This window comes from Corynebacterium sp. NML120713 (assembly GCF_001875735.1).
In the GTDB taxonomy this organism is placed as follows: domain Bacteria; phylum Actinomycetota; class Actinomycetes; order Mycobacteriales; family Mycobacteriaceae; genus Corynebacterium; species Corynebacterium pseudogenitalium.
On the sequence record NZ_MLCR01000022.1, the window covers coordinates 1 to 54,987 of the forward strand.

A 54,987-nucleotide genomic window follows, 5' to 3' on the forward strand; every position below is an offset into this window, starting at 1 on the left:
TCCGAACCCGGTTAGCTAAGCCCGCCCGCGCTGATGGTACTGCACCTGGGAGGGTGTGGGAGAGTAGGTTACCGCCGGCCTATAACTTCATTTTCTTGTGTGTGGTGGGTGTCACTGTTCCCGTTGTGGGGGTGGTGGTACCCACCACATTTTTTGTGCACCCACAACAAACAAACGGGGATGTATCTAGAGAGACTCGCGTCGAGAACCCCGCCGCGTTGAGCCCAGAATTCAGGAGAGGCGGTAGACTTCGTAATCGTTCGGTACACCCGCACCATGGACGTGGTGGAGTCCGAGCCTCAATGCTAAACCGATCGATGCCTCATTAGTGGGGTCGATGATAGCGATGACTGGAAGCTGCGGGAAACGTTCCTGTGCATTGGCAATCGCCGCAGATGCAGCCTCCTTTGCGTATCCCTGGCCCTGAGATTCAGGGGCGAATCGGTAATAGAGGTTGAGTACCTGTTCACCGGCTTCCTCACTGTGGCGTACTCCAGTAAACCCGATGGTTGTTCCGTCAATCGTGGACACTACGTAGTAGCCAAGACCCTGTTCATCCCAGTTTTCTTGCCATGTGCGCGCCAACTCCTCTGCCTCTTTGCGGTTTTTCATCGCGAGGTCGGGACGGTGTTGATAGGTGCGGGCGTCGGCGTGGATCCTAAAAATGGCGTCTATATCTTGGTCCGTGGGAGGAGTGAGGATAAGGCGAGGGGTGCGAAGGGGAAAAGCATCGTTCATCTTGGAATCTCCGTTCAAAGTGTTAGGCCTCTCAGGCTACCTGGCCTCAATGGCTGAGGCATGGCGCAAGCAATACGCCCCAGGGCTTGAGCATTCCCTGGGGCGTACGCAGAGGCGAGGATGTCGGCCTAAAGAGCTATGAGCTCATTTCTAGACTTCTTGACTAGATCCTCGTCGCGGATAGCTTGCTTGAGGGCGCGCCACTGATCGTCGGGGATGTAGTCCGTGGCTTGTTTGATAACTTCCTCTGAAGGGGTGCCCCACGCGATTGGCATCGGAGTAATCGTTGCCCAGTGTGCCTTGTCGCGGGATGTGCGCTGGCCTCCCACAGCGACGCACGGAACTGCAGCGCCAACCTTAGGAGTGACGCCGGGGATCCGTTGCACCACAGTTGAGGTGAGCGCCCACTCGGCAGGGGACTGCTGGTCAACGGCTGTGTTTACTAACGCGGTGAGGGTAACTGTGGTGCCCTTGTCATCGGTGATGACGGCGGGAGAGAGGGGGTTGGCGTCGTAAATTGCTTGGGTACGTGGAACCGCGCGAGGAATAGCAAGACCGACGATCAGCATGATGGTGCCGAAAAAGATAAGGGAGAGGGATCCGAGTAGGCGCCAGGGGGAGGTCGGGTCGACGAGGAACCAGACTATGACGCCCGCGATGAGGCAGACGACGAACAGAGCGATGCTTGAGGTAACGAGGTTCTTGGTATTTCGAATGAGTTCGTTGTGTTCTTTGGCGTATTCTTCGTCGACGTTGAAGCGGAATGGTTGTTCAGTCATAGGCCACAGTCTATAGGCCGCGTTTGAGGTCTGAGGCATCCATGATGCGATAAGCGTAGCCCTGTTCGGCGAGGAAGCGTTGGCGGTGCATGGCGTACTCGGCGTCCAGGGTGTCTCGTGTGACCACGGTGTAGAACAAGACCTCGCTGCTGTCTGGCTTGGGTCGAAGGAGTCGGCCGAGGCGCTGGGCCTCTTCCTGGCGGGAACCGAAGGTGCCCGACACCTGGATGCCCACCGCTGCTTGGGGTAGGTCAATGGAGAAGTTCGCCACCTTCGATACGACGAGGATGCGGAGCTCGCCCTGGCGGAAGCGCTCGAAGGCTTCTTCGCGGGCTTTGGTGCTGGTGCGGCCGTCGATGAGTGGAGCGTCGATCTGCTGCGCGATGTGGCGCAGGTGGTCGACGTAAGCTCCGATGATGAGCGTCGGTTCGACCTCGTGGCGGGCGAGAATGTCCTTGACCGTCGGGAGTTTGGCTGATGCGGTGGCGGCCAGGCGGTAGCGCTCGCGTGCGGAGGCCGTCGCGTAGCTGCGGCGCTCTTCTTCCGTGAGCGTGGTGCGGACCTCGATGCATTCGGCGGTGGCGATGAAGCCTGCCATTTCGAGTTCTTTCCAGGGGGCGTCGTAACGCTTGGGGCCGATGAGGGAGAAGACGTCGTCCTCGCGGCCGTCCTCGCGGATGAGCGTTGCGGTCAGGCCGAGACGGCGGCGCGACTGGAGGTCGGCCGCCATGCGGAAAACGGGGGCGGGGAGGAGGTGGACTTCGTCGTAGATGATGAGGCCCCAGTCGGTGGTGTCGAAAAGCTCGAGGGCGCGGTATTCGCCCTTTGTCTTCCGGGTGACTACTTGATAGGTCGCGATGGTGACCGGGCGGATCTCCTTCTTTTCGCCGGAGTACTCACCGATTTCTTCCGGGGTGAGCGTGGTGCGGCGCAGCAGCTCATCGCGCCACTGCCGCCCGGCGATAGTGTTGGTTACAAGGATCAGCGTGGTCGTCTCTGCCTGCGCCATCGCGGCGGCGCCAACGATGGTTTTGCCCGCACCGCACGGCAGGACCACCACGCCTGAGCCGCCCTCCCAGAATGCTTGAGCGGCGTACTGCTGGTAGTCGCGAAGCTCCCAACCGTCAAAGTCGAGCGCGATTGGGTGGAATTCGCCGTCGACGTATCCGGCGTGGTCCGCCACCGGCCAGCCAGTCTTGATCAGTTCCTGTTTAATGCGACCGCGTGCGGACGGGTGTACGCCGACCGTGTGCTCATCGAAGCGCTGCCCAAGCAGCGGAATGATGTTCTTGTTGCGCGTGATCTCGTCCAGGATGGCGGGTTCTTCCGCGGTGAGGATGAGCCCGCGCTGGGGTTCGTTGAGCATGGTGACGCGGCCGTAGCGCGCCATGGTTTCGGCGATGTCGATGAGGAGCGACTGGGGGACGGGAAAGCGGGAGTAACGCTCGAGGACGTCGACCGCGGTCTCGGCGTCGAAGCCGGTGGCGCGGGCATTCCAGAGCGCCAGCGGGGTGATTCGGTAGGTGTGGACGTGTTCGGGGGCGCGCTCGAGTTCAGCGAATGGGGAAAGCGCTGCGCGAGCTTTCGCCGCGTCCGGGTGCGCGATTTCAAGCAGTACGGTTTTATCGGACTGCACGATCAGTGGGCCGTCCCCAAACGTCATTGTTGGACCTTTCTTTCTACACCAGCGTCACAGTGGTGACGCGCCGCAGTGGTATGCGGATCACGCGCTGCGTGGCCGTGTCCTGCGCATCAATGACGCCGACACTCACCGTCAACGGGATGACCGTTAGGGTGTGCTGCGCGCCCTGCGAGTCCGCGTACTCAACCTTGACGCGGCGACGGGCGCGGGCTGCTGCACGAAGCATATCAGTCGTTGACGTTTCGCTGACCCCGGAAGGTTGGCTTGTATCCGAGTTGAGGGCCGCAACAATCTTATCGACGTCCTCTTCGCTCAGAGAGGCGGTTCTGGGAAGCGAGGACGGTGTTGCTCGCACCAGTGTTGGTTCCTCCGCAAGCGTGATGGAGGCGCCGTGGTCGTCTTCGGCGGTGGGCTGCAGGCCCGCGGCTTGCAACTCGTGGAGCAAGCGTGGCAGCGGAAGCGGGCTGACGGCGACGGTTGGCGCCAAGATCCGCAGATCGGCGTGCTCAGCCGCCACGGCGAGGAGGGCAGGGTCGGCGCAGCGGATGTAGCTCAGCGCGCTGCCGGCGCGGATTGCGCCGTGGGTGCGGGAGAGATCATCGATAAGGAAGGTGATGGCCTGCGGAACCTCGCCCATGATGTGCTGTTTCAACCATGTGTGCAGTGAGTCGGCGTCGTGCCCACGGTCGAGGGCGCGCTTCAGGGAGGCGTCGCTGATGCGCCACATGCTGGCAAGGCCCGGCGATTCAAGGTCGGCGATATCTTCGACGACGGCGGCGGTCGCCGCATCGAGCGGCCCCGGGGCGAGCAGTGTCATGTCGCCCTGCGCGATGAGTTGCGAGACCTCCGCGGGGACGAGCTGCTTCGTAGCCTCGACGACGTCGCCGTCGTTGAGAAGTGCAAGCAGCGGTGTCGACGGCGAGCTCCCCACGCCGCCAATCGCGCCGACGAATGCGGCTTCGGCGATGGTGGCGTCGATAAGTTGGGGCGAGAAATTCGCTGCCATGAGCGGTACGTGGAACAGTAATCGGGCCTCTTGGTCGGGGCCTGCGTACTCGACGATGCGCCTCCGGGCATGCCTGACGTCGGGGTTGTGGGTGGGCTCGGAAAGGAGGCGGTGCTCCGGCGTCTTGTCGGTGCGCCAGGGCGAGGCGAGCCAGCCGGCGAGGAGGATAGCCCACTGGTCGGCGAGCGTGGCGTCCAACCAGGAAAGAGCGTCGTGGGTGGCCGCGAGTACGTCGGCCTCGTCGGTGCTTCCGCGGCCGAGAAGGCCGGCGGATTCGCCCGTGGTAATGAGGAGCGCAGGATCGAAACCGAGGGCCTGCGTTAACCCCGCATGTGCGCGGACTCCCAGGGAGCCGTCCTTGTTCAGTGCGACCGGGGACTCAAGTAACAGGAGCAGTAGCTGGCGGAGCTTGCGCACCGCGTCGAGGCCCGCGCCAGTCGCGTTGCGGTCGATCGTCGGCTGATCTGGATCGTTGACGGCAGGGGCGTGCTCGGGGAACTCGCGCGGTGGCAGGCCACGGAGGACGTCGCGGACGGGGCGAGGTAGGCGGACCGTTGTGGCGTCGACGCGGATGAGCAGCCCTTTCGCAATGAGTGTTGCAACTGGCGTCGTGGGATCCGCGTCCGCCGCGGCGGCCCTCGTCGTGCCGATGGAACCTGACGCCGCTAGCGTATCCAGCACTGAGCGCTCGCGGGCGCTGAGTCCTTCCAGCAGCCCGTCGAGGTTCGGTGGGGCCTGGTCCCCGAGGCGCCACCCCGACGGCAGCGCGGAAAGTGCCCCTGGTGCGACCTGTACAGCAGTATCCGGGCCATAGATGAGCGCCATCGCACGGAGACGCTCGACGGCCCCGGGAACACGCGCTGCGGGGACATTGTTGGTGTCGACGGGAGAGAGTTCGGCGCCGACGTCCCCGAGCGCTTCCAGAAGCCGCAACTCGGCAGCGTTGAGACGGCGTAACGCTCGTGCTGCAGACCCAGCCAGCGACAGCCGCGTCCCCAGCGAACCCCAGGATGGCGGGGTGGGGTAAAAGGCGTCTGGCCTGAGATAAATGAGCTCCCGGAGTTGTTCGGGGCGCATCGTGCGGAGCGCTTCCTGGAACGTAGTCATAGCGTTGGCTAGTGTACGTGCGATTTTTGCCAAGGCGTGAAAGAATAGTACGCATGGCTAAAGACGTAGAGAAGATCGGTCGCGCGAACCCGGCGTGGCCCACCAACACCCCTGGTAATGGTTCGCCTGTCACCGAGCTGTCCTCGCAGCTTACCGGTGCATCTAGCCCGTTTGGGGACGAGCTCGTGCTCCCACTCCCAGCGGAAGAAATCGGGTACGTCCACCCAACGACGCGAATCAACCGCTAAGCGTTCAACCTTTCGGCCAGCCCTGAAAGAGTGGGCTGGCCAGTCCCTATGCCCCTTTCATAAAGCAAAACAAACGTGCCCGCCACAAGCTTTCTGTGGCGGGCACGTTCTATTGAGTGCTTAGCGGTTCAGCAGTGCTGCGCCGATAGCGGCGAGATCGCCCGAGCGAACAGCGTTGATCAGTGCAGCGTTCTGGCTGTAGAACGCATCGTAGTTCGCGCGGTTCGCAGCGTAGGACTGCTGGATGTGCGCCGGAATCGCGAAACCATAGTTGCTCAGGGAGCTGCCGAGCTGACGGTACAGGGCGTCAACTGGGTTCTCTGCCTGGCGCTGGGCTGCGTCCGGGGATGCAACGGCAGCGCGTGCAGGAGCAGGTGCCGGTGCGGCAGCCTGTGCGTCGCGATTTGTCGCAGCGGAGTTCAGTCCAAGGCGAGCGGAGCATGCTGGCCATGCGCCCCAACCCTGCTGTGCCAGGGTGCGCTCTGCAACGATGATCTGCTGCTCACGGGTTGCCAGGTTCGCGGTTGGAGCGAACTGGCCGCCACCGAATGCCTGCCAGGTGGACGCGGAGAACTGCAGGCCGCCGTGGTAGCCGTTGCCGGTGTTGATTGCCCAGTTGCCGCCGGACTCGCACTGTGCGAGACGGTCCCAGTCGGAGTCAGGCGCTGCCGTGGCTTCTGGGGCCATCAGTCCAGCGAACGCCGCGGTTGCAGCTGCGCCGGCGAGTGCCTTCTTGGTCAGGGAAGTGGTCTGCTTGGAATGGCGTCCCATGAAAATACGATGTCCTCTCTTGTTGTCGCTTGCGAAGTAAGCTGTCGGGTTCGGGCTGAGGTGCCCGGTTGCAGTAGCAACTTCACCCCAAGGAATCTCCGGGAGGGAGTTTCCGAAGGTTGGGTCCTCCGCTTCTGTTGTTTGTGTAATTGTGCGAGGCGAACAGAACTCAGCGTGCCTCGTTTTCTTGCTGCGGGACAGCCTAACGCTTTATAACGATTTAGTCACGCTCCGGGCACTTTTTGGGGTCGGTGTCGCGGACGCGGGGAGACTGGTAGGGCCGTTTGGCCTGTTCATGAGCAAAATTGGCGCGAGTGTGATTTGTGGCACTTTCTTTCGTGTTGGGGCTCGAACGGGCGATACGACTATGATGGATAGCCACTGCTGAGTCTGCATAGAGAACAGAGAAGGAACGAAGACTAATGCCAATTGGAAAGGTGAAGTGGTTCGACGCCGACAAGGGCTTCGGCTTCGCATCCAACCCTGGAGACGACGACGTATTTATTTCTAAGTCGGTGCTCCCGGATGGTGTGGATGAGCTTGTGCCTGGACAGCGCATCGAGTTCGACTTTGCCGCAGGCCGAAAGGGCCCGCAGGCGCTGCGCGTCGCCATCTTGGAGACGCCGAAGCGTCGCCCCGTGCACCGTAGGAAGCCAGAAGAACTCGGAAGCATGCTTGCCGATGTGATGACGCTCATCGAGTCCGACGTGCAACCGGCGTTGACGGCTGGGCGCTACCCTGAACGCAAAGAGGCTCGACAGGTTGCGGGCATCCTGCGCGCAGTGGCGAAGGAGCTTGACGCCTAAGCGTTATTCAAACGCGACCGACCATGTGGCGACCACCGGGATTTCTTCCCCGTGGTCGTCATTTTTTACGGCCAGCGTCGAGACTTCAGCAACGAGGAGTTTTGCCCCGCCTTCTTTGACGGCAGGAGCGGTCTCTTCGGTGGTCTCGCCAGCCTGGTGGAGGCGCTCTTCGTTGGCGGAGGGGTCGTCGTAAATGAGGAGGAGGCGCCAGCTGCCCGCAGCGATATCTGGGTCGATGCGGAATGTGAGTTCGTCGGAGCCATCACGTGTGAGTGCCGGTGGCTCACCGCCGTCACATTGCTCATCGAGGGGGCAGAGCGTGTAAGGGGCGATCTCGTGCTCGCCGTCGGATGCAGTGACGTGAATCCGAAGGTCTTCTACGGGAAGACCTGGCTGCGAGCGCTGCCAGTTCATGAACGCGTACACCCCAGCGAGCAGGATAGCGACGGCGAGAACTGTCGCACCGAGTTGGAGTGCAAGGCGAGAGGAAGCACGGCGGGAAGCAGTCATGAGCGAAATTCTACTGGGACGGGACCAGCCGGACGCGGTAGAGGTCAGGCCAACGCTTGCCGGTGAGGTAAAACTCGTCGGTGCCAGGGATATGCGCGATCCCGTTGAGCACATTGTTTATGTCTTCGTCGGCGTTGTTGGGAAGAGACGACGCATCGATCCTGGCCGTGACGTGGCCGGAGGTGGCGTCGATACGCACGATGTCGGTGGTTGTGAAGATGTTTGCGTAGACGTCGTCGCCGACGCACTCCAACTCGTTGAGACCCTCGACGGGTTTGCCTTGGTCGGTGACTTCGAACCGCGCAAGCTCGGCGAGCGTGTCCGGGTCCATGCGGCGCAGCTCGGCGGAACCGTCGGAGAAAATAAGTGCATCATCGGTGGCGCACAGCCCCCACCCTTCGCCGTCGTAGTGGGCGGTATCGACAGTTGCTAGGGACGCTGCATCGCGGCGAAACGCGGTGCCCTCCTGCCACGTCAGCTGCCAAACCGAATCTCCGACGCGGGTCATGCCTTCGCCGAAGAACACGTCCGGCAAGGCAACCTCGCCCAACACGTCGCCTTCTGTCGTGAGCCGATACATGCCGGACGCTCCATATTGGCCGGTACTGACGAGGAGCGTGCCGTCCTCATCGACTTCGAGGCCCTGGGTGAACAGGGCAGGGTCGTAGTCGTAGCGTTGTACGATTTCGGGTTTCAGCTGCTCCACCTCGGTGGCAGCTTCATCGCAACCACTCACGGTGAGCAGCACCAAAGGACACATCAGGATGGACCAAAACCGTCGGGAGTGAACACGCATACGTCCATCATGCAGCATTTCCCCAGAAATGGGCCATAATGGAGAGCGTGTCTCAGAACAAGAACTCTTCACCACTGCTGAGCGACAAAGCAATTGAGGTCGCGCGAGAGGCCATCCTCGAGATCGCGGAAGGCGAGGTCGGCGCGCACATCGGTGTCGCTGGGCTCTCGAGCAACGTGGCCACGCACCGCTTCGAAGCGAGCGTGCCTGGCTACAACGGGTGGGAATGGAACGCGGTCGTCGCGTGTGCCACGGGCTCAACATGGGTGACCGTCAACGAGGTCGCGCTCATGCCGGCTCGCGACGCGCTGCAGGCGCCGGACTGGGTGCCGTACTCCGAGCGTCTTCGCCCCGGCGACCTCGGCCCCGGCGACATCATGGAGCCAGCGCCTGACGACGAGCGCCTGACCACAGACTCCTTTGCAAAGGATGCAGTGACGTTCCCAGGCAGGGAAACTGACCACTACCTCACGCAAGAAGGCCTCAATGCGGCGAAGACGCGGTGGCGGAAGGGCAAGTTTGGCCCTAATTCTGCGTTCGCCGAGCAGGCAACGCTGCACTGCCGGACCTGCGCGTTCTACATTCCAATGGAGCACCCAGTGGGGGAGAACTTCGGAGTGTGCACCAACGAATACTCAGCTGATGGCCGCATCGTCGCTGCATCCTACGGCTGCGGTGCCCACGCAGATACCAAGGCGCCGCGCCACGACGGGAAGTAACCCGCTAGAGCAGTGATGCCCGCAGCCGCCGGGTTTCATTGATCTCGCGGTGCGTCGGCAGTAAACCGCGCGAAATCATTCGGGGGCCAGGCTTGGGTGTGCCATACTCCTGCCATTGCTCGACAAGCCGGGCACCCTGCACAGCATCGACGGCCCACGTCTCCTGGTGCATCAGATCGAAGCGTGAGAAGCCGTCGTGCGCCTCATGCGTTTCGACGCCCGCCTCCTCCAACACACGCACAACCCCCTCCAGCGCGTATGACCCCGCGGTAGCAGGGTGCCCGGAGAAGACCGCCTGCGTGGCGCTTGGAAATGTGATCAGTGGTTGGAGGAGTGCGGAGATGATGCGGCCGCTGGCGTCGGCAAGCAATCCGTCGTTGGTGCCCAGCGTTGCCGATGCGTGCAACTGCCACCCGAGGTCCGGCCCGTGCCTGTTCGGCTGCGCGCGCTGATCCCGGATTGGCTCCGCGAACATGGTGATCTCCGTGGAGGGCGCAGGCGCCGGGCGAAGCGTCAAGGACACATGGTCTCCCCTGACGTGGACGACTGCTTTGCGAGGGCCCATAACCTGGCTGACCGTAACGCGGAGGCGTTCAAACTCCGAGTGCGAGATGCCGCAGCCGCGAAGCTTCGAAGTGAGCAGATCCGCATCTGCAACCATGCCTTGCGAAATGACAAAGCTGAATACATCCACTTTGGGCTCCAAGTCGAAATTATTAGGAAGTGTGTGCACTAAGGTAAAAGTCTATTGCAGGCTTTTGGCAGATAGATTTCAGCCGATGCATGCAACAACTTTGCTCTCTTTCATAACTTCCTCAACGAACTAAAGGGGATCTTCGCAGTGAGTATTCCAAGCGAATCTTCAACGAAGCAGCCCGCTAGCGGGCTTGATAAATTCTTCCATATCAGTGAGCGAGGCTCGAGCGTCGGCCGCGAAATCCGCGCCGGTATCGTGACCTTCTTTGCGATGGCGTACATCGTGCTCCTGAATCCTCTGATCCTGGGCACGAGCCCCGACCGCGAAGGTGTCGTGCTTGGTATCCCGCAGGTAGCTGCGGTGACGGCCCTTGCCGCCGGTGTGATGTGTATCTTGTTCGGCGTTATTGCTAAATACCCGTTTGGTATCGCTGCGGGCCTTGGCCTGAACACACTCGTTGCAGTGACACTCGTTGGGCAACAGGGCCTGACCTGGCCAGAGGCCATGGGCCTCATCGTGATTGACGGTATTATCATCTGCATTCTTGCGATTTCCGGGTTCCGTACCGCCGTCTTTGAGGCCATCCCGAACTCGATGAAGGTGGCAATGAGTGTCGGCATCGGCATGTTCATCGCGATGATCGGCCTGGTGGACGCCGGGTTCGTGCGCCGCATTCCTGACGAGGCACACACCACTGTCCCGGTGCAGCTGGGCTTCGGTGGTTCGATCGCCTCGTGGCCGACGGCTGTGTTTGTCATCGGCCTGCTCATCTGTGGCTTCATGGTGATCCGGAACATTCCGGGTGGGCTGTTCATCGGCATCGTCGCGACGACGATCATCTCGATGATTGTGGAGTCCTTCGTCGGTGCAGGCTCGTCCGCTGAGAATGACCACGGCTGGTCGCTCGCGGTCCCTGCGCTTCCGGATTCCTTGGGTGGCATCCCGGATCTGTCCCTCGTGGGCAAAATCGACATGGTTGGTGCCTTCGTTGAGGTCGGTGTCGTCGCCGCCAGCCTCCTGGTCTTCACCCTCGTGTTGGCGAACTTCTTCGACGCAATGGGCACCATGACGGCGCTCGGCCGCCAGGCCGGCCTGACCGACGAGAACGACAACCTGCCAGGCATGAAGAAAGCCCTCGTTGTTGAAGGCTTCGGCGCAGTAGTCGGTGGCGCGTTCTCTGGTTCCTCGAACACGGTGTTCGTGGACTCGTCCGCCGGCATTGCTGACGGCGCCCGCACCGGCCTCGCAAACGTGGTCACCGGCATCCTGTTCCTGCTGGCGATGTTCCTCACCCCGCTGTACGAAATCGTCCCAATCGAGGCCGCCGCACCGGTCCTCGTCGTGGTTGGCGCGCTGATGATGATGCAGGTCAGCAACATCGACTGGACCCGTTTCGACGTTGCCTTCCCGGCCTTCTTAACCATCATCATGATGCCGCTGACCTACTCGATTGCCAACGGCATCGGCGTCGGCTTCATCGCGTTTACCGTGATGGCGCTCTTCGCTGGCAAGCGCAAGGACATTCACTGGATCATGTGGCTGATTTCTGCGCTGTTCCTGATCTATTTCGCACAAGGACCGTTGATGTCGCTAATCTCGTAAAGCGTGAGCATAGTTATCGACGACCCCTCCGACCCCCGGCTTGACGATATCCGCGACCTGAAGCACTCAGACCGCGAGAAAGGCCTGGTGTTTGCGGAGGGGCCTCTTGTTGCGGGACGCCTTGTGGAGTCCCGCTTTCCTGTCCGCGCGGTGTTCGGCTTCGGTGGCCGCCTCCAATCTTTTTTGGAGCAGTACGGCGAGCGCCTCGAAGCGGAAGGAATACCGGTCTACGAGATCAGCCGCGCAGTGATGGGGGAGGTCGCCGGCTACGACATGCACCGTGGGCTGTTAGTCTCCGCGGATAAACCCGAACCGCTGAGCGTCGAAGACGTCGTGGCAGATGCCCGCACCCTGGTAATTCTTGAGGGAGTAGGGGACCACGAGAACATCGGCTCCATCTTCCGCAACGCCGCCGGCATGGGCGTTGATGGCGTGCTGTTCGGTGCCGCCACCGCCGACCCGCTCTACCGGCGCAGCGTCCGCGTATCGATGGGCCATGTGCTTCGCACCCCGTTTGCGCACTTTGGCGGCACCCCAACCACGTGGCAGCGCGAGCTCGCACAGCTGCAGGAACAGGGCTGGTGGCTGGTGTCACTGACCCCTGCGGACGATGCCGTGTACCTCTCAGAGGCATTTAACGATCACGAGAAGGTGGCATTTCTCGTCGGTGGGGAAGGCCCTGGGCTCACGCAGCACGCAATGCGCGCGACCGATGTGCGCGCGAAAATCCCCATGGCGCCCGGAACGGATTCACTCAACGTGGCCACGGCTGCGGCGATTGCGTTCTACGAGCGCCAGCGTGACCTCATCAGCCGCGGTCTGCGTGGCGGATTTTCTCCGCAATCGTAGCCTTTAGGTCGCGGGCGCGGCGACGTAGCCCGCGGCCAACGCGCTTTGCTGCTGCGACGGAGGCGTCGGCAAGCTCGGAAAACTCGTCACGCTCTGCCTCTTCGTCGTGCTGCTCGTAGTCGTCGTACGTGTTGGTCTGCTCGGCGAACTTCGCCGCCACCTCGTTGACAGTCTTGGTGCGTGGGGCAGGAGCCTCGACTTTCGGCTCCGGGCGGCCATCCACCGCGTAGCCGATGATGTGCACATCCGGACCGTCCTCGCCGACCTCGATACCCAACCACGCGCGCTCAGCCTCGCGCATCAGCGCTGGCGGCTCGAACGGTAGCGAAATGCCGCCGAGCTGGGGTGCGGTTTCCCCGGCCCAGTACGGGGCCTCGAACGGGTCCGGCAAGCCGACGTCCTCGAAGACGTGGTCGCGGGTGGCAGAGAACGCGCGGCGCAGCGTCTCACCCTGGTAGTGGGCGATCGCCGCGTAGTCCGAATCGGTGCCTTCTGCGTAGACGTAGGTGTCAGCGCTAGGCAGTGCGGTGCGCAGCGCCTTGGCGGTTTCGCTGATGCGCTCCGCGTCCCTGACAAAGAAACGGACAACCGCAACTCCCGGGTACCCCGCGATGTAATACTCGTCCACACCAGGAACCGAGGAACGATTCAGCGGGAACTGGCCAATCGGGGTAATAGGCCACGCCGGGTTAACCTGTGCGAGCAGCTTTCGGCCGAACCCACGGTCCGCCTTCGGCTCGCCCGCGAGCACCTCCTCCGGGTGTGCGACGTTGACAAACCAGCAGGTAACCACGGCGTTATGAGACATAGCGGGGCCCTACTTTCGCGGCCGCTTCGTGTTTGTTCGGACCCCCAACAGGACATCTTCCCAGTGCGGAGTTACAGCTTTTCGACGCCTCTTCTGCGGCTGCGGTGCCTCATCCGGGTGCTGCAAGAAGTCACCGGTCGCGATTGCATCCTCGTCCGAAGCAGCGGGGGCATCGGTGGCGTCTTCGCCCTCATCGACGTCTTGATCGATAGCCGTGAGTGAACGAACTGGCTGCACAAAATCCGGGTCTGTGAGGTCTGCAGCGATGGAGTTTCGCGCCTCCGTCGTCGGTGCGGAACCCATCTGGCGGTGGAAGGACCACAAGGCCTCGTTTTCGCTTAAGCCTGCCTGCCACCGGACATGCACCACCCAGTCATCGCCGGGCTCACGGGTTGCGTCCCAGGTGGCGTCGCTAAGCGAATGCCCGCGGGCAGCGAATGCGGTGGCGAGGATTTCGAACAGCGTCAGCTTCGCTGGGCCGTCCTCGCGCATCGGGTGCGACTGCTTTGCGGCCTCGGCAACCTGCGAGCGCTCCAGGAGCACCGGGTGGGCGTACGGGTCGATCCGGCTTTCAGCCACCCCCATCTCCTCAGCCAACTCGGACGGCTGGGTGCCGGAGCGGATGCGCGCCTGGATCTGGTTCGGGCGCATCGAAAGCGGGGTGGAGTACAGCGGGTCCGGTTCCGGCAGGCTGCGGGGCTTCTCCTCGGAGGCTGTCTCCGCTGCGTCCTCGGAGTGCTCGTCACCGAGTGCATTGTCAGCGTCAGCGGATGGTTCCTGCGCGTCCGGTGCAACCTCAAGCTCAGGCTTGATGGATTCCTCCTCAGCCACGGCCTGCATCTCGGAACGCGCGAGCTGGTAACGGATGCCCTCGTCATCTCGGAGGACGAAGAACGTCTCCGTGGACTCCTCATCCATGAGGTACAACTCGCGCATGTGGCTCCTTTCCGCTGACAAATACCTCCACCAGCTTAGCCCATTTGTTCTGGACTACTTCTGGCCCACGCCCTGTTCGATCAGATAGTCAATAGACTTGGTCAGATGCTTGACGTCCTCGGACTTGATTGCAGGGAACAGACCGATGCGCAACTGGTTGCGGCCAAGCTTGCGGTACGGCTCCGTATCCAGGTAACCATTCTGGCGAAGCGCCTTAGCCAGCTCAGCTGCGTCGATGCGCTCGTCGAAATCGATCGTACCGACGACCTTGGAACGGGCAGCAGGGTCCTCGACGAACGGCGTTGCAAACTCGTGGTTGTCAGCCCACTTGTACAGCAGGGAGGACGAAGCCGTCGTGCGAGCAACCATCGCATCCAACCCGCCGAGCTCGTTCATCCAACGAACCTGCTCCGCCAGCATCAACAGAGGGCTGATTGCCGGAGTGTTGTACGTCTGGTTCTTCCGTGAGTTATCGACGGCCGTCTGCAAGTTCAGGAACGCGGGGATGAAGCGGCCAGACGCCTGGATCTTTTCAATGCGCTCCAGGGCGGCTGGGCTCATCACGGCGAACCACATGCCGCCGTCAGAAGCGAAGCACTTCTGTGGCGAGAAGTAGTAGACGTCCGCCTCGTGCACATTGACGGGGAGGCCGCCGGCGCCGGAGGTGGCGTCGATAACTACGAGTGCATCGGTGTCCGGGCGGCGAACAGGGACCATCGCGCCGGTGGAAGTCTCGTTGTGTGCCCACGCAACGACGTCGGCGTCGGCGCCGTCGAGCTCGTGCGGCGAAGGTGCGGTGCCGGGTGAGGAGTCCACGATCTGCGGATCAGCCAGCCATGGAGCGGCGGCCGAGGCCTTCGCAAACTTTCCAGAAAACTCACCGAACGTCAGGTGTGCAGACTTCGTCTCGATGAGGCCGAAGGTAGCGGCGTCCCAAAAGGCGGTCGCGCCTCCGAGCGAAAACACGATTTCGTAGCCTTCCGGAAGGCTGAAGAAGTCGTGCAAACCTTGGCGGACCTCACCCACAAGATTCTTCACAGCTGGCTGGCGGTGAGAGGTACCAATGATGTCCGCGCCCTTCGCGATAGCCTCGAGCTGCTCCGGGCGAACCTTTGAAGGGCCGCAGCCAAAACGCCCATCGCTAGGAAGCAGAGCTGGGGGAAGAACCGGAAATGTTTGCATGGCAGCCTTTCCTGTAACAGGGGGTAGAGAAACTTGACGACGCCACTCGCGTCTCACTGCATCTTATTACCCAACGACGCGCCCGGGGCGCCTTTCGCCAGCTCTTTTCCGGATACTTGAAAATCGAACAAATGGGGGTGTGGTGGTCAATAGATTTATTGAGTTGTGTCGGGCGAGTCACATTTTTTGCTAGCATTGCGGGAGTAAATTGCAACCTCCTTGCATCCCGCAAGGAATAGGGTTTCCGAAACTTCTGAGAAAGGTTTGCTATGGCTTCTGAAGGTCAAGACAAAGCTGTACTTCACTACCCAGGTGGCGAATTCGAAATGGACATCAAGTCCGCCACCGAGGGCAACGACGGAGTGGTGCTAGGCAACCTCCTCGGGGAGACTGGGCTTGTCACCTTCGATCCGGGCTACGTGTCCACTGGCTCGACCGAGTCGAAGATCACCTACATCGATGGCGCCAATGGCATTCTGCGTTACCGCGGCTACGACATCGCTGAACTGGCGCAGAATGCAACGTTCAACGAGGTGTCGTATCTCCTCATCAATGGCGAGCTTCCAACGACGGATGAGTACAAGAAGTTCAACTCCGAGATTCGTCACCACACGCTTCTCGACGAAGACTTCAAGGCCGCGTTCAACGTCTTCCCGCGCAACGCACACCCAATGGCGGTGCTGGCGTCGTCCGTGAACATTCTTTCTGCTTACTACCAGGACCAGCTGGATCCGCTCGACGAGGAGCAGCTGGACAAGGCAACCGTTCGCCTGATGGCGAAGGTGCCGATGCTGGCGGCGTACGCATACCGTGCATCCCGCGGTAAGCCGTACATGTACCCAGACAACTCGCTGAACGCACGCGAGAACTTCCTCCGCATGATGTTCGGCTACCCAACCGAGCCGTACGAGGTTGACCCGATCCTGGTGAAGGCTCTGGACAAGCTGCTGATTCTGCACGCAGACCACGAGCAGAACTGCTCCACCTCCACGGTCCGCATGATTGCTTCCGCGCAGGCGAACATGTTCGTCTCCATTGCAGGCGGCATCAACGCGCTGGCAGGCCCGCTGCACGGTGGTGCAAACCAGGCTGTGCTCGAGATGCTCGAGGACATTAAGGACAACCACGGCGGCGACGCCACCGACTTCATGAACCGCGTGAAGAACAAGGAAAAGGGCGTCCGCCTAATGGGCTTCGGCCACCGCGTGTACAAGAACTACGACCCACGCGCAGCGATCGTCAAGGAGACCGCACACGAGGTGCTGGAGCACCTCGGTGGCGACGAGCTCCTGGACCTGGCGATGAAGCTCGAGGAGATCGCGCTGAAGGACGACTACTTCATCTCGCGCAAGCTCTACCCGAACGTAGACTTCTACACCGGTCTGATCTACCGCGCGATGGGCTTCCCGACGGACTTCTTCACCGTGCTCTTCGCCATCGGCCGTCTCCCGGGCTGGATCGCACAGTACCGCGAGCAGCTGGCGATGAACTCCAAGATCAACCGTCCACGCCAGATCTACACCGGCTACACGAAGCGCGACTTTGTGCCGCGTGACCAGCGATAATCTCTAGCGTTCACCGCCGGGTACGTATCTTCCTTTATACTTTGGGGATATGTACCCGGCGGTTTCGCCATGAATGAACGACGCAAGGAGTATTCACGTATGGAAAAGCCCACGATTGAGGTACCTGAAGCACCTGCCCCAACGGACCTTGTCATCGAGGATCTCGTAGTCGGCGACGGAGCCGAAGCTGTAGCAGGCGGTTATGTGCAGGTGCACTACCTGGGTGTTGACTATGCAACCGGTGAAGAGTTCGACTCTTCGTGGGACCGCGGCGAGGCCGCGGAGTTCCCGTTGGCTGGCCTCATCGCGGGTTGGCAAGAGGGCATCCCGGGGATGAAGGTTGGCGGTCGCCGCAAGCTGACGATTCCGCCGGAGAAGGCGTACGGCCCTGCTGGTGGCGGCCACCCGCTCTCCGGCCTGACGCTGGTGTTCATTATCGACCTGCTTGACGCGCGCTAAGGATTCGATATGCGCATTCCAGTGACAACACTCAACGACGGTTATGATTTTCCGCTGCTAGGTCTGGGCACTTACAAGCTGCAAGGTGAAGACTGCGTCAACATCGTGCGGCGAGCTATTGAGTTGGGCTACCGCCACATCGACACTGCCTCCTTTTACGGCAATGAGGAGCAGGTTGGTCGCGCGGTCGCCGACGCGATTGCGGCCGGTGATGTGACTCGCGAAGAGCTATTCATCACCTCGAAGCTATGGAACGATGACCAGACTCGTGCAGCGGAAGCCTACGAGGAGTCGCTGCAGCGGATGGGGCTCGAGTTTATCGATCTCTTCCTCGTGCACTGGCCGTGGCCGCAGCACGGGACCTTCGTGCAAGCGTACGAATCTTTGGTGCAGCTGCAGGGCATGGGCCGGTTGCAGTCGGTAGGCGTGGCGAACTTCTATGAAGAGGTGCTCGATGAGATCATCGCGCACACCGGCGTCGCGCCAGTGCTCAACCAGGTGGAGCTGCACGCAGGGTTTACTCAGCAGGAGCTGCGCACCTATCACCAGGAAAAGGGGATTGTCACCGAGGCGTGGGCGCCGCTCGCGCGAGGCGCGAACCTTGACGATCCGGTGTTTACTCGCCTCGCCGAGAAGCACGGCCGGACCCCGGCGCAGATTGCGCTCGCGTACGTGATGAGCCTGGGATGCTCGGTTGTGCCGAAGACGGCGAATCCAGTTCGCCTCGAGGAGAATCTCGGGGCGGTCGAGGTCGAGCTTTCGCAGGAAGATATCGCAGCGCTCGACGCGTTGAGCGGCGAGCGGATGTCGAATGACCCGCGCGAGTTCCCGGGAGACCCTAGCTAGCACAAACGCAAAGACCCCGGTGCGGCGAGCCTTTACGCTCTGTGTACCGGGGTTTTGCCATGTCCTGGTGACGCTACTTTGCGTGACGCTACTTCGGCAGCAGCGCGCGCCAATCAAAGCGTGATGAAAGCTGGGAGCTGCCCAGGTCGCCAAGGGTGAAGCCGGGGCCGCGTCGCCCAGGGGTCCACTGGCCCCAATCGGCGCTGTAGACGTTGTTGATGTCCACCGTGACGCCGTCGATCACTCCGGTCCACTTTGCTTTCTGGTGGATGTTTGCGCGCGGGTGCAGTTTGCCGCCGGAGCCCCAGTCGTGCTGCCAGAAGAACGAGCCGATGCCGTCTTCGATGCACCACTGGATCACGTTGATGTTTCCGTACACACCGGTCTGGTAGCCACCAAGCGCCAGTGCCGCGGAGAACGCCCGGAGGTAGGGGCGGATCTGGTTCAGGTACTGGGAACGCGAGGGGTTGTCGTCGATCGCGATGTAGATCGGGCGGCCGGTTGGGCCGCCGGCGGAGGCGTGGAGGCGCATCGCCTCCGGTGCGTGGCGGGCGGCAGCAGCGGCGCCGCCGAGCCAGTCGGCGGTCTCGGCACGGCCGAACTGGTAGACGGACGCCGTGGCGAGGTCGTTCGCGGCGAAGTCCTGTGTTTCGCCCAGCGTGACGGGCTTGCCCAGCATCCAGTTCGCGCCGGGGCGGCGCTCCGACACGTAGCGGACAGCGCCGAGGTGCCCGGCGGCCTTTACTGCGCGGCCGGACGGAACCCCGCCCGCGTAGTCGATCACAGTGCCGAGGACGCGGCCCTGGGCGTGGGCTTGCGCGGTGAAGCCAAGGGTTGCGCTCGCAAGTGCGAGTGCGGTGGTTTGAAGGAAGCGGCGTCGATTAAAAGTAGTCACACCCGTAACTCTAGCAACATTACTGTTGGGGTTGGGGAGCTCGGATTGTCCACGCGGCAATCGCCGTGGTGATCGGCACTGCCAGGACCAACGCGATCGCGCCGATACTCGAGCGCATGATCTCGGTGGCCACCACGTCGGAGGTGAGCACCTGGGTCAGCGGCCGGTCGGCGACCTGGAGCAGCATCGACAGGGGGAGGGCAGCGCCCATGTACGCCAGGACCAGGGTGTAGACCATCGACGCAATGTGGTCGTGGCCGACCTTCATAGCGGAGGCGAACACGGCGCGGGGCCGCGCGTCGGGCGAAGTCTCGTAGAGCTCCTGCACCGTTGAAGCCTGCGCAATGGTGACGTCGGTGAGCACGCCGAGGGCACCGATGATGAATCCGGCGAGCATGATGCCTGGCACTTGCACCTGGGGGAGGTACATGTGGATGAGGAGGTTGTTTTCGTCGGCAAGGCCGCGCAGCTGCGTCGTATCGATGGCGAGGCGCGCGGCGAGCGCCGCGAGCCCCAGCGCGGTCAGGGTGCCAGCCAGGGCTGACGCGGATTTCCAATTCCTGCCGTGCACAACAAAGATGACAGGGAAGAGCACCGCGGCCCCCGTGACCAGCGAAAGTCCGACCGGACTGTAGCCGAGCAGCAGTCCGGGAACCAGGAAGCCGAAGATGACAAGCAACGTATACAGTAGGCCGAAAATCGCGCGCACCCCACGCCATGCCCCAACCACAACGACGACCAGCAGCGTGAGCGCGAGCCACAGCCCAAGCGGTATCGAGCGATCCATGTCAAGGAAGGAGTACGAAGTCTCGGGGTTGCGGTGCACCGAGAGCACCACACGGTCACCGACCGAAAGCTCCGGGGTACCCGGCTGCTGCGCTGTCTCGATCGTGGTGGTGCCTCCGGACTTGAGCTCGACGCGCAGGAAGTCGCACTCAGGGTGGTTCGGCGTTGCGACGCCACCACAGGGAGCGACCGAGTGCTCAATGACGGTGGCCTTGACGGTTTCCGCCGTCGACGTCTGGGTCTGCTCAAACCCGGGCAGGACCTCTGGCTGCTTGCCGCCCGGCCACAGTAGGGCGAAGCCCACTACCGTGGCGATGCCCGCAATCGCGAGGAACGCTACTAGCGCGCCGCGTGCCGTGCGCAGCGGGGATGGCGATGACTGGGTTGCGTGGCGTGCCAACGAAGCTCCCTTGTGAGAACAGTACTGAGACAATCAGACTGATTGTAGAGCTACTGTACAACTAACGTGCGGTACGCAGCCTCGAAGCGGTCGCGGAGCTCCCTGAAGTACTCGGCGTGTGCATCCACGTTGCGGTGCCCTTGGCCGAATGGGGGCGTTGCCCGCTGTGCCTCAGGGGCGATGGCGTCGAGAGCGATGAGCACGGTACCGCGCAGGGTGGCGCGCTTCATCTCCAGGGGGACGACGTCGCAACCAAGCGCATCGGCGAGCACCGACAGCCACGCCGGGTGGTCGGCCGTGACGCGCCCGGAGGCGACCACGCGCTCGGGGAGTGCGCCTGCCTCCTTGAGCTGCTCGTAGACGCGAAGATACGACATCGCGATGCCTTCAAACACGCCCCGCCACAAATTGGCCGGTGTAGTTGCCGCGGTGATGCCCAAGAGCTGCGCTTGCGCGCTCGCGGCCCAGCCGGTGGAGCGCTCGCCGGTAAAGAACGGCAGCACTAGCGGGGCGCGCCCTGGCCCGGAGGAAAGCACCGCGGCGATCTCATCCGGGGCCACCGGCTGGATGGTTTCCTCGAGCCAGGTGACGGCACGCCCGACGTCGTTGAGCGCGCCGCCCAAGATGGCCTTGTCTCGTGCGATGCGGTAGCACCACAGTCCCTCTGGGATGCGAGCTGGCACCTCCGGGAGGATGACGCGCATCGCGCCGGAGGTCGCCGCGGCTACCGCGATAGTGTCGGGGCCGGTCGCGCCGGGGCCGACATTGGACGGCCAGCCGTCGGGGATGCAGTGGAACCACGCAACCCCATTGAGCGCGGGCCACGCGGTGTCATCCGGGTAGTCGGGTTCGTCGGGGAAGCGCAGCGGCTGGATCATGTCGTGCGGGATGTCGATGGCGTCGAGAATCTCGGTGTCGAGCTTCCCCGTGTGCGCATTGGTGACGCCCGACCACGCCGCGGTAGAGACGGCCAGGCCATGGATGCCCGCGAGCTTGTGGTACACGTACTCGCCGATCGCCATGACCGTGGCTGCGCGCGCAAACTCGGGCAGCTGCTCCTTTGCCCAGGCGAGGCGCGCCGGGTGGTAACTCGTGTGGAGGCGCACGCCGGTGCGCTGGTGGTACTCGGCCTCGTCGATTGTGTTGCGGAGCCGTTCGACGTAGTCGCGGGATTGTGAGTCCGCGTAGGTGTACAGCGGGGTCAGGGCGTCGCCGTGGGCGTCGACAAGGAGGAGGCTCGAGGCGAACGAGTCCATGCAGACGGCCTCAATGCGCAGGTCATGCGCTGCGGCGAACGCGACGGTGTCGTCGATAACCTTGCGGACCTCGGCGACGACCTGGTCGGCGTCGATGGTGCTCGCGCCGTCAGCGGTGGTAGTAAACGCGTGCGCAACGCGCTGCTTCGCGCCCTTGACGGGGCGGCCGGTGGCGTCGTAAAGGCCGCCGCGGCTCGCGGTAGAGCCGACGTCGATGCCGAGGACGTACGGCCCGCGGGAGTCCTGTACGGGGACCGACATGGTTGGGATCTTCGAAGCACTCATGCCTCGATGGTACGGCAGAGACTAGGCGCTCTGCTTGATCGCGGAGCCCTCAATTTCAATGGCGACCTTCTCACTCACGAGCATGCCGCCCGAGTTGAGCGGGGCCTGGAAATCGATGCCGAAGGTCTCAACCTCGAACGTGACTGGTTTCGTGGTGCCCTTGATGGTGAGGTCGCCCGTGGCGGTGCCGTTGCCGGCATTATCTACGTTGAATGCCGTGGAGGTAAACGTCATTTCCGGGTGCTTCTCCACATCGAAGAAGTCCTCGCCGCGCACGTGTGCGTCGCGGTCCTCGTTTCGGGTATCGACGCTCGCGGTTCGGACGGTGCCCTGTGCCGTGCTTGCTGCCAGATCGTCGGTGAGCGTGATGGTGGCGTCGTGGTCGGTAAACTCGCCGCGGACCTTCGTCACCATCGCGTGGCGGACGGTGAAGCCGATGGAGGAGTGTGCCGGGTCGAGCTTGTATGTACCGGTGAGCTGAGACATGATTCCTACTTTCGTTGACGTGTCATCAATAATGATTGCAGGTGCGAGTGTAGGTGATTATTGGTGACGTATCAACAATGTAGGGTTGTTGCTGCTCAGCTGTGGTCGGAAGGGACTACCCTGAGCGCCGCCAGGATCTCATTCGTCCGCAAAGGGAGCGCCGCATGCGATACACCAGGTACCTCGATTACGTCTCCCCACCGTGACGACCACGCTGGAACAATGCGGTCAGCATCCGAAACGATAGAGACGATTTCGGTACCGGAAGGGGCCACTGGCTCCTCCCGGAAATGCTCTAATTCGACGAACGCGTCGCCAGCCACTACCCGAACGAGCCGGGGCGGAAACAGACGCGCAATGCCGTGCGTGCCACGCCACGAGGCTCCGAGGCCCACGATCGTGCCGCAGCGCGCGGCGATTTCGCTCAACTGAACCGCCCTCAGCCCGATCAGCGCGCCATACGAGTGCCCCACAACATCGACCTGCTGCGCAGCCAGGCTGTCGAGGAACGCCGCAATCTCTTGGGACGAGGCGTCGATACCTGCCGTTGCCCGATGGCCGTAGCCAGGCGCAATCAACCCAATCCCATGTTTTCCAGTTCGTGTGCAAGGCGGCGGAAGACAAAAGGGGAGGAGCCAGTGCCATGGAGAGCGACCACAACCCGGCCTGTTGTCTGGGAGTTCGCTGTTGAAGGGGAAGGAAGTATCCGTGGCACGTAGGAAAGCAACGCCATAGCGACTTAAACTACTCGCCGTGGATGCAATCCGTTCGATATCCGTGGTCAGCACAGGCGCGACCTGGGCAATTTACCTCTCCTTAGCTGCTTCCGTGGTTGTCGCGTTGTGGTACGGCCGTCAGCACCGGCGCATTGCACTCGCAATCGCGGCAGCGCTGCTCGCAGCGGCGTACCTGTTGCTCACGGTGTGGCCGAAGCCGTTCCCGGATGCAATTCCATGGCACATCTACGCCAGCTGTGCAGCTGCCGTGTTCGTGGTGGCGACCATCTTCTTGGCGCCGCGGTGGCGGTGGCGCCTCGCCCCGCTCGCAGTGATTCCTTTGATGCTGGCGTACCTTGCGGTCAACCTTGTTTATGAGCAGTACCCGACCCTCGGGTCCTTCTGCCCGGTCCCGGTCACCGTGTCCATGAATTTGGATCAGTTCCGCGAAACGACGACCGCCCCGACCCTCGACGGCAGGGAAGTGGGCGCCCTAGTGACCCTGCCTGCCCCACCGCTGCGCGATGCAATTGTGTACGTTCCGCCCGCCTACTGGCATGGCGAGCACCTACCGGTCCTCGTGCTGCTCGCGGGAAGCCCCGGCAGCCCAATCCGGTGGTTTGACGAAGGCGGGGCGCAACAGACGCTCGACGACTACCAAGTTGCACACGACGGCGTAGCCCCCATTGTCGTCAGCGCGGACGGCACAGGAACAACCACGGGGAATCCCGGGTGCGTGGACGGCCCGGATCTGCAAATCCAAACCTACCTGGCCCAGCAAATTCCACAGCTGGTCAAGGACAATTTCCGTGTGAAGGAAGACCAACGCACGTGGGCAATCGGTGGGTTAAGCTACGGCGGCACGTGCGCACTCCAAGTGATTACCAACGATCCCACGGCCTACGGGACGTTCCTCGACTATTCGGGTGAGGCGGAACCGAACCTAGGCGGGCACCAACGGACCGTCGACGTGCTGTTCGGCGGCGACGAGGCCGCGTTCCAATCCGTGAACCCGGAAACGCTCCTTCAGGAGGCAATCGGGACTGTGACCTACAAGGGAATCGCTGGCAGGTTTGCCGCCGGCAAGCGTGACCAAGAGGCTATGGCAGCGCTTCCGCACCAAAACGAGCTCGCGAAGAAAGCCGGAATGAGCACCACATTTCGCTCGCTGCCAGGTGGGCACAGCTTCGAAGTGTGGCGAGTGGCGTTGCGCCAAGACATTGACTTCGTTGCTCAACGCGGAGGAATTCAATGAAACACTTGATCAGCACCTGTTTGAGGAAAGTTCCAGTCACGCTCGGCCTCTTGAGTATTGCGTGGGCCACGTATTTAGCCTGCGTATTGTCGGGTGCGGCCCCGCGGGAGGCTTTCGGATTGCGCCTTCCCGTTGATCCCGACCTTTGGCACTGGGCCACCGCAGGGCTGACCGCAGGTAACCTCGTCGGGCTCATCCTGGCCACTGTCGCAGCGCTGCTATTCGCAGTTCCAGCCGAGGTGCGACTTGGCTCTGCTCGCTTCGCGGTTGTGGCGACGGCTTCCGAATTTGTAGCGCTGCCCATAGGTTTCATCGTTGGCAGCGCCGTTGAACGGGCAGGCTTTAACCTGTGGGGCCCAGACCTTGCCAACGAGACCTTTGTGTCTCCGGTCGCGTGGATCTTCGGGCCCGCCGCATTCGCCACTGCCTTCATGGGCGTGCTGTGGCGACGCCGCCTCCGCCTCGTGATGCTTGCGATGATGACGACCCTTGTACTCTACGACGGCTCGCTCTCAGCCGTCGTCGCACTGGTAGCCGTTGTCGCAGGTACCGTCGCTGGTGTTCTTTCCGTGGGCACAGGAACATTGCGGAGGATGTCGCTGCGTGAATCGCGGGTCCTCGTGGCTGCTCTGTTCCTCAGCGTCGCAGTCGGCCCACTCATCACCGCTATCAACCCCGCGGCGCAGGGGCCGTTCGCAGGAGTGAGCAAGCTGATGTGGGAGCCGACAGTCGCAGGGCATCTAGTAGCCCAGCGGTGCGCTGACGCTACATCCGTTGCCTGCGCGGAAGCGATGGCGGTAAACAGTCAGCATGGTCTCGGACCCTTGCTGATGAACGCCTTGCCTATCGTTTTGTCAGCCATCCTTGCGCTGGGGCTCGTGCATGGCAGGAAACTGGCATGGTGGGCAGCCGTCCTCGTCAGCGTTGGATCCATTGCGGTTATCTGCTGGCAAACAATCGGTGGGGGAGCAGACGGCTCTACCGCTGTGAATACAATACTGGTCGTTCTCCCGTGGCTGGTCACCATTGCAGTCCTCATTGCCACTGGCCGCCGGTTCACGGTTCCGTCCAACTGGTATCGTGGCGCTGCGATCATAGGAGGAGCGTGGTTAGCAACCGCAGCACTGTGGACCTGCGGAGCCTGGGTTGTGCGAGACGGCTTCCTCGGAGGGGCGTCGATAAGCGCGCTGCTTGCTGAGCTGCCGAACAGGTACCTCCCACCCGTGGTAGCTGTGCTGGCTCCAACGCATGCGTTCCCCATCAGCTCCGTGGCGTGGATCTTCTACGAATGGGTGGGAATCATATTCTGGATTACCGCGCTGATTGCACTGTTTAAGGTGCTGTCCGCGCCGCCGTCCGAAGCGCACGCGCAGGACCGCGAGCGGGCGCGGGAGATCTTGGTTCATGGGTCCGGTGACCACCTCGCGTGGATGGGGCTGTGGGACGGAAACCGCTACTTTTTCTGCGGGACGGACTTCGGCGACGGAGAAGGCGTCGTCGCGTACCGCGTCTCCTACAACGTCGCTGTCACGGTCGGAAGTCCCGTGCACTGCGGCACGATGACGGAAGAAGCCGTTGCCACTGCGTTTGAAGAGTTTGCCGCACGTCAAGGCTGGAGAGTCGCGTGGTACTCAGTGCCTGGCACCTTTGCTCGCCCCGACTTCCGACGCATCCACGTCGCCGAAGAATCCATGTTGTTGACGGACAACATCGAGTTCAAAGGCAAGAAGTTCCAGAACATCCGAACCGCGCGCAACCGTGCGGCGAAAGAAGGCGTGCGCGCCGTGTGGACGAGCTGGGCCGAAAGCCCAGTGGAAATGCGTGAGCGCATCGTCGCGCTCTCAGAACAATGGGTCGCAGATAAAGCACTTCCAGAAATGGGCTTCACCTTGGGAGGGCTCGACGAGCTCCGCGACCCGGACACCAAACTCCTCCTCGCAGTGGGCGACGACGGCAGCCTGCACGCAGTGACGAGCTGGCTGCCCGTCTACGAAGGCGGCGCCCTCGTCGGCTACACCCTTGACTTCATGCGCCGCGACGCGAACGGGTTCCGGCCAGCCATCGAATTCCTTCTCGCGGAAAGCGCCCGCATCGCTGCCGAGCAAGGACTTGGATGGGTCTCCCTCTCCGGAGCGCCGCTGGCTCGAACGGATGCGCCGGAATCACTCGTAGAAATCATCCTGGATAAGGCCGGTGCGACGATCGAGCCACTCTACGGCTTCCGCTCACTCGCTGCCTCGAAGCACAAATTCCACCCGACGCACCAAGGCTGGTACCTGCTGTACGAAGACGAAATGTCACTCGCTAATATCTCGCTAGCAGTCATTCACTGTTACCTGCCGGACATGAAGAAGTCGGACATGATGACCGTGGTCAAGGAGTTCCTGGGCCGGCCAAATCTTGCGCAAAGAGGGTAGATAAGTTAGTGCATTCGCGTTCTTTGCAGAAATGCGAAACCCCCGCAGCCTATTTGCGCAGGCCGCGGGGGTGTTTTGCGCCCCAGAGAGGATTCGAACCTCCGACACCGGCTTTAGGAGAGCCGTGCTCTATCCCCTGAGCTACTGGGGCAACTCGACTAACAGTACCGCAGGACAGAAGTGATGCCAAAGTCGCGGGCGCCCGCGACGGCATCGCTATTTGCCCGGGTGCTAGGCCTCTTCGCCGGTCAGTTCGCGCAGCTTCGCGCGAACAGCGGACGCGGCAGGGTTGGTCGCGTGCGTGCCGTCAGAATAGAGGACGGTGGGGACGACGCGGTTGCCGTCGTTGACGGACTCGACCCACGCGGCGGCGTCCTCGGCGCCTTCGGCTTCGACGTCAACGACGTCGTAAGGGGTTTCGGTACGGTCGAGGCGCTCGCGAAGCTTCTTGCAGAACGGGCACCAATCGGTTGCGAAGATGGTGACGTGGGAAGAGGTTTCGGGAGTGGTCATGATTTTGGGCCTAACCTTTCGAGGCGTTGGTGCTTGAAACGGGTGCCATTGGCGGAGGTATGCCACGGTCCATCAGAAACGATAGCGAAGTCATCGGTGACGCGGGGCGCGCGGACGGCGGACGCTCCGAGCTTGTCTGCGACGTGGACATCGACGATCGTGCGTTCAATGACGTCTACTTCGTCGATGGTTGCTTCGTAAATCTGGCCACCGCCGATGATCCAGGCGGACGTCTTCAAATCTGGGATGTCGCGGGACACGAAGGCGCCGTCGGACCACTCGCCGGGCTCGCGCGAGGACAACACATGGTTTGTCCTGCCCGGCAGCGGCTTGATGGGGAGGTGGTCCCAAGTCTTGCGCCCCATGATGATCGGGTGGCCCAGCGTGATCTCCTTGAAGTGGCGCAGGTCCTCAGGCAGGTGCCAGGGCATGCCCACGCCGTCGCCGATGATGCCGTCGATGCTTTCGGCCCAGATCGCGCCCAGCATTAGACGGACACCTGCGCTTTGATCGTCGGGTGCGGGTCGTAGCCGACGACTTCGATGTCGGAGAAGTCGTAGTCAAACAGCGACTCTGCCTTCCGCAGCTTGAGCTGCGGGTAGGGGCGAGGCTCGCGGGAGAGCTGCTCGCGCACCTGGTCGAAGTGATTGTTGTAAATGTGGCAGTCGCCGCCGGTCCAGATGAGTTCGCCGACCTCGAGACCTGCCTGCTGTGCAAACATGTGCGCGAGCAGCGCGTAGGAGGCGATGTTAAACGGCACGCCCAGGAACATGTCGGCGGAGCGCTGGTACACCTGCAGGCTCAGCTTGCCGTCAGCTACATACAGCTGGAACAGCAGGTGACACGGCAGCAGCGCCATGTGCTCGAGCTCGGAGACGTTCCACGCGGACACCAGGTTGCGGCGCGAATTGGGGTCGTCCCTCAACAGCTCGAGCGCGCGCGAAATCTGGTCCACGTGCTGCCCATCGGGGGTGGGCCAGGAACGCCACTGCACGCCGTAGACCGGGCCGAGCTCGCCATTTTCGTCGGCCCACTCGTTCCAGATGCGCACGCCGTGTTCCTGCAGCCAGGTCACGTTGGAGTCGCCGCGGAGGAACCACAGCAGCTCGCCCACGACGCCCTTGAAGTACACCTTCTTGGTGGTCAGCAGGGGGAAAGACTCGGAAAGGTCGTAGCGCAGCTGGCGGCCGAAGACGCTTCGCGTGCCGGTGCCGGTGCGGTCGCCCTTATCGGTGCCGTTTTCCAGGACGTCGCGCAGGAGGTCTTCGTACGGAGTCACCAGGCTCACTTCGCGACGACCCCTTCGAAGGAGCCGTGCTCGTCGTAGTACTTCGCGCAGGCTTCCAGGATGTCGTCGGCAAGCTCCGGACGGCAGATGAGCAGGTCCGGGATGTAGGTGTCCTTGTTGTTGTACTTCAGCGGCGAGCCGTCGAGGCGCGAGCAGTGCAGGCCCGCAGCCATGGACACACCAACTGGTGCTGCCTGGTCCCACTCGTACTGGCCGCCGGCGTGTACGTAGGCGTCGAAGTCGCCGAGCAGGACGTGCATTGCCTTCGCGCCTGCGGAGCCGACCGGGCTGGTCTCGAAGCCGAGGGCGTCAGCGACGAACGGAGCGATCGCCGGCGGGCGGTTGCGCGACATAGCGATCTTCTTTGCGAACGGCCCCGAGACGTGGCGCACGTCGGAAGACTTGAAGACGACGCCAAGGTCCGGCAGACCTACCGCCGCGTGGGTCGGGACGCCGTCTTCGACGAGCGCGATGTGCACGGCCCAGTCCTGGCGGCCGGTTGCGAACTCCTTGGTGCCGTCGAGTGGGTCAACGATCCAGACGCGGTTGTTGCTGAGACGGGAGTGGTCGTCGGCTGCCTCTTCGGACAGAAATGCATCGCCCGGGCGGTGCTGCTCAAGCACGCGCGCGATCCAGTTCTGTGCCAGGTCGTCGCCGGCTTCTCCAAGTTCACGTCCGCGGAGAAGGCCAACACCGCGAATACCCTTGAGGATTTCGCCGGTGCCTTGCGCAATCAAGTTTGTCAGCCGAGAGTCTGAATACTGAGCAGTCATGGCTTCGACTTTAGCGCGAAACCAGCCAAAGGAACCATTTCTTTTCGCCTGCCTGCAGTATCTGTATTCTGGCGGGCATGGCCAAAGGAATCCTCGAACGCTTCAAACCGCAGGTGGCGACCTGGTTTGAAGAAGTATTCGAGGCGCCAACGCCGGTGCAGGAGCAGGCGTGGGCCGCGATTTCCGACGGCGGCAACGCCCTGGTGGTAGCGCCTACCGGTTCTGGTAAGACGTTAGCGGCCTTTTTGTGGTCGTTGAATTCGCTCGTGGAGCGCGACGGGCAACAGGCCCTGCCAATCGATGGGGCGAACGCCAGCAGCCACGGCGGCGTGCGCACCTTATATATCTCGCCGCTGAAGGCCCTTGGTGTGGACGTCGAAAATAACCTGCGGGCCCCGCTCGGCGGGATTGGGCGCGTGGCGCAGCGCATGGGGATAGACATGCCGGACGTGTCGGTGGCGGTGCGCTCGGGCGACACCCCGCAAGCGGAGCGGTCCCGCCAGGTGCGCAAGCCGCCGGACATCCTGATCACCACGCCTGAGTCGCTGTATTTGATGCTGACGTCGAAGGCCGCGGGCATCCTGCGGACCGTGGACACCGTAATCGTGGACGAGATTCACGCGCTCGCGGGCACGAAGCGCGGCGTGCACCTGGCACTGTCGCTGGAGCGGCTCGGCCGCCTCGCGGGGGACTTTCAGCGCATCGGGTTGTCTGCGACGGTGCGCCCGCTGGAGGCCGTGGCGGACTTCCTCGGGCCTCGTACGACGATCATCCAGCCGCCGGGGGAGAAGCGCTGGGACCTCGCGGTGCGGGTGCCAGTTGCTGATATGAGTGACCTGCCGGTGCCGGAGGAGGCGTCGACAATTGGGGATGCCATCGTCGACGACGCCCTGGACTTCGGCGGGGAGACCGCGGCGCTGATGCCACCGGCGCCGAAGTCGATTTGGCCGCACATCGCGGAATCGGTGTACCGGGAGGTCATGGCGCACCGCTCGACGATCGTGTTCGTGAACTCGCGACGCACAGCGGAGCGGCTCACCAGCCAGCTCAACGAGCTGTGGGCCAAGGAGCACGACCCCGAAGCGCTCAGCCCCGCTACTCGACGCCCCCCTGCACAGCTGGGCAAAGGGGTCGACCTCGCGGGGGAGGCGGCGCCCGTGATCGCGCGGGCGCACCACGGCAGCGTGTCCAAAGATGAGCGGGCCACGACGGAAACGATGCTGAAAGAGGGCACGCTCAAAGCGGTCGTGTCGACGTCCTCGCTGGAACTCGGCATCGATATGGGGGCGGTGGAGCTGGTGATCCAGGTGGAGTCGCCGCCGTCGGTCGCCTCCGGGCTGCAGCGCGTCGGGCGCGCCGGGCACACGGTGGGCGCGATCTCGCACGGCTCGTTCTATCCGAAGCACCGCTCCGACCTGGTGCAAACGGCCGTGACCGTGCCGCGGATGCGCGACGGGCTCATCGAGGAGCTGCGCACGCCACGCTCCCCGCTGGACGTGCTCGCCCAACAGACGGTGGCCGCGGTAGCAGTTGAGGACCTCGAGCTTGATGACTGGTACGAGACCGTCACCCGCGCCTGGCCCTACCGCAACCTCGACCGGGATGTATTCAACGCCGTCATCGACCTGGTCACCGGCGTGTACCCCTCGACTGACTTCGCGGAGCTCAAGCCGCGCGCCTGGCTCGACGGCACCGTGCTCAAGGCGTTGCAGGGCGCGCAGCGCGTCGCGGTCACCAACGCCGGCACCATCCCGGACCGTGGCATGTTCGGCGTGTTCCTCGTCGGCTCCGAGGCCGAAGGCGGGGCGCCGCGCCGCGTCGGTGAGCTCGACGAGGAAATGGTCTACGAGTCCCGCGTCGGCGACGTGTTCACGCTCGGGGCGACGAGCTGGCGCATCGAAAACATCACGCGCGACCAAGTACAGGTCTCTCCCGCGCCGGGGCATACCGGCAGGCTGCCGTTTTGGTCGGGGGAGGGCGTCGGGCGCCCGTACGAACTCGGCAAGGCGCTCGGCGCGTTCAGGAGGGAGGTGCGCGGCGGAGCGGGCGTCGATAATTCGCTTGATGCGTACGCGCGCGACAATCTGCGGGCCTACCTCGAGGAGCAAGAGGAGGCCACCGGCGTGCTGCCGGACGAGACGACGCTTGTGCTCGAGCGCTTCACCGACGAGCTCGGGGACTGGCGCGTCGTGCTGCACACGCCGTTCGGCAAGGGTGTGAACGCCGCGTGGGCGCTGGCCGCCGGGTGGCGGATCGCGCAGGAGACCGGGATGGATGCCCAGGCCGTGGCCGGCGACGACGGCATTGTGCTGCGCCTGCCGCAAGGCGACCACGAACCCTCCGGGGCCCTGTTCCAATTCGACGCCGACGAGATCACCGACATCGTCACCGAGCAGGTGGGAAACTCCGCTCTGTTCGCCTCCCGGTTCCGCGAGTGCGCCGCCCGCGCCCTGCTGCTGCCGCGCCGCAACCCCGGCAAGCGCGCGCCCCTGTGGCAGCAGCGCCAGCGCGCCGAGCAGTTGTTGGATGTGGCCCGGAATTACCCGTCGTTTCCGATCATCCTGGAAACGGTGCGCGAGTGCCTCCAGGACGTCTACGACCTGCCTGCCCTGCAAGAAGTCATCCGTGACCTGCAGACGCGCCGGGTCCGCATCGCGGAGGTGACCACGCAGCAGCCGAGCCCGTTCGCCTCCTCGCTGCTGTTCAACTACACGGGCGCGTTCATGTACGAGGGTGACACTCCGCTCGCGGAGAAGCGGGCGGCGGCACTCGCGCTGGACCCGTCGCTGCTAGCCAAACTGTTGGGCACCGTGGAGCTGCGCGAGCTGTTGGACGCGGAGGTGATCGCTGAGGTGGACGCGTCGCTGCGCCGGGTCGGCCGCGCCGAAACGCCGGAACAGTTCGCCGACACCCTGCGCCTGACCGGCCCGGTGCCTGTGGACGAGCTCGCGGTGTACACCTCGGTGCCGCTCGCGGGGGTGGAGGCGTCGCTCGGGCCGCGCGTGATGCGGGTGCGCATCGGCGGCAGGGAACACGTTGCGCAGGCGCTCGACGCGCCACTGCTGCGCGATGGCCTCGGCGTGCCGGTGCCACCTGGGGTGGCAGCGCAGGTGGCCACCATTCCCGATGCGCTCGCCCAGCTCGTGCGTCGCTGGGTGCGCACCCGCGGCCCTTTCACGCTGCGCGCGCTTGCCGACGCCTTCGGGCTCGCGCTCGGCGCTGCCTACGCGGTGCTCCAACCGCTTGTCGACGCCAACTCCGTCATCGAGGGGCGCTTCCGCCAAGGCGTTGACGACCAGGAATACGTCGCGCACGAGGTCCTGCGCGTGATCCGCTCCCGCTCCTTGGCGGTCGCGCGGGCGCAGGCCCGGCCGGTGTCTTCGTCGGCGTACGGGCGTTTCCTGCCAGCGTGGAGTAACGTCGCCGCGGCGGGAACGGTGCCTCCCTTACGCGGCGCCGACGGGGTGTACTCCGTCATCGAGCAGCTCGCGGGCGTGCGGCTGCCGGCCTCTGCGTGGGAGTCCCACATCTTGCCGTCGCGGGTGGGGGACTACTCGCCGATCATGTTGGATGAGCTGACTGCCTCCGGCGAGGTCATCATTGTGGGCGCCGGGTCGGCGGGGGCGAACGATCCGTGGATCATGCTGCTGCCGAGCGACTACGCCGCGCAGCTCATGCCGCAGGTCGACCCGCCGTTGCTGTCGCTCACGCAGCAGCACATCATGGACACGCTCGCAGCAGGTGGCGGCTACCTGTTCAGCGACCTGCTCACGCCAGCGACGACTTCTGAGGAGCTACGAGAATCCATGTGGGACCTCGTCGAGGCCGGCCACGTTTCACCGGATTCCTTCGCGCCGCTGCGCGCACGCCTTGCGGGTGGTAAGGCCGCGTACCGCGCGAAGCGGCGGCCGTCCCGTTCCCGCATCCGTTCCGGGAGGACCTCGTTTACGCAAACCGCCCCGCCAGACATGGTGGGACGCTGGGCCGCCACCCCGCAGCCCGACACCGACCCGACCCGGCGCTCGCTCGCGCTTGGGGAGGCGTGGCTAGACCGGTACGGGGTGGTGACGAAGGGCGCCGTCGTCGCCGAAAACGTCATCGGAGGCTTCGCGCTGGCGTACAAGGTGCTCTCCGGGTTCGAGGACTCCGGCAAGGCGCTGCGCGGCTACCTCATCGAGGGGCTTGGCGCGGCGCAGTTCTCCACTCCTGCGACGATTGATCGGCTGCGTGGCCAGCAGGACAGCGACGACGTCGCCGGTTGGCCCTCTGGAGCGCGTGAACCAAAGGTGTACGTGCTCGCCGCGACCGACCCGGCCAACCCCTACGGGGCCGCGCTGCCGTGGCCCGCGACCGGGCCGACCAGATCGGCAGGCGCGATGGTGGTGCTGGTGGACGGGCTGTTGGCGGCCCACGTCACCCGTGGTGGCAAGAAGCTCACTACCTTCTTCGAGACCTTCCCGGAAGGCATCGAAGATCCGCTACCACTTGTTATCGACGCACTATCGGATGCCGTCGCCGCCGGGAGGATGCGCCCGCTCAACGTCGAAACCGTCAACGGCGAGCCCGCGTTCCGGCTCCGCGATCTTGGCGTGGCGGTGACGCACAAGGGCGTAAGAATCGGAGGCAAGCAGGCCGCGCCCCCGAAGCGGCGCGGGCGCAGCATGACGGAGGCCCTAGGGGATCTGGACGGGCTCTCCTTCGACGATTAGTGTTTCGGCTGGGTTTAGGGTCGCAGTATCACGCGAGGCACCGGCCGGTGAGTAGTCCCCGGTGGCCCTGCCCGCATCGCCCGTTTGTTCCGGATCCGATTCACCGCCGAGTGCATGGCGGGGTCCGAGGTGTTGGTGTGGCGGGTGCCGTCGGCCTTGACCAACAACGCGGTGCCGGTGGTGGAGTCGTAGTCCATGTAGCCCTTGTTGAAGGAGCCGTCCCGGTGGTCGTTGTTGCACCGGTGGTGGGTGGGGCACAGGCCGGTGAGGTTGGTGATGTCGGTTCCGCCGTGGCGCAGCCAGGAAATGATGTGGTGGGCTTCGCACTCGCTCATTGCGGTGGTGCAGCCGGCCCAGGAGCACACGCCCTGGATAGCAAACATGGCGATGCGTTGCCCAACAGAGGCGAGCCGCTTGGACCTGCCCAGATGCAGCGGCACGCCGGTGAGTCCGTCGACGGTGAGCAGGAAGTCAGACGTGCCATCCAAACCGAGGCGCACGAGTTCGAAGGCGTCCAGCTCCACGCCGACGTTGGTTTGGAACAGTGTGGTGGCGTCGGCGTCGGCGAGGTCGTCGAGAGTCACTGAGACCACCACGGAGGCTGCGCCACCGTGAGTGGCCTGCTCGCCGTGCTCGTATTGGCGCATGATGGCCATGAACTGGTCGTAGCGGCGCTGGCCACGGGTGCGGGGGTCGCGGTCCTGCTGGTGTTCGGGCGGGATGTTGGAGTGTGGCGCAAGCCCCTTGTCAGTCAGCGCCTTGTAGAGCGCGTAATCGCCTGCTGTCATGTTCAGGCGCACGTAATAGGTGCCATCGGAGTTTTCCTTGCCGAGCGTGGCCTCGCGCTTCTCAAAGCCCGCGTTGGGGTTCTTCTTCGCGTGTGGCCGGTTCGCCTTATCCACGAGGCGCTTGACCGTGAGGCGAAGGTCCTGCTCGTCTCGGGTCTTCGCTTCCTCCATGGCGTGGGCGTAGATGCTCATGTGCTCGCCCTCGGCGGCCTTGAGCAGCCTGTCGGTTTCACGTCGGATGATGTCCTGTTTGGCCGCGGGAACCGCGTCGGCGTGGCGGCGAGCATGCTCTTGGTCTTTGCGACGGCGCTCCGCCTCCTCCACATCGAGCAGGCCGCCACGGTCCGGCTCCGTCACCGGAGCGAACATCGCTTTGGCGCGCGCGAGCCGGTTATATGCCTCACCCTTGGAGATGCCCAACTTCTCCATGAGGTAGGTATCCGGGTAGTTGGCGCCGACGAGTTTGCCGGCGTCGGCGATAGCGCAGACCTGCGCGAAGGCGGCATCGATGTAGGCCTTCTTGTCCATCGCGTGTTCGAGGCGTGCGATGTCTTCGGCGATGGCGGAAAGGCGGAGGGAGGAGGGGTCGTCGAAAAGCGTGCGCAGCTGATCCAGGCCGTTAATGACCTGGTCAACGAGCTTGGTCACGTCGTTCATGTCCCCTCCTTCAAGTAGCTAAGGGCGACTATACAGACGTGTCAGACATGAAAAAATGAGATTCGAACAAAGATTCTAAAGCAGTTGCTTGACCAGGTGTGCTGCCGCGGCCAGGCCGATGCGCGGGTTCGCCACGCGCACGTCTTTCACGGCGCGAACAAACTCGGCTTCGGGGTCGGTGCCGGTCTCTGCCAGCACACCCCGCGCCCACTCGGTGGCGGCATCCATGTCGGGGAAGAACCCGACGAGCGACTCCTCTGGCGTGGGGCCGTAGTTGAAAAGGTTTTGTAAGAAGCGGAACATGGATACCACTATGCCTGAAGGGGATTCCGTCTATCAGCTGTCAAATCGCCTGCAGTGGATGCAACACCGTGAGGTCACTGCCACGAGCATCCGCGTGCCGCGCTTCGCCACCGTCGATTTCACCGGCATGACCTGCGAGCGCGTCTGGCCCTACGGCAAGCACCTCTTCATGGAGTTTTCCCGCGAAGGCCACGAATCACAAGTGCTACACACGCACCTAAAAATGGAAGGCACATGGGCGATCCATCGTGCGGGCACCCGCTGGCGCAAGCCCGGCCACACCGCCCGGGTGGTGCTGCGCCTCGCGGACGCGCCGAAGCCTGATATCGAGCTCGTCGGGCATTCGTTAGGCCTCGTTGAGGTGTTCCCCGCGCGCGACTACCCGCAGCGGATGGGCTACCTGGGCCCGGACATGCTGGTACGCGACTTCGACCAGGAAGAGGTCGTGCGTAGGATCAGCGAGCACCCGCACCTCGAGATGGGGCGCGCGCTGCTCAACCAGCGTTTCGTCGCGGGCATCGGCAATGAGTACCGCGCAGAAATTCACTTCATCGCTGGTACGCATCCGGCACGCAAGGTGGGGGAGGTGGACGTCGAAAAGCATGTGGCGATCGCGCGGCGCCTCATGTGGGCAAACAAAGACTCCCCGGTGCGAGTGACCACGGGGATCAAACGCGCCGGGGAGACCAGCTACGTATTTGGAAGGAACAACAAGCCGTGTCGGCGGTGCGGCACGCTCATCGAGAAAGGATTCCTCGGGGGAGCGGGCGACTTAGAACGAGTTATTTGGTGGTGCCCTCAGTGCCAGCCGCCTTCTCCTTCATGGAGCGGCGAATGAAGTACGCCAGGAAGCCGAGCATGATCAGGATCAGCAGGACGTAGACCACGGTCGAGTACGTATCCACGTAATGGGAGACCGTCTCCCAGCTTTCGCCGAGGTACATGCCGAGCGTGATCAGGATTGCGTTCCAGATTGCGGAGCCGAGCCCGGTCCACAGGGCGAACATCGCGAGGTTCATGCGGTCCAGGCCTGCAGGAATCGAGATGAGGGAGCGCACCCCCGGAATCAGGCGGCCGAAGAAGACCGAGGATCGGCCGTGCTTATCAAACCACTCGAGGGACTTATCGACGTCCGACGCCTTCACCAACCACATCCAGTCAGCGATCGCGCGCAGGCGCTCGGCGCCCAGCCAGGCACCGAGGCCGTAAAGGAAAAACGCGCCCGCGACGGACCCCATCACCGACCAGATGAACACCGCCAGGTAGCTCAGCGAGCCCTGCGCGACCGTGAAGCCGGCCAGCGGCAGCACTACCTCGGAGGGGATCGGTGGGAAGACGTTCTCCAAGAAAATCGCTATCCCGACGCCGGGGGCGCCGAGAAGCTCCATCAGGTTGACGATCCAGTCGATGATGGCTTGCACGTTCACTCCTTAGTTGTAGGTAAAACAACTGCCTATCTTGCCCTACTAAGGAGTGATGCACCAAGCGCTAGCGACGGTTTTCGCGGTACCAGCCAATCAGTGCGTCGGTGGAGGCATCGCCGGTTGCTGGGGTTTCCTCGCCCGCGACGGCCTTGGCCAGGTCGTTTGCCTGCTGCTTGCCGAGCTCGACGCCCCACTGGTCAAACGAGTTGATGTCCCAAATCACACCCTCGGTGAACACGATGTGCTCGTAGAGAGCGATGAGCGCGCCGAGCGTGAACGGGGTCAGCTCCTCGGCCAGGATGGTCGTCGTTGGACGGTTGCCTGGCATGACCTTGTGCGGGGCCAGCGTGGCGTCGACACCCTCGGCCTCGATGGCGGCCTGGTCCTTGCCGAACGCGAGCACCTTCGTCTGTGCGAAGAAGTTGCCCATCAGCAGGTCGTGCATGGAGCCTTCGCCGGTCATGGTCGGGAAGTCTTCCTTCGGGGTGGCGAAGCCGATGAAGTCCGCCGGCACGAGCGAGGTGCCTTGGTGCAGCAGCTGGAAGAACGCGTGCTGGCCGTTCGTGCCTGGCTCGCCCCAGAAAATCTCGCCGGTGTTGTAGGTCACCGCGGTGCCGTCGTGGCGCACGGACTTGCCGTTGGACTCCATGGTCAGCTGCTGCAGGTAGGCAGGGAAGCGAGAAAGGTCCTCGGAGTACGGCAGGACGGCGTGCGTCTCGGCGTTGTAGAAGTTGCGGTACCAGACGTTGAGCAGGCCCATCAGCACCGGCACGTTCTGGGAGAACTCGGTGGTGCGGAAGTGCTCATCCATGGCGTGGAAGCCCTCGAGCATGCGCATGAAGTCCATCGGTCCGATGACGGCCATCAGGCTCAGGCCAATCGCGGAGTCCATGGAGTAGCGGCCGCCGACCCAGTTCCAGAACGGGAACATGTTCGCGGTATCGATGCCGAACTCGGCGACCTTTTCCGCGTTCGTAGACACTGCGACGAAGTGCTTCGCCACAGCGGAGGCGTCGCCGTCGAACTGCTCGATGAGCCAGCGCTTCGCCACGTGTGCGTTGGTTAGGGTCTCCTGGGTGGTGAACGTCTTCGATGCGATGACGAACAGCGTCTCTTCAGGGTTGCAACGGTCGAGGACTGCGGCGATGTCCGCCGGGTCGACGTTGGAGACGAACTCTGCGGTAATGCCCGCGGTTGCGTAGGCGCGCAGTGCCTTGGTTGCCATCGCAGGTCCCAGGTCCGAACCACCAATACCAATGTTGACGATCTTCTTAATGGTGTGTCCGGTGTGGCCCAGCCATTCGCCGGAGCGAAGCGCCGATGCGAAGTCACGCATCCGGCCCAGCACCTCATGCACGTCCGCCGCTACGTCTTGGCCGTCGACCTCAAGGTTGGCCTCTACCGGAAGGCGCAGCGCCGTGTGCAGCACCGCGCGGTCCTCGGTGTCGTTGATGTGCTCGCCCGCGAACATCGCGTCGATCTTGGTGCGAAGCTGTGCGGTTTCTGCGAGGGAGACGAGCGCATCGACGACGTCGGCGTCGATAAGCTGCTTGGAAAGGTCAACGTGCAGCCCTGCTGCGTCGAAGGTGAGCTTCTTCGCGCGGTCTGCGTCGCGGTCGAAGAGCTCGCGCAGGGTCGTATCAGCCTTGGAGGCGTGGAGCTTCTCCAAGTTAGACCAGGCTGGCGTGGCGGTGATATCGGACATAGTTCCTCCTTGAAACGGATGGTTGTCTGCCTTGATATGGTACTACGAAAGTTGGGGAGTGCGTTGTTGGGGCTAGCCCAGCTTTCCGCGTCCCAGGCGCAGCAAGATATTTGCCAGCGCCGGGCCTTCCTCCCCAAGCTCATCGCGGAATTGGTTAATGATCGCGACCTCGCGGGTGTGCACAAGCTTTGTGCCGCCTGACCCCATCCGCGTCTTGCCGATCGCCTTCGACACCTTGGTGCGACGCTTAATCGCGTCCAAAATCACACGGTCGAGGCGGTCAATCTCTTTGCGGTACTGCTGGATCTCCGCATCGGAGAGCGGATCGTCCGTCCCGGACGGCATGCGGATTTCGAAGTCACTCATGGTTGCTCATTATGCCACTGCTCCAGCGGTTGTGTCCGGGGTGTGAGTTAGGGTGTGTGACATGAATGATCTGACGCTAGGACTCAACCCCCAACAGGAAGCCGCCGTGCGCCACAGCGGCTCGCCTCTTCTGATTGTCGCGGGCGCTGGGTCCGGCAAAACCGCAGTGCTGACCAGGCGCATCGCATTCCTACTGCAGGAGCGAGGCGTCGCGCCCTGGCAGGTCCTGGCGATTACATTTACAAACAAGGCTGCCGCGGAGATGAAAGAGCGCGTCGCTGCGCTGATCGGGCCGCAGACCGAGCGGATGTGGGTGGCAACCTTTCACTCGATCTGCGTGCGGATCCTTCGCCAGCAGGCCCAACTCGTCCCCGGGCTGAACACGAACTTCAGTATCTATGATGCCGACGATTCCCGCCGGCTGCTCTCGATGATTGCTAAAGAGAACAATCTCGACCTGAAGAAGTTTTCACCCCGGGTGCTCGCGAACGCGATCTCGAACCTCAAGAACGAGCTCATCGACGAGCAGCAGGCGGCCGATGACGCGCAGCGCACCCACAACCCATTCGACTCCACTGTTGCCAAGGTGTTTGCTGAGTACCAGCGCCGCCTGCGCTCGGCAAACGCTGTCGACTTCGACGACCTCATCGGGGAGGTCGTGCGGATTTTTAAGGAGCACCCGCAGGTTGCGGATTATTATCGACGCCGCTTCCGCCACGTACTCGTGGACGAGTACCAGGACACGAACCATGCGCAGTACGAACTCATCCACACCCTGGTGGGCAAGGGGCCTGAGGCTTCTGAGCTTGCCGTAGTTGGCGACTCCGACCAGTCGATTTACGCGTTCCGTGGCGCGACGATCCGCAACATCGAGGAGTTTGAGCGCGACTACCCCGACGCAACCACCATCGTGCTGGAGCAGAACTACCGCTCGACGCAAACCATCTTGGACGCTGCCAACGCGGTGATTTCCCAGAACACCGGGCGGCGCCCGAAGAAGCTGTGGACGGACCACGGCACCGGCGACCAGATCGTCGGCTACGTCGCGGACAACGAGCACGACGAGGCTCGGTTTATCGCTGGCGAGATCGACCGGCTCACAGACAGTGGAGTGCCCTACTCCGACATCGCGATCATGTACCGCACCAACAACGCTTCGCGTGCGTTGGAAGACATCTTCATTCGCACCGGGATCCCGTACAAGGTGGTAGGCGGCACGCGCTTCTATGAGCGCAAAGAGGTTCGCGATATCGTGGCCTACCTCAAGGCGCTAGAAAACCCGGACGATACGGTCAGCCTGCGCAGGATTATTAACGAGCCAAAGCGTGCCATCGGGGACAAGGCGCAGTCCACGGTGGCGCTGTACGCGCAGACCTACTCGGTGAGCTTCGGCCAAGCGTTGCGGGTGGCGGCCGACGGCGGCATTGACGCACTGGGTACGCGCGCGAAGAATGCCATCAATGGTTTTGTCACCATGATGGATGAATTGCGCGAGGAAATGGCAGCGGACCAGCGAGAAGAGGCTGGCAACACTGACCTCGGGGAGCTGGTCTCCACGATTCTGGACGTCACCGGGTACAAAGCGCAGTTGGAGCAGTCGAACGACCCGCAGGATGCCACGCGCTTGGACAACCTGAATGAGTTGGTGTCGGTCGCGCGCGAGTATTCCTCGGAGTCTGCACTGCAGCTGGCGTACCTCAGCGACGAGGAAATTTCGGAGATCTTCGACGAGGGCGAACCGCTGCCAGGAACCCTGCAAGCCTTCCTGGAGAAGGTGGCGCTCGTCGCTGACGCGGATCAGCTTCCTGAGAACGATCAGGGCGTAGTCACGTTGATGACGCTGCACACCGCAAAGGGTCTTGAGTTCCCCGTCGTGTTTGTGACCGGGTGGGAAGACGGGCAGTTCCCGCACCTGCGCGCCTTGGGGGATCCGGCGGAGCTCGCCGAAGAGCGTCGCCTGGCGTATGTCGGCATCACCCGTGCGCGCAAGCGCCTTTACCTGACGCGCGCGATGGTGCGGTCCTCATGGGGGAGCCCGGTGACAAACCCGGCGAGCCGATTCCTTGGGGAGATTCCGCAGGAACTCATCGATTGGAAGCGTGAGGAGCCCACGTATTCTTCGGGCTCTTCGCACTCACCGTGGTCCACTGGTGGCCGGAGCCGTAGCAACGGATTTGGGCGGTCGCAGTCGCGCGGCGGTAGCAGCAGGACCAAGGTGAACAAGGACCTGCAGCTAGCGGTCGGGGACCGGGTCAACCATGCAAAGTACGGCCTGGGTACCGTACTGGCCGTTGATGGCGCGGGAGTGCGAGAAACCGTGACGATTGACTTTGGTTCCTCCGGGACAGTCCGCCTGATGCTGATCGGCGGAGTCCCGATGGAAAAGCTCTAGCTACTGGATGCGGATACCGGCCTGCGCGAACCACGGCACGGGGTCTACTGGTGTCACGCCATCTGGGTGGATCTCGAAGTGGAGGTGCGGCCCGGTGGAGAAGCCTTCGTTGCCGATCTGCGCGATCTGCTGGCCGGCCGTCACGCGTTGGCCGACGCTGACGTTGTAGACCGCCATGTGGCCGTAAACGGAGACCTCGCCGCCGTCGTGCTTGATTACGACCCAGTTGCCGAAGCCCTGGGCCGGACCGGCGTTGATGACGGTGCCATCCATCACGGCGTAGATCGGGGAGCCGAGGTTGTTCGCGATGTCGATTCCCTGGTGGACTGTGCCCCAGCGTGGGCCGAACCCGGACGTAAACGTCCCCGTTGCCGGGGTGACGACCGTGCGGCCATCGGCGGTGCGGCCACGCTGGTAGCGGACGCCACCGTTCGCACCTTCCTGCTGGAAGGAGAGACCGAGGTTTTCCTGAATGACGCGCGGGTCGTACACGAGTGAGTAGTCTCCGACGCGCAGGGTTGCACCGCTATCCAGAATCGTGTCTGCTGCTTGCGCAACGGCCTTCACGGCCTGATTGTGGTCAATCGGAGCGCCGTTCAGCGTGAGACCTACAGCGTTCGCAGGGGAAGCGGTGAGAGTGAGCATGGACGCAGTCGCGACGGCAAGTGCCGAAAGTACTGTGCGATTCATACGGAGAAGCAACCTTTTCTAAAAAATCCGGGTGGCCACGCTGCAGCCACATACAGCGAAAAAACTTAGTCACCTCCCGTGGGCTTAGCAATGCGTAACTGCAGGTAGGGAGGGAAAAGTATGTTCGAATGCTTCTAGAATAACCGCAAACTCGCTGGCTGGGCGCCCGTGACGAATGTGACAGATGGGAACAATGGTGCCAATGTGGTTTATGGCGGGGGTAGGTGACGGTACCCCCCGGCTGGTGTGTCGAAAAAGAAAAACCGTCGCAACTCATGTACGAGTCACGACGGTTTGAAGCCTTGGGGTTAGAGCTGAATACCTCGCTCTGCGAGCCACGTCGCCGGGTCAACAGGGGTGTTGCCGTCGGGATGAATCTCGAAGTGTAGGTGGGAACCTGTCGAGAAGCCCTGGCTACCCATACCTGCGATGAGTTCTCCGGCGTGCACAACCTGGCCAACGGTTGCGTAGAGGGAATCCATGTGGCCGTATACGGAGACAGAGCCATCCTCGTGTCGGATGCGGATCCAATTACCGTAGCCCTGTGCCGGGCCGGAGTCGATGACGGTGCCGTCCATGACGGCCAGGATTGGGGTGCCATTCACGTTGGCGATGTCGACGCCAGAGTGGAAAGAGCCCCAGCGTGGGCCGAAACCGGAGGTGAACACACCCTCAGCTGGCTTCACAACCAGCGGTGCGCGAGCGGCTTCATCGGCGCGTGCGACCTCCTCGGAATGTGCGACTGCCTTCACGAGCTGATCCGCAAGGTTTTCAACCGGCTTGTATTCCGCGATAGCGAGGATCTGTGGCGCAGCCTCATCGGTCAGTGCCGTGAGCTGGTCGGTGTCTGCGGCGAGGGTGTAGCTGTCAGCTTGCTGGGTGCCATCGCCCTGAAGCGCAGCTGCGGCAGCGCCAGAGAGTCCGGCGGTGGAGACGGCGCCAGTGGCAACGGCAACCATTGCGACGCGACCCTTGTTAGGGGACTGCTTGCGGTGCTTGCCAGCTGATTTCGTTGAGTGGAGCATGGACCCTCTTTAGACTTCCCGTTGGTTACAGAACTGTAACGTTTGTAACCTTCCTGTTATCTACGAGAGGTAACTGTAATGAATCGAATGCGCTAAGGCAAGCTATAACCTGAGTATTTCTTAATCGTTTTCTTTGCGTATTACGTTACATCGCCTAAAACGCCAGGCAGTGAGTGGAATGCGGTAGTGTCGAACGGCAGAAAACGGTCAACCAATGGCAATATAAGGCGCAATGTCGAAGAAAACAAGACCTCAATCATCACCGGTGGACCGCTCCTCGCGGGGCAGCGGTCGCGGTTTCCTGAGTAATGCACGGCGCGGTGCGAAGTGGGCGTCGAAAAGAAAGCCTGATGCCGACACCGTTCCGCCGGAGGAGCGCACCTGGAAGACGCGTATTCGGACGTACCTCCCTTATATAGGTATCCCGACGCTCGATGTCATCCTTGGCATCGTTGCAGTCTGCGCCGCGACGCTCCTGATTGGTGGATGGAAGACTGCGTACCTGCCCGCCGCAATCGGGCAAACATGGTTTGCCCTTCACGGCGTATCCTTCACGATCGACGGGGTGTACTTGTCTCAGGTGCCGCTGCTTCCAGCCATTGGGATCGTGGCCCTCATGGCGTGGCGAGTACGTGCCGCAACTGCGAAGCAGGTCAGCATCTTGGATCTCGCGGTGATCGCTGGGCTGGTGATTGTGCTGCCGCTACTCGCAAGCGCGATGGCGCTGTTCATGGTGTCTGACGCCTCCGCAGTCTTCGCGATAGAGCCACCACCCGCATGGCAAGCGCTAGTGCTACCGCCTTGTATCCATCTCATCGGCTTCCTCTTTGGCATTCGGCATGTGCTCTGGCAGGCCCTCGCCACCACGGTCCGTGTGCCGGTGGTGGCCGTCGATACGGCCCGCGCTGCGAGCCTGCTTCTCCTCTTTCTATGCGCGGGGTGCGGACTTGTGCTGCTCCTCGTGCTCGCCGCGCGCTACCAGAGCATTGGCGAAGCCTACGCGGCATACCCCAACTCCGGGTGGGGGAGCGCCATCATGCTGATGCTCCTGAGCATCTTGTACCTTCCGAATGCTGTCCTGGGCACGCTCGCAGTGCTTCTCGGCGGATCCTTCCACGTCGGCAGTGGGGAAGTGTCGCTTTTCGACGTCCTCTCCGTCCCCCTGCCCCCGTTCCCTCTCTTTGCGGCAATCCCTGCGACAGTCGCGCCGTGGGCAGCCGTCCTCCTCGCCGTGCCCGTGACCATCCTGTGCGCGTTCTTCGTGCGGCGGACGTCAACGATGGTAGAAGTCGCCGCCATTGGCTCGTGGAGTGCAGCGATGTTCGCCGTCTGTCTCCTACTCGCGCGTGGGCACGCGGGGGCGTACGGCGTCGTTGGCGCTGACCTAGCTTCCGCAGTGCTTTTCCTCTTTATATGGACCGTCGGCGTGGGCGGATTGGTGTGGCTTGTGCGCTTTGTGCGAACTTTCTTGAACCGCTCACACGCGGAAGAAGAATGACTACACTGATGAACCGTGAGTGCTGATAAAGCTTTATCTGTGGCCGTCCTTGTTTCTGGTACTGGAACGCTCTTGCGGGCGATTATGGACTACCAGGACGCCCACCCTTGTGCATACCGTGTTGACCTAGTTGTTGCGGACCAAGTGTGTCCGGCAATCGAGAGGGCGAAGAACGCAGGCATCCCGACTGCAATCGTAGAAATGGAAAAGGACCGCGACGCGTGGAATGCCCACCTTGCGGAAACCGTCTCTAGTTGCAGCCCGGACCTTGTTGTTTCCGCAGGGTTTATGCGCATTTTGGGGCGCCCATTCTTGGATGTCTACGAAGGTAAAACAATTAACACTCACCCTTCGCTCTTGCCTGCTTTCCCAGGAGCGCACGCGGTGCGCGACGCCCTCGCTTACGGCGTCAAGGTCACCGGCTGCACCGTCCACTTTGTCGACGACGGGATGGACACAGGCCGCATCATTGCGCAGCGCCCCGTGCTGGTGCAGCCAGGGGATACGGAGTCCTCGCTGCACGAACGGATTAAGCAAGAAGAGCGCCGTCAGGTTACTGAGCTACTAGCTACTGCTTCGATACATGAAGGAAAGGTCACTTTCGAATGAACAACGCACGCACACCTATTCGTCGAGCGCTCGTGAGCGTGTACGACAAGACCGATCTTGAGCCGCTTGCAAAGGCGCTCCACTCGGCCGGTGTGGAAATTGTCTCTACTGGTTCGACTGCTAAAAAGATCGCCGCAAGCGGTGTGCCCGTCACCGAAGTATCGGAAGTCACCGGATTTCCAGAGGTACTTGAAGGCCGCGTGAAGACGCTGCATCCACACGTGCACGCAGGCATCCTGGCAGACCTCCGCAAGGACAGCCACAAGCAACAGCTCGAGGAACTCGGAGTTGCACCGTTCGAGCTCGTTGTGGTCAACCTGTACCCATTCGAGGAAACGGTTGCGTCCGGCGCGGAGTTCGATGAATGCGTCGAGCAGATCGACATCGGCGGTCCTTCCATGGTCCGCGCAGCAGCGAAGAACCACCCATCAGTGGCGATCCTGACCTCCCCGGACCAGTACCAGCTGGCGCAAGAAGCAGTTGAGCAGGGTGGATTCACCCTCGAGCAGCGCCGCGAACTGGCGGCTGCGGCGTTCGCGCACACCGCAGAGTACGACGCCGCCGTTGCAGACTGGTTTGCGGAGCAGCTCGGCGACGACGAGGACGGTGCGCTGCGCTACGGTGAGAACCCGCACCAGGCGGCAAGCGTCATCAACGAGGGCTGGGGCCTTGCCGACGCCACTCAGTACGGCGGCAAGGAAATGAGCTACAACAACTACCAGGATGCCGACGCCGCGTGGCGCGCAGCCTGGGACCACGAAGAACCGTGCGTCGCAATCATCAAGCACGCCAACCCGTGTGGCGTCGCAATATCTGAGGTATCCATCGCTGACGCGCACCGAAAGGCGCACGCCTGCGATCCTGTATCTGCGTACGGCGGCGTCATTGCAACGAACCGCGAGGTCACGCTCGAGCTTGCCGAGCAGGTCAAGCCAATCTTTACCGAGGTCATCATCGCGCCTTCCTACGCGCCGGATGCGCTCGAGCTGCTGCAGACCAAGAAGAACCTTCGCATCCTCGAAGTGGAGCCAGGCCAAGACACCGAAGAGATCAAGCAGATTTCCGGCGGCTTCCTTCTCCAGGAGCGCGACGCGTTCCAGGCCGAGGGCGATAACCCAGAAAACTGGAAGCTAGTGGCAGGCGAAGCCGTCGACGACGCAACCATGTCGGACCTCGTGTTCGCGTGGCGTGCAGTACGCTGCGTGAAGTCGAACGCAATCCTCGTTGCGCACGACGGCGCTACCGTCGGCATCGGCATGGGGCAGGTCAACCGCGTCGATTCGGCGAAGCTGGCCGTCGACCGCGCTAACTCGCTCGACGAGGGCCGCAACCGTACCAACGGTGCCGTCGCCGCCTCCGACGCGTTCTTCCCATTCGCAGATGGATTCCAGATCCTCGCGGACGCCGGAGTGCGTGCCGTCGTGCAGCCTGGTGGTTCCATCCGCGACGAGGAAGTCATTAAGGCCGCAGAAGACGCTGGCGTCGCAATGTACGTGACCGGTACGCGCCACTTTGCGCACTAGTATCGCCTAACCCGAGACATACTGAAGGCCCCCACGGTCGTGGGGGCCTTTTGTCGTGCCGCGTGTTTGCTTCAACAGGGCATGAAAAAACTCCCGCGCCTGGAGACCAGGGGCGGGAGTTCGTCGAAAGACTCTACGCTGTTATCGTCAACCGAACTTTAGCGGCTGGTGAACGGCAGAAGAGCCATCTCGCGTGCGTTCTTCACCGCAGTAGCAACTTCACGCTGCTGCTGTGGGGAAAGACCGGTAACACGGCGGGAACGGATCTTGTGACGATCAGAGATGAACAGACGAAGGGTGTCGAGGTCCTTGTAGTCGACCTTCTCGATGCCCTTGGCCTTCAACGGGTTCTTCTTCGGGCGGCGGGACTGCTCCATGCGCGCCTTGCGATGGTTATTATTGCGCTTCATTGGTCATCCTCCTTACCACGAAGACTTACGGACGCCAGGCAGCTCACCGCGGTGAGCCATCTCGCGCATACGGACACGGGAAATACCGAACTTACGGAGGTAACCACGTGGGCGACCATCGCGGGAGTCGCGGTTGCGCACGCGAACAGGGGAGGCGTCGCGAGGCTGGCGGTTCAGCTCAAACTGAGCGTCCAGACGGTCCTCGTCAGAGGTCTCCGGGTTGCGGATGATTGCCTTCAGCTCGTTACGACGCTCAGCGTAGCGAGCGACGATCTCCTTGCGCTTTTCGTTCTTGGCGATCTTGGACTTTTTAGCCATAACTTATCGCTCCTCGCGGAATTCGACGTGCTTGCGAACAACCGGATCGTACTTCTTTAGGGAGATGCGATCTGGGTTGTTGCGCTTGTTCTTACGGGTTACATAGGTGAAACCTGTGCCCGCAGTGCTCTTCAGCTTGATGATCGGGCGAATATCGTTGCGTGCCATTAGATCTTCTCACCTCGTGCACGGATCTTAGCTACGACGGACTCAATTCCGTCGCGGTCGATGACCTTCAGACCCTTCGTGGAAACGGTCAGAGTGATGGTACGGCCCTCGGAGGGCAGGTAGAACCGGCGCTTCTGTACGTTGGGGTTCCAACGACGCGAGTGGCGGCGGTGCGAGTGGGAGACGGTCTTGCCGAACTGTGGCTTCCGTCCCGTGACCTGGCAATGTGCCGACATGGGTTGACTTCTTTCTCTTCTGCCGCCCACGCACTGATCACTGAAAAGTTAGATACGGAAATGCGGAGTGAGGGTCCGCGACAAAGTATCTGAGTAATCGGTTGACGTAGGCGTATACGTGTACTTCGACAACAGCGAGAGTCAACAATACACGTCCAGCAAGGAAATGCATAATTCTATTTCGCACACCTACCGGTTGTTTGTCGGTGGCGTTGGTGGAACTTGATTATGTAAAACCGGATTCACCCTGTAATATGTGCAAAGTTGTCCAGTGAACAGCTGGGCGGACATGAATCATTCGCACCCAACTCAGGCACGATCCCCAAGCGGGGAACCGACCTGAAGTATCAATCCTGAGGGAGACGAACTCACATATGAAAAAGGATATCCATCCGGATTACCACCCGGTAATCTTCCAGGACGCGAACACGGGCCACAAGTTCCTGACGCGCTCCACCAAGACCTCCGACCGCACCGATACCTGGGAAGACGGCAACGAGTACCCGCTCATCGTCGTTGATGTGACCGCTGAGTCCCACCCGTTCTGGACCGGCGCACAGCGTCTCATGGACACCGCTGGCCGCGTTGAGAAGTTCAACCAGCGCTTCGGCGGTATGGCTCGCCGCAAGAAGAAGACCGCAAAATAGGGCGTAAGGAGAAACAACAATGGCAACCCCTAAGTTTAAGAAGTCCCGCGCGAACACCCGTATGCGTCGTTCGCAGTGGAAGGCTGACAATGCGCCGCTGATCACCGCGAAGGTTGACGGCCAGGAAGTACGTATCCCACGTCGCCTGCTCAAGGCTGCACAGGCTGGCTTGATTGACGTCGAGCAGTTCTAAAAGCGCCTTACTATAACCGTTCGCCGGGCCCAACGGGCCCGGCTTTTTCATGTATCTGACAGTCCGGTGTTAAAAGTCTCTCAGATAGGCAATAATGGGCGTATGAAGATTCTTGTTGCCGATGATGAGCAAGCCGTTCGTGAATCCCTGCGGCGTTCCCTTCGCTTCAACGGGTATGATGTACTGCTTGCTTCTGACGGCGAGGAGGCGCTCGATGTCATCCGTGACGAACAGCCCGATCTGACGATTCTGGACGTGATGATGCCGAAGATCGATGGGCTCGACGTGTGCCGCACATTGCGCTCCTCGGGATACGACCGTCCTGTGTTGATGCTGACAGCGCGAGATGGTGTCGCGGACCGTGTAGCGGGCTTGGATGCCGGCGCTGATGACTACCTGCCGAAGCCTTTCGCGCTTGAGGAGCTGTTGGCACGCGTACGCTCGCTGCTGCGCCGCGCTCAGGCTGACGCCATCCAGTCGCAGTCTGCTCCGAAAACAAAGTACGAGTTTGAGGACTTGTCTGTAGAGACCGATACTCGTGACGTCTTCCGCGGCGACCGCGCTATTTCCTTGACCCGTACCGAGTTCGCGCTCCTTCTCGTTTTGATTGAGAACCCGCGCAAGGTGCTGTCGCGCCAGCAGATTCTTGAAGAGGTGTGGGGATACGACTTCCCGACGTCCGGCAACGCCTTGGAGGTCTACATCGGGTACCTCCGTAAGAAGACTGAGGCGGGCGGGGAGCCTCGCCTGATCCATACAGTCCGTGGGGTTGGCTACGTGCTTCGGGAGACCGCACTGTGATTTTGCGCCAGTCGGCGGATCACTTTGAGCGCACTACGGGCATGTCCCTTGAGGGGGTGGATCGCCAAGTGTCGGCAGCCGAGCAAGATCAGGAACCCCCGCGTCCGAACCTGCCGACGATCCTGTTCGATACCTATATTCGTGGTGCGTACCTCGGGTCGGAGATGACGCTTCGCCAGCAGCTCGCGGTGCTGACCGGCGTGCTCGTGGCCCTTACGATTTTGGTCACGGCATCGGTGAGTTACTGGGCGTCGTCGACGTCGATTATCGGCATGATGGACAACGATCTGCGCACACAGGGCGCGATGCTCGCGTACGACTCGCAGGAAATGTCCAGCGATGAGGAGCTGGCGGCTGAGGTCGAGACGTTTCGACGCCGCAACCCTCACATCCTCGCCACGGCTTCACGCGCGGAGTCGAACCGGTTCGTGGGAGATGAAATTCCCGTGGGTGGGGACTTTGCGCGAATGAACTACGGAGCGGACGTCTCCGCACGCACCCTGCACGGTAACCGTGTGTTGGTTACAAGGCTGGATGATGGGACAGTCGTGGCCCTGTCGAAGGCGGTCGACCCGACGCGTCAGCTGCAGCGCAGTATTGCCGCGGCGCTGTTGGTGCTGCTCAGCTTGGGCTGGATAGTGTCGACGCTGGTGGCGTTCCTGGTTTCGAGTTCCGGTATGCGCCCGCTGCGTAAATTGCACCTTGCGCTGAAGGAAGTGACCAGGACGAAGGAGCTGAAGCCGCTTCCGGTGCAGGGCCATGATGAGATGGCGCGTATTACGAACGCGTTTAATGACATGATGGCTTCGCTGCAGGATTCGCGCACCAGGCAGGCACAGCTTGTTGCCGACGCCGGCCACGAGCTGAAAACGCCGCTGACCTCCATGCGCACCAACATTGAGCTGCTCATGATGATGTACTCCGCTGATCGGCAGGATCAGATTAGTGCGGAGGACCGCGCCGATCTTGAGCGGGATGTGCTGGCGCAGATGACAGAAATGTCGACGCTTATCGGAGACCTGGTGGATCTCGCGCGGGAGGATTCCTCGAACGTTGAGTTTGAGGAGATCCGCCTGGATGTGATCCTGGAGGAGGCCGTGCGCCGTGTTGAGCGTCGTCGGCCTGACGTTACGTTCCAGTTCAACGCTGACCCGTGGCTGATTATGGGTGATCGATTCGCGATGGGCCGCGCTCCGCTAAACCTGATCGACAACGCGGCCAAGTGGTCGCCAGAAGGCGGAACGGTAAGGATTTCGTTGAAGGCGGCGAAAAAGTACGCTGTGTTGGTTGTCGACGATTCCGGCCCGGGCATTGCTCCGGAGGAGCGTGAGCGGGTTTTTGAGCGCTTCTACCGTTCGGCGGAGTCGCGTTCGATGCCGGGTTCGGGCTTGGGGCTTGCGATCGTCAAGCAGGTGATGGACCGGCATGGTGCCCGGATCTTCGTGGAGGAGTCGGATGACCACGGGGCGCGCTTCCGTGTGGTCTTCCCGGGGAAGGCTCCGGATGCTGATGAGGATTTTTATCTGGAAGAAGAAGGCATCGAAATTCCGCGATTGCCGAACAAATCCCAGCTCAGCTAACACAGTGAACATTCAGGAAACATTGCGAGAGAACGAGTTTACTTTTTAGTGCTACCACAGTGGCGTCGTGCATACTACTGCACATGACGAACCCGTATTCACCACAATCAAATACGCCACAACAAAACCCGTACGAGGCCTCCTATCCACAGGAGGCCTCCCCGGAAACCGCATTCGTGCAGTCTGCACCGCAGCAAAAGCAGCAGCGTGGGCTGGGGGCGGCTACAGTGGCGTGCTCCGTAGTGCTTTCGCTGTTGGCCGGCGCCGGCGCCGGGTACGCAGTCGTCGCTGCGAACGATAACGGCGAACAGCAGCACTACAACGCACTTGAGAACCCGAGCCTCGCATCGCCAGAGACTGCGCCTGATGGCTCCGTTGAGCAGGTTGCGGCCGCAGTGCTGCCTTCGGTTGTATCCATCACTGTGGCGACGCCGAATGGTATCGCGGAAGGGTCGGGGTCGATTATTTCCTCCGACGGCTACATTTTGACGAACCACCACGTGATCGGCGCTGCGGCGACCGAACGGTCCGAGATTCAGGTGGTGTTCAACGACGGTTCGAAGCACTCGGCTACGTTTGTAGCGTCGGACGTCAACACTGATATTGGCGTGCTGAAGGTTGATGGCGTCGAAAATCTCCCTGTGCTTGACTTCGGCAACTCGGACGAGCTGAAGGTTGGCCAGCAGGTTGTCGCAGTTGGTTCCCCACTTGGGCTCTCGGCGACGGTAACCAGTGGCATCATCTCCGCGAAGAACCGCCCGGTGCGTGCGGCCCAGGGCGGTGGGGAGAGCTCGTTGATGGACGGGCTGCAGACAGACGCTGCGATTAACCCTGGTAACTCGGGTGGTCCGCTCGTGGATATGCAGGGGCACCTGATCGGGATGAACTCGGCTATTGCTTCGCTCTCGGCGGGCGGCTTTGGTGGCGAGCAGTCGTCGGGCTCGATTGGTCTCGGGTTCGCGATTCCGTCGAATTTTGCCAAGCGTGTCGCGCAGCAGCTCATTGAAACCGGCAAGGCGTCGCAGCCGATGTTGGGCGTCCGCGTTTCGATTCGCGGCACTCGTATCGACGGCGCCGTGGTCGCCGGAGTTGAGCCTGGTAGTCCAGCAGAAAAGGCCGGTATCCGAGAAGGTGATGTGATTACCAAGCTGGACGGTCGGCTGATTGACTCAGCGGATGCGTTGATTGCGGCGACGCGGTCGAAGGACTTCGGGCAGGTCGTTCAGCTTGAAGTCTTGCGGGAGGGAGAAGAAGCTCCTCATTCCGTAGATGTAACCCTGAGCAACGGGTAAGTTTTGAAGCAAACAATGAAAATGAAACTGTGCGATTTCGCAACGACACGACAGGAGACCTGGCATGCCAACGACAGAAGTATTGCTTGACACGGTTGGGGAGCCCGACGAAGCATCGCTGAAGGCCGCAGAGCTCGCCGAGCAGACTCCGACGCCTCCTGCGGCCATCGCAGTGCTGGTTGGGGACCGCCGATACAGCTCAGAAGGGGATACCACGGGTGACATGCTCGTCGAGTTGCTCAGCGAGTTCGGGTTTACCGTTGACGCGGTGGTGCACGTCAATTCGAGCGAGGCGGAGATCCGCAAAGCGATCGAAACCGGTGTCGTTGGTGGGGTTGACCTGGTGCTGACCGTCGGTGGCACTGGCGTCGGGCCACGTGATACGGCGCCAGAGGCGACGAAGGCCGTGATCGACAAGAACGTGCCCGGTGTAGCACAGGCGGTTCGTTCGTCGGGCCAGGCGTGTGGAGCGGTGGATGCCTGCACGTCGCGCGGTGTGTGTGGCGTCTCTGGTTCGACCGTCGTGGTAAACCTCGCCGCAAGCCGCCAAGCGATACGCGACGGCGTATCGACGATCGCACCACTAGTCCAGCACCTGATCGGCGAGCTGAATACCTACTCCGTACAGGCGTAATCAGGAACGATGGCGAGCATGAAAAAGCCGCGCCACCAGCGGAGGCGCGTGGAGCGACGGTCGGAAGCAGAATACGACCGTAGTCCTGAACGCACGCAACTATTTGGTGACGCGGCTTCTGGGCGGACGGGCTATGATGCCGGGCGCAGCGTCGATATCGACGGCGACGGCGAGCCAGAACTCACAGGCAAAGCCTTTTATGAGTACGAGCGACCACCCCATTACGGAGAATAGCAGTACTACTGCTGCGCGGGCTTCTCGGAGAGCAGGTCGCGGATTTCGGTGAGCAGCTCGGTCTCGGTCGGAGCCGGGGCGTCTGGCTGGATGCCGCGCTTATGCTTCTGCATCTCGTCGAGCTTGTTCATCGGAGCGACGATCACGAAGTAGACGACTGCCGCGATCAGCAGGAAGTTAATCGCTGCAGTGATCAGCGCGCCGAAGTCGAGGAAGGTTGCGTCGTTGCCGGAAATGATGTGGAAGCCAAGGCCGGAGTAATCAGCGCCACCGACGGAAGCGATCAGCGGGTTGATGATGTTGTCGGAGAAAGCGGTAACAACTGCGGTGAACGCAGCACCAATAACAACACCGACTGCGAGGTCAATAACGTTGCCGCGCAGAATAAAGTTCTTAAAGCCCTCAAGCATTAGGGTCTCCTTTGTAAGGTTTGGATTTGGACCTAAAAACTATAGGCAACAAACTATCGTGTGGTCAATACAACTGTTAACGGGTCCGTCAGTGATGCGGCCGCAACGTTGGCTGCATCGACACTGCGCAGCAGTACTAGGATTGACCCCTCCTCGTTCGTCGTGACCACCCTTCCGCCACGCGCAATAACTCGCGGGCCTGGCGCGACCACGTCTACGCCGGCGCCGTGATGCAGCATCGGGATGAGTTCCGGTTCCGCGAGCGTGACCGGAACCATGGTGAAGTCGTGCGGGTCGTCATCGCTTTCGATCAGCGAAGCTTTAAGGTCCGGTCCGACAAGACGGGTGTTGGTAACTACTTCGTTCGCGGATGCACCAGCCGCGAGGACCTGTCCGACGGCGAGGTCTGTACTGCCCAAGGCGTTCGCGGGAACAACAGAGGGCGGCAGCCTGCGAAGCTCCACGTCCGCCGTGGTGAGCACTGTGCCGGCCTCAACGTCGCGGGCGAAGACAACAGCGGGTGGGTCGGCGGAGCGGGCGTCGAAAAGTATGCTTGCGCCTGCTACCAGCAGTAACACGACGGCGATCGTGCGGCGCACTGTGACGGTGCGGTGGTAGCCGGGCATGCGGAGGTCGCGAAGGAATGAGGCGGGCTTCATGCGTCTTTAGACGCGGGTGTGGCCCGGAAGGTTCCCTAGAGTTGGAAAAATCCGCGGTCTGTCACGATTGCATCGACGGGCACATCGTGAGGTTGCGCTGGCAGCGTGTCGACGACTTCTTCGTCAAACACCACCGCAACAATAGGGATGCGGTGGTCGCGGACCTGCTCAAGCGCCCGGTCGTAATAGCCGGCGCCCTTACCCAAACGTTGCCCGCGGCGGTCCACGGCGAGCGCCGGGATCACCAGCGCAGCGCAACCTTTGAGCACTTCGCTGGAGAACCGGGAACCGACTGGCTCCGCGATGCCAAGCGCGCCCGGCTGCTGTTCTTCGGTGCACGCGGCCCATTGCAGCACACCGCCAGGAAGCGAAATCGGCAGCCACACCGTTCTTGCGTGTTGGGCGAGCTGCAGCGGGTAGTCAGCGGCAGCGGGTTCCGTGCGCAGCGGGTGGTAGGCGCTGATTTCACTGCCCACGGCGCCGAAGTGATCGAGAGCCTCGAGCGTGTGCTGGAGAATGCTGGCGTCGCGTTGACGCTTTTCGTCGGGTTTGCTGGCGAGGTGGCGTCGAAAAGTAGTGT

At 62.3% G+C, this 54,987-nt stretch carries 57 protein-coding genes, 1 tRNA gene and 1 riboswitch (1 of these 59 only partly in view); of the genes, 23 read left to right on the forward strand and 35 right to left on the reverse strand.

Annotated elements, in window-relative coordinates:
- Window positions 1–231 precede the first annotated feature (231 nt).
- The 4 genes from BJP06_RS10135 to BJP06_RS10150 form a co-directional block, all read right to left on the reverse strand.
- The gene (locus BJP06_RS10135) at window positions 232–738 is read right to left on the reverse strand and encodes a GNAT family N-acetyltransferase (protein WP_071573765.1); all 507 of its coding nucleotides are present in this window, start codon (window positions 736–738) and stop codon (window positions 232–234) included.
- 128 nt (window positions 739–866) lie between these two features.
- A complete protein-coding gene (locus BJP06_RS10140; RefSeq protein WP_071573766.1) occupies window positions 867–1,517 on the reverse strand; it encodes a DUF3239 domain-containing protein in 651 nt (216 codons plus the stop codon).
- A gap of 10 nt (window positions 1,518–1,527) precedes the next feature.
- Entirely contained in the window at window positions 1,528–3,180 is a 1,653-nt protein-coding gene (locus tag BJP06_RS10145; RefSeq protein WP_071573767.1) for a DNA repair helicase XPB, read from the reverse strand.
- A gap of 16 nt (window positions 3,181–3,196) precedes the next feature.
- The gene (locus BJP06_RS10150; protein WP_071573768.1) at window positions 3,197–5,272 is read right to left on the reverse strand and encodes a helicase-associated domain-containing protein; all 2,076 of its coding nucleotides are present in this window, start codon (window positions 5,270–5,272) and stop codon (window positions 3,197–3,199) included.
- A gap of 53 nt (window positions 5,273–5,325) precedes the next feature.
- On the opposite strand from BJP06_RS10150, the gene BJP06_RS10155 reads away from it, so the two are divergent.
- On the forward strand, window positions 5,326–5,520 hold the full coding sequence (locus BJP06_RS10155) for a hypothetical protein (RefSeq protein WP_070362866.1): 195 nt from the start codon (window positions 5,326–5,328) through the stop codon (window positions 5,518–5,520).
- 120 nt (window positions 5,521–5,640) lie between these two features.
- Here BJP06_RS10155 and BJP06_RS10160 read toward each other — a convergent pair whose 3' ends face one another.
- Entirely contained in the window at window positions 5,641–6,291 is a 651-nt protein-coding gene (locus BJP06_RS10160; RefSeq protein WP_071573769.1) for a resuscitation-promoting factor Rpf1 domain-containing protein, read from the reverse strand.
- Between the two features lie 9 nt (window positions 6,292–6,300).
- Window positions 6,301–6,476, reverse strand: a riboswitch (cyclic di-AMP (ydaO/yuaA leader).
- Window positions 6,477–6,713: 237 nt separating this feature from the next.
- On the opposite strand from BJP06_RS10160, the gene BJP06_RS10165 reads away from it, so the two are divergent.
- Window positions 6,714–7,097, forward strand: a complete 384-nt coding sequence (locus BJP06_RS10165; RefSeq protein WP_070362863.1) for a cold-shock protein — start codon at window positions 6,714–6,716, stop codon at window positions 7,095–7,097.
- A 3-nt stretch (window positions 7,098–7,100) separates the two neighbouring features.
- Here BJP06_RS10165 and BJP06_RS10170 read toward each other — a convergent pair whose 3' ends face one another.
- Both BJP06_RS10170 and BJP06_RS10175 read right to left on the reverse strand, forming a co-directional pair.
- The gene (locus BJP06_RS10170) at window positions 7,101–7,607 is read right to left on the reverse strand and encodes a DUF2771 domain-containing protein (protein WP_070362862.1); all 507 of its coding nucleotides are present in this window, start codon (window positions 7,605–7,607) and stop codon (window positions 7,101–7,103) included.
- Window positions 7,608–7,617: 10 nt separating this feature from the next.
- Window positions 7,618–8,403: a glutaminyl-peptide cyclotransferase gene (locus tag BJP06_RS10175; protein ID WP_070363560.1), complete on the reverse strand. Its 786-nt coding sequence runs from the start codon at window positions 8,401–8,403 to the stop codon at window positions 7,618–7,620.
- A gap of 47 nt (window positions 8,404–8,450) precedes the next feature.
- Here BJP06_RS10175 and BJP06_RS10180 point away from each other — a divergent pair, with 47 nt between their 5' ends.
- Complete coding sequence (locus tag BJP06_RS10180) at window positions 8,451–9,122, forward strand: DUF3027 domain-containing protein (protein ID WP_369822037.1); 672 nt, start codon at window positions 8,451–8,453, stop codon at window positions 9,120–9,122.
- 4 nt (window positions 9,123–9,126) lie between these two features.
- Here the strand turns inward: BJP06_RS10180 and BJP06_RS10185 are convergent, their stop codons facing one another.
- Window positions 9,127–9,816 carry a hypothetical protein gene (locus BJP06_RS10185; protein ID WP_070362860.1) on the reverse strand — a complete coding sequence of 230 codons (690 nt, stop codon included), beginning with the start codon at window positions 9,814–9,816 and terminating at the stop codon, window positions 9,127–9,129.
- A 147-nt stretch (window positions 9,817–9,963) separates the two neighbouring features.
- Between BJP06_RS10185 and BJP06_RS10190 the strand changes: the two genes are divergently transcribed.
- Window positions 9,964–11,421: an NCS2 family permease gene (locus BJP06_RS10190; RefSeq protein ID WP_240492729.1), complete on the forward strand. Its 1,458-nt coding sequence runs from the start codon at window positions 9,964–9,966 to the stop codon at window positions 11,419–11,421.
- A 9-nt stretch (window positions 11,422–11,430) separates the two neighbouring features.
- Window positions 11,431–12,270, forward strand: coding sequence for an RNA methyltransferase (locus BJP06_RS10195; protein WP_070363559.1), 840 nt, complete (start codon window positions 11,431–11,433; stop codon window positions 12,268–12,270).
- On the opposite strand, the gene BJP06_RS10200 is transcribed toward BJP06_RS10195, so the two are convergent.
- From BJP06_RS10200 to serC, 3 genes are read right to left on the reverse strand one after another with little or no spacing between them, the layout of a single operon-like run.
- Entirely contained in the window at window positions 12,230–13,078 is an 849-nt protein-coding gene (locus tag BJP06_RS10200) for a hypothetical protein (RefSeq protein WP_071573770.1), read from the reverse strand. The genes BJP06_RS10195 and BJP06_RS10200 overlap by 41 nt on opposite strands.
- 9 nt (window positions 13,079–13,087) lie before the next feature.
- Window positions 13,088–14,014, reverse strand: coding sequence for a septation protein SepH (sepH, locus tag BJP06_RS10205; protein WP_070362857.1), 927 nt, complete (start codon window positions 14,012–14,014; stop codon window positions 13,088–13,090).
- A gap of 54 nt (window positions 14,015–14,068) precedes the next feature.
- A complete protein-coding gene (gene serC, locus BJP06_RS10210) occupies window positions 14,069–15,196 on the reverse strand; it encodes a phosphoserine transaminase (protein WP_071573771.1) in 1,128 nt (375 codons plus the stop codon).
- Window positions 15,197–15,465: 269 nt separating this feature from the next.
- Between serC and BJP06_RS10215 the strand changes: the two genes are divergently transcribed.
- The 3 genes from BJP06_RS10215 to BJP06_RS10225 all read left to right on the forward strand — a co-directional run bounded on the left by BJP06_RS10215 (window position 15,466) and on the right by BJP06_RS10225 (window position 18,066).
- Window positions 15,466–16,761 carry a citrate synthase gene (locus BJP06_RS10215; protein WP_070362855.1) on the forward strand — a complete coding sequence of 432 codons (1,296 nt, stop codon included), beginning with the start codon at window positions 15,466–15,468 and terminating at the stop codon, window positions 16,759–16,761.
- Between the two features lie 99 nt (window positions 16,762–16,860).
- Window positions 16,861–17,220: an FKBP-type peptidyl-prolyl cis-trans isomerase gene (locus BJP06_RS10220; RefSeq protein ID WP_070362854.1), complete on the forward strand. Its 360-nt coding sequence runs from the start codon at window positions 16,861–16,863 to the stop codon at window positions 17,218–17,220.
- A gap of 9 nt (window positions 17,221–17,229) precedes the next feature.
- Window positions 17,230–18,066: an aldo/keto reductase gene (locus BJP06_RS10225; RefSeq protein ID WP_071573772.1), complete on the forward strand. Its 837-nt coding sequence runs from the start codon at window positions 17,230–17,232 to the stop codon at window positions 18,064–18,066.
- A gap of 88 nt (window positions 18,067–18,154) precedes the next feature.
- Here BJP06_RS10225 and BJP06_RS10230 read toward each other — a convergent pair whose 3' ends face one another.
- From BJP06_RS10230 to BJP06_RS10250, 5 genes are all read right to left on the reverse strand, one after another.
- Window positions 18,155–18,961 carry a DUF1906 domain-containing protein gene (locus BJP06_RS10230; protein WP_071567054.1) on the reverse strand — a complete coding sequence of 269 codons (807 nt, stop codon included), beginning with the start codon at window positions 18,959–18,961 and terminating at the stop codon, window positions 18,155–18,157.
- Between the two features lie 19 nt (window positions 18,962–18,980).
- Window positions 18,981–20,147, reverse strand: coding sequence for a YibE/F family protein (locus BJP06_RS10235; RefSeq protein WP_255365842.1), 1,167 nt, complete (start codon window positions 20,145–20,147; stop codon window positions 18,981–18,983).
- 50 nt (window positions 20,148–20,197) lie between these two features.
- Window positions 20,198–21,688: a gluconokinase gene (locus BJP06_RS10240; protein WP_071573773.1), complete on the reverse strand. Its 1,491-nt coding sequence runs from the start codon at window positions 21,686–21,688 to the stop codon at window positions 20,198–20,200.
- 21 nt (window positions 21,689–21,709) lie between these two features.
- A complete protein-coding gene (locus BJP06_RS10245; protein WP_071573774.1) occupies window positions 21,710–22,174 on the reverse strand; it encodes a YceI family protein in 465 nt (154 codons plus the stop codon).
- 95 nt (window positions 22,175–22,269) lie between these two features.
- Window positions 22,270–22,962, reverse strand: a complete 693-nt coding sequence (locus BJP06_RS10250; protein ID WP_369822279.1) for an alpha/beta fold hydrolase — start codon at window positions 22,960–22,962, stop codon at window positions 22,270–22,272.
- Here BJP06_RS10250 and BJP06_RS10255 point away from each other — a divergent pair.
- Both BJP06_RS10255 and BJP06_RS10260 read left to right on the forward strand, forming a co-directional pair.
- Complete coding sequence (locus tag BJP06_RS10255; RefSeq protein WP_071573776.1) at window positions 22,928–24,145, forward strand: alpha/beta hydrolase family protein; 1,218 nt, start codon at window positions 22,928–22,930, stop codon at window positions 24,143–24,145. The genes BJP06_RS10250 and BJP06_RS10255 overlap by 35 nt on opposite strands.
- Entirely contained in the window at window positions 24,142–26,562 is a 2,421-nt protein-coding gene (locus BJP06_RS10260; protein WP_071573777.1) for a bifunctional lysylphosphatidylglycerol flippase/synthetase MprF, read from the forward strand. The genes BJP06_RS10255 and BJP06_RS10260 overlap by 4 nt, the downstream gene beginning before the upstream one ends.
- Before the next feature lie 78 nt (window positions 26,563–26,640).
- Here the strand turns inward: BJP06_RS10260 and BJP06_RS10265 are convergent.
- The 5 genes from BJP06_RS10265 to BJP06_RS10285 all read right to left on the reverse strand — a co-directional run bounded on the left by BJP06_RS10265 (window position 26,641) and on the right by BJP06_RS10285 (window position 29,136).
- A tRNA-Arg gene (locus BJP06_RS10265) sits at window positions 26,641–26,713 on the reverse strand.
- 80 nt (window positions 26,714–26,793) lie between these two features.
- The gene (locus BJP06_RS10270; protein WP_070362845.1) at window positions 26,794–27,075 is read right to left on the reverse strand and encodes a mycoredoxin; all 282 of its coding nucleotides are present in this window, start codon (window positions 27,073–27,075) and stop codon (window positions 26,794–26,796) included.
- Entirely contained in the window at window positions 27,072–27,563 is a 492-nt protein-coding gene (locus BJP06_RS10275) for a dihydrofolate reductase (protein WP_071573778.1), read from the reverse strand. The genes BJP06_RS10270 and BJP06_RS10275 overlap by 4 nt, the downstream gene beginning before the upstream one ends.
- Window positions 27,563–28,363 (reverse strand): thymidylate synthase, encoded by an 801-nt coding sequence (locus BJP06_RS10280; protein ID WP_071573779.1) that lies wholly within the window; start codon window positions 28,361–28,363, stop codon window positions 27,563–27,565. Before BJP06_RS10280 ends, BJP06_RS10275 begins: the two co-directional genes overlap by 1 nt.
- Window positions 28,360–29,136, reverse strand: coding sequence for a 3'(2'),5'-bisphosphate nucleotidase CysQ (locus BJP06_RS10285; RefSeq protein WP_070362842.1), 777 nt, complete (start codon window positions 29,134–29,136; stop codon window positions 28,360–28,362). The genes BJP06_RS10280 and BJP06_RS10285 overlap by 4 nt, the downstream gene beginning before the upstream one ends.
- 77 nt (window positions 29,137–29,213) lie before the next feature.
- Between BJP06_RS10285 and BJP06_RS10290 the strand changes: the two genes are divergently transcribed.
- Window positions 29,214–33,845, forward strand: coding sequence for an ATP-dependent helicase (locus BJP06_RS10290; RefSeq protein ID WP_071573780.1), 4,632 nt, complete (start codon window positions 29,214–29,216; stop codon window positions 33,843–33,845).
- A 14-nt stretch (window positions 33,846–33,859) separates the two neighbouring features.
- Here BJP06_RS10290 and BJP06_RS10295 read toward each other — a convergent pair whose 3' ends face one another.
- Both BJP06_RS10295 and BJP06_RS10300 read right to left on the reverse strand, forming a co-directional pair.
- Window positions 33,860–35,290, reverse strand: a complete 1,431-nt coding sequence (locus tag BJP06_RS10295) for an HNH endonuclease signature motif containing protein (RefSeq protein ID WP_071573781.1) — start codon at window positions 35,288–35,290, stop codon at window positions 33,860–33,862.
- A gap of 75 nt (window positions 35,291–35,365) precedes the next feature.
- Window positions 35,366–35,593 (reverse strand): hypothetical protein, encoded by a 228-nt coding sequence (locus tag BJP06_RS10300; RefSeq protein WP_070362839.1) that lies wholly within the window; start codon window positions 35,591–35,593, stop codon window positions 35,366–35,368.
- Window positions 35,594–35,603: 10 nt separating this feature from the next.
- On the opposite strand from BJP06_RS10300, the gene BJP06_RS10305 reads away from it, so the two are divergent.
- Window positions 35,604–36,431, forward strand: a complete 828-nt coding sequence (locus BJP06_RS10305) for a DNA-formamidopyrimidine glycosylase family protein (RefSeq protein WP_071573791.1) — start codon at window positions 35,604–35,606, stop codon at window positions 36,429–36,431.
- On the opposite strand, the gene BJP06_RS10310 is transcribed toward BJP06_RS10305, so the two are convergent.
- From BJP06_RS10310 to BJP06_RS10320, 3 genes are all read right to left on the reverse strand, one after another.
- Window positions 36,376–37,014 carry a DedA family protein gene (locus BJP06_RS10310; protein WP_143000848.1) on the reverse strand — a complete coding sequence of 213 codons (639 nt, stop codon included), beginning with the start codon at window positions 37,012–37,014 and terminating at the stop codon, window positions 36,376–36,378. The two genes, BJP06_RS10305 and BJP06_RS10310, sit on opposite strands and share 56 nt — an antisense overlap.
- Before the next feature lie 67 nt (window positions 37,015–37,081).
- Entirely contained in the window at window positions 37,082–38,722 is a 1,641-nt protein-coding gene (gene pgi, locus BJP06_RS10315; RefSeq protein WP_071573782.1) for a glucose-6-phosphate isomerase, read from the reverse strand.
- A 72-nt stretch (window positions 38,723–38,794) separates the two neighbouring features.
- Window positions 38,795–39,088 carry a chorismate mutase gene (locus BJP06_RS10320; RefSeq protein WP_070362837.1) on the reverse strand — a complete coding sequence of 98 codons (294 nt, stop codon included), beginning with the start codon at window positions 39,086–39,088 and terminating at the stop codon, window positions 38,795–38,797.
- Between the two features lie 61 nt (window positions 39,089–39,149).
- On the opposite strand from BJP06_RS10320, the gene pcrA reads away from it, so the two are divergent.
- Window positions 39,150–41,480, forward strand: a complete 2,331-nt coding sequence (pcrA, locus tag BJP06_RS10325) for a DNA helicase PcrA (RefSeq protein WP_071573783.1) — start codon at window positions 39,150–39,152, stop codon at window positions 41,478–41,480.
- Here pcrA and BJP06_RS10330 read toward each other — a convergent pair whose 3' ends face one another.
- Entirely contained in the window at window positions 41,481–42,170 is a 690-nt protein-coding gene (locus tag BJP06_RS10330; RefSeq protein WP_070976111.1) for a M23 family metallopeptidase, read from the reverse strand.
- A 308-nt stretch (window positions 42,171–42,478) separates the two neighbouring features.
- Window positions 42,479–43,195 carry a M23 family metallopeptidase gene (locus tag BJP06_RS10335; RefSeq protein WP_071573784.1) on the reverse strand — a complete coding sequence of 239 codons (717 nt, stop codon included), beginning with the start codon at window positions 43,193–43,195 and terminating at the stop codon, window positions 42,479–42,481.
- A gap of 232 nt (window positions 43,196–43,427) precedes the next feature.
- On the opposite strand from BJP06_RS10335, the gene BJP06_RS10340 reads away from it, so the two are divergent.
- The 3 genes from BJP06_RS10340 to purH are packed head-to-tail and all read left to right on the forward strand — an operon-like array spanning window position 43,428 to window position 46,825.
- Window positions 43,428–44,693: a DUF6350 family protein gene (locus BJP06_RS10340; protein WP_143110622.1), complete on the forward strand. Its 1,266-nt coding sequence runs from the start codon at window positions 43,428–43,430 to the stop codon at window positions 44,691–44,693.
- A 15-nt stretch (window positions 44,694–44,708) separates the two neighbouring features.
- Entirely contained in the window at window positions 44,709–45,302 is a 594-nt protein-coding gene (gene purN, locus BJP06_RS10345) for a phosphoribosylglycinamide formyltransferase (RefSeq protein ID WP_070479243.1), read from the forward strand.
- Window positions 45,299–46,825 carry a bifunctional phosphoribosylaminoimidazolecarboxamide formyltransferase/IMP cyclohydrolase gene (gene purH, locus BJP06_RS10350; protein WP_071573786.1) on the forward strand — a complete coding sequence of 509 codons (1,527 nt, stop codon included), beginning with the start codon at window positions 45,299–45,301 and terminating at the stop codon, window positions 46,823–46,825. Before purN ends, purH begins: the two co-directional genes overlap by 4 nt.
- Window positions 46,826–46,983: 158 nt before the next feature.
- On the opposite strand, the gene rpsR is transcribed toward purH, so the two are convergent.
- From rpsR to rpmB, 4 genes are read right to left on the reverse strand one after another with little or no spacing between them, the layout of a single operon-like run.
- On the reverse strand, window positions 46,984–47,235 hold the full coding sequence (rpsR, locus tag BJP06_RS10355; RefSeq protein ID WP_070362830.1) for a 30S ribosomal protein S18: 252 nt from the start codon (window positions 47,233–47,235) through the stop codon (window positions 46,984–46,986).
- Window positions 47,236–47,247: 12 nt separating this feature from the next.
- Window positions 47,248–47,553, reverse strand: coding sequence for a 30S ribosomal protein S14 (gene rpsN, locus BJP06_RS10360; protein ID WP_070362829.1), 306 nt, complete (start codon window positions 47,551–47,553; stop codon window positions 47,248–47,250).
- 3 nt (window positions 47,554–47,556) lie between these two features.
- Window positions 47,557–47,721 carry a 50S ribosomal protein L33 gene (gene rpmG / locus BJP06_RS10365; RefSeq protein WP_070362828.1) on the reverse strand — a complete coding sequence of 55 codons (165 nt, stop codon included), beginning with the start codon at window positions 47,719–47,721 and terminating at the stop codon, window positions 47,557–47,559.
- Window positions 47,721–47,957, reverse strand: coding sequence for a 50S ribosomal protein L28 (gene rpmB, locus BJP06_RS10370; RefSeq protein ID WP_070362827.1), 237 nt, complete (start codon window positions 47,955–47,957; stop codon window positions 47,721–47,723). Before rpmB ends, rpmG begins: the two co-directional genes overlap by 1 nt.
- 374 nt (window positions 47,958–48,331) lie before the next feature.
- Here rpmB and BJP06_RS10375 point away from each other — a divergent pair, with 374 nt between their 5' ends.
- From BJP06_RS10375 to BJP06_RS11980, 7 genes are all read left to right on the forward strand, one after another.
- Window positions 48,332–48,604 carry a type B 50S ribosomal protein L31 gene (locus tag BJP06_RS10375; RefSeq protein WP_038589209.1) on the forward strand — a complete coding sequence of 91 codons (273 nt, stop codon included), beginning with the start codon at window positions 48,332–48,334 and terminating at the stop codon, window positions 48,602–48,604.
- A 19-nt stretch (window positions 48,605–48,623) separates the two neighbouring features.
- A complete protein-coding gene (gene rpmF, locus BJP06_RS10380; protein ID WP_070362826.1) occupies window positions 48,624–48,797 on the forward strand; it encodes a 50S ribosomal protein L32 in 174 nt (57 codons plus the stop codon).
- Between the two features lie 102 nt (window positions 48,798–48,899).
- Window positions 48,900–49,598 (forward strand): response regulator transcription factor, encoded by a 699-nt coding sequence (locus BJP06_RS10385; RefSeq protein WP_070362825.1) that lies wholly within the window; start codon window positions 48,900–48,902, stop codon window positions 49,596–49,598.
- Complete coding sequence (locus BJP06_RS10390; RefSeq protein ID WP_071573787.1) at window positions 49,595–51,178, forward strand: HAMP domain-containing sensor histidine kinase; 1,584 nt, start codon at window positions 49,595–49,597, stop codon at window positions 51,176–51,178. Before BJP06_RS10385 ends, BJP06_RS10390 begins: the two co-directional genes overlap by 4 nt.
- Before the next feature lie 83 nt (window positions 51,179–51,261).
- Window positions 51,262–52,470 (forward strand): S1C family serine protease, encoded by a 1,209-nt coding sequence (locus BJP06_RS10395; protein WP_083433282.1) that lies wholly within the window; start codon window positions 51,262–51,264, stop codon window positions 52,468–52,470.
- Between the two features lie 64 nt (window positions 52,471–52,534).
- Window positions 52,535–53,104, forward strand: a complete 570-nt coding sequence (locus BJP06_RS10400; RefSeq protein ID WP_070362823.1) for a molybdenum cofactor biosynthesis protein B — start codon at window positions 52,535–52,537, stop codon at window positions 53,102–53,104.
- Between the two features lie 48 nt (window positions 53,105–53,152).
- A complete protein-coding gene (locus tag BJP06_RS11980; RefSeq protein ID WP_141742264.1) occupies window positions 53,153–53,338 on the forward strand; it encodes a hypothetical protein in 186 nt (61 codons plus the stop codon).
- Between the two features lie 5 nt (window positions 53,339–53,343).
- Here BJP06_RS11980 and mscL read toward each other — a convergent pair whose 3' ends face one another.
- The 3 genes in view from mscL to BJP06_RS10420 are tightly spaced (at most 53 nt apart) and all read right to left on the reverse strand, a layout consistent with a single transcriptional unit that may run on beyond the window.
- Window positions 53,344–53,748, reverse strand: coding sequence for a large-conductance mechanosensitive channel protein MscL (gene mscL, locus BJP06_RS10410; protein ID WP_070362822.1), 405 nt, complete (start codon window positions 53,746–53,748; stop codon window positions 53,344–53,346).
- 53 nt (window positions 53,749–53,801) lie between these two features.
- Complete coding sequence (locus tag BJP06_RS10415; RefSeq protein WP_070362821.1) at window positions 53,802–54,407, reverse strand: SAF domain-containing protein; 606 nt, start codon at window positions 54,405–54,407, stop codon at window positions 53,802–53,804.
- 35 nt (window positions 54,408–54,442) lie between these two features.
- On the reverse strand, window positions 54,443–54,987 hold the 3' portion of the coding sequence (locus BJP06_RS10420; RefSeq protein ID WP_070479252.1) for a 5-formyltetrahydrofolate cyclo-ligase. 31 nt of this gene lie beyond the right edge of the window; only the last 545 of its 576 coding nucleotides appear in the window; its start codon lies off the right edge, out of view — the gene reads right to left on this strand; the stop codon is at window positions 54,443–54,445.

Excerpts from the sequence above, each read along its gene's own strand:
- BJP06_RS10135 (WP_071573765.1), bottom strand. The coding sequence starts at position 738 with ATGAACGATGCTTTTCCCCTTCGCACCCCTCGCCTTATCCTCACTCCT.
- BJP06_RS10140 (WP_071573766.1), bottom strand. The coding sequence starts at position 1,517 with ATGACTGAACAACCATTCCGCTTCAACGTCGACGAAGAATACGCCAAA.
- BJP06_RS10145 (WP_071573767.1), bottom strand. The coding sequence starts at position 3,180 with ATGACGTTTGGGGACGGCCCACTGATCGTGCAGTCCGATAAAACCGTA.
- BJP06_RS10150 (WP_071573768.1), bottom strand. The coding sequence starts at position 5,272 with ATGACTACGTTCCAGGAAGCGCTCCGCACGATGCGCCCCGAACAACTC.
- BJP06_RS10155 (WP_070362866.1), top strand. The coding sequence starts at position 5,326 with ATGGCTAAAGACGTAGAGAAGATCGGTCGCGCGAACCCGGCGTGGCCC.
- BJP06_RS10160 (WP_071573769.1), bottom strand. The coding sequence starts at position 6,291 with ATGGGACGCCATTCCAAGCAGACCACTTCCCTGACCAAGAAGGCACTC.
- BJP06_RS10165 (WP_070362863.1), top strand. The coding sequence starts at position 6,714 with ATGCCAATTGGAAAGGTGAAGTGGTTCGACGCCGACAAGGGCTTCGGC.
- BJP06_RS10170 (WP_070362862.1), bottom strand. The coding sequence starts at position 7,607 with ATGACTGCTTCCCGCCGTGCTTCCTCTCGCCTTGCACTCCAACTCGGT.
- BJP06_RS10175 (WP_070363560.1), bottom strand. The coding sequence starts at position 8,403 with ATGCGTGTTCACTCCCGACGGTTTTGGTCCATCCTGATGTGTCCTTTG.
- BJP06_RS10200 (WP_071573770.1), bottom strand. The coding sequence starts at position 13,078 with ATGTCTCATAACGCCGTGGTTACCTGCTGGTTTGTCAACGTCGCACAC.
- sepH (WP_070362857.1), bottom strand. The coding sequence starts at position 14,014 with ATGCGCGAGTTGTACCTCATGGATGAGGAGTCCACGGAGACGTTCTTC.
- serC (WP_071573771.1), bottom strand. The coding sequence starts at position 15,196 with ATGCAAACATTTCCGGTTCTTCCCCCAGCTCTGCTTCCTAGCGATGGG.
- BJP06_RS10215 (WP_070362855.1), top strand. The coding sequence starts at position 15,466 with ATGGCTTCTGAAGGTCAAGACAAAGCTGTACTTCACTACCCAGGTGGC.
- BJP06_RS10220 (WP_070362854.1), top strand. The coding sequence starts at position 16,861 with ATGGAAAAGCCCACGATTGAGGTACCTGAAGCACCTGCCCCAACGGAC.
- BJP06_RS10225 (WP_071573772.1), top strand. The coding sequence starts at position 17,230 with ATGCGCATTCCAGTGACAACACTCAACGACGGTTATGATTTTCCGCTG.
- BJP06_RS10240 (WP_071573773.1), bottom strand. The coding sequence starts at position 21,688 with ATGAGTGCTTCGAAGATCCCAACCATGTCGGTCCCCGTACAGGACTCC.
- BJP06_RS10245 (WP_071573774.1), bottom strand. The coding sequence starts at position 22,174 with ATGTCTCAGCTCACCGGTACATACAAGCTCGACCCGGCACACTCCTCC.
- BJP06_RS10260 (WP_071573777.1), top strand. The coding sequence starts at position 24,142 with ATGAAACACTTGATCAGCACCTGTTTGAGGAAAGTTCCAGTCACGCTC.
- BJP06_RS10270 (WP_070362845.1), bottom strand. The coding sequence starts at position 27,075 with ATGACCACTCCCGAAACCTCTTCCCACGTCACCATCTTCGCAACCGAT.
- BJP06_RS10275 (WP_071573778.1), bottom strand. The coding sequence starts at position 27,563 with ATGCTGGGCGCGATCTGGGCCGAAAGCATCGACGGCATCATCGGCGAC.
- BJP06_RS10285 (WP_070362842.1), bottom strand. The coding sequence starts at position 29,136 with ATGACTGCTCAGTATTCAGACTCTCGGCTGACAAACTTGATTGCGCAA.
- BJP06_RS10290 (WP_071573780.1), top strand. The coding sequence starts at position 29,214 with ATGGCCAAAGGAATCCTCGAACGCTTCAAACCGCAGGTGGCGACCTGG.
- BJP06_RS10295 (WP_071573781.1), bottom strand. The coding sequence starts at position 35,290 with ATGAACGACGTGACCAAGCTCGTTGACCAGGTCATTAACGGCCTGGAT.
- BJP06_RS10300 (WP_070362839.1), bottom strand. The coding sequence starts at position 35,593 with ATGTTCCGCTTCTTACAAAACCTTTTCAACTACGGCCCCACGCCAGAG.
- BJP06_RS10305 (WP_071573791.1), top strand. The coding sequence starts at position 35,604 with ATGCCTGAAGGGGATTCCGTCTATCAGCTGTCAAATCGCCTGCAGTGG.
- pgi (WP_071573782.1), bottom strand. The coding sequence starts at position 38,722 with ATGTCCGATATCACCGCCACGCCAGCCTGGTCTAACTTGGAGAAGCTC.
- BJP06_RS10320 (WP_070362837.1), bottom strand. The coding sequence starts at position 39,088 with ATGAGTGACTTCGAAATCCGCATGCCGTCCGGGACGGACGATCCGCTC.
- pcrA (WP_071573783.1), top strand. The coding sequence starts at position 39,150 with ATGAATGATCTGACGCTAGGACTCAACCCCCAACAGGAAGCCGCCGTG.
- BJP06_RS10330 (WP_070976111.1), bottom strand. The coding sequence starts at position 42,170 with ATGAATCGCACAGTACTTTCGGCACTTGCCGTCGCGACTGCGTCCATG.
- BJP06_RS10335 (WP_071573784.1), bottom strand. The coding sequence starts at position 43,195 with ATGCTCCACTCAACGAAATCAGCTGGCAAGCACCGCAAGCAGTCCCCT.
- BJP06_RS10340 (WP_143110622.1), top strand. The coding sequence starts at position 43,428 with ATGTCGAAGAAAACAAGACCTCAATCATCACCGGTGGACCGCTCCTCG.
- purH (WP_071573786.1), top strand. The coding sequence starts at position 45,299 with ATGAACAACGCACGCACACCTATTCGTCGAGCGCTCGTGAGCGTGTAC.
- rpsR (WP_070362830.1), bottom strand. The coding sequence starts at position 47,235 with ATGAAGCGCAATAATAACCATCGCAAGGCGCGCATGGAGCAGTCCCGC.
- rpsN (WP_070362829.1), bottom strand. The coding sequence starts at position 47,553 with ATGGCTAAAAAGTCCAAGATCGCCAAGAACGAAAAGCGCAAGGAGATC.
- rpmG (WP_070362828.1), bottom strand. The coding sequence starts at position 47,721 with ATGGCACGCAACGATATTCGCCCGATCATCAAGCTGAAGAGCACTGCG.
- rpmB (WP_070362827.1), bottom strand. The coding sequence starts at position 47,957 with ATGTCGGCACATTGCCAGGTCACGGGACGGAAGCCACAGTTCGGCAAG.
- BJP06_RS10375 (WP_038589209.1), top strand. The coding sequence starts at position 48,332 with ATGAAAAAGGATATCCATCCGGATTACCACCCGGTAATCTTCCAGGAC.
- rpmF (WP_070362826.1), top strand. The coding sequence starts at position 48,624 with ATGGCAACCCCTAAGTTTAAGAAGTCCCGCGCGAACACCCGTATGCGT.
- BJP06_RS10385 (WP_070362825.1), top strand. The coding sequence starts at position 48,900 with ATGAAGATTCTTGTTGCCGATGATGAGCAAGCCGTTCGTGAATCCCTG.
- BJP06_RS10395 (WP_083433282.1), top strand. The coding sequence starts at position 51,262 with ATGACGAACCCGTATTCACCACAATCAAATACGCCACAACAAAACCCG.
- BJP06_RS10400 (WP_070362823.1), top strand. The coding sequence starts at position 52,535 with ATGCCAACGACAGAAGTATTGCTTGACACGGTTGGGGAGCCCGACGAA.
- mscL (WP_070362822.1), bottom strand. The coding sequence starts at position 53,748 with ATGCTTGAGGGCTTTAAGAACTTTATTCTGCGCGGCAACGTTATTGAC.
- BJP06_RS10415 (WP_070362821.1), bottom strand. The coding sequence starts at position 54,407 with ATGAAGCCCGCCTCATTCCTTCGCGACCTCCGCATGCCCGGCTACCAC.